Annotated in this window: 49 protein-coding genes and 1 pseudogene (1 of these 50 running past the window's edge); 25 read left to right on the top strand and 25 right to left on the bottom strand. The window is 73.0% G+C overall.

What is annotated here, in order from left to right; genetic code table 11:
- Positions 1-98: 98 nt before the first annotated feature.
- On the top strand, positions 99-881 hold the full coding sequence (locus tag ACFXDE_RS09975) for a VOC family protein (RefSeq protein WP_380449225.1): 783 nt from the start codon (positions 99-101) through the stop codon (positions 879-881).
- Positions 882-974: 93 nt separating this feature from the next.
- Here ACFXDE_RS09975 and ACFXDE_RS09970 read toward each other — a convergent pair whose 3' ends face one another.
- Positions 975-1,973 carry a MerR family transcriptional regulator gene (locus tag ACFXDE_RS09970; RefSeq protein WP_380492676.1) on the bottom strand — a complete coding sequence of 333 codons (999 nt, stop codon included), beginning with the start codon at positions 1,971-1,973 and terminating at the stop codon, positions 975-977.
- A 154-nt stretch (positions 1,974-2,127) separates the two neighbouring features.
- Between ACFXDE_RS09970 and ACFXDE_RS09965 the strand changes: the two genes are divergently transcribed.
- The 4 genes from ACFXDE_RS09965 (at position 2,128) to ACFXDE_RS09950 (ending at position 5,033) form a co-directional block, all read left to right on the top strand.
- Entirely contained in the window at positions 2,128-2,667 is a 540-nt protein-coding gene (locus ACFXDE_RS09965) for a carboxymuconolactone decarboxylase family protein (RefSeq protein ID WP_380492674.1), read from the top strand.
- 33 nt (positions 2,668-2,700) lie between these two features.
- Positions 2,701-3,684, top strand: a complete 984-nt coding sequence (locus ACFXDE_RS09960; protein ID WP_380492672.1) for a hypothetical protein — start codon at positions 2,701-2,703, stop codon at positions 3,682-3,684.
- 119 nt (positions 3,685-3,803) lie between these two features.
- Entirely contained in the window at positions 3,804-4,184 is a 381-nt protein-coding gene (locus tag ACFXDE_RS09955) for a MerR family transcriptional regulator (RefSeq protein WP_380492670.1), read from the top strand.
- 45 nt (positions 4,185-4,229) lie between these two features.
- Positions 4,230-5,033 (top strand): alpha/beta fold hydrolase, encoded by an 804-nt coding sequence (locus ACFXDE_RS09950; RefSeq protein ID WP_380492668.1) that lies wholly within the window; start codon positions 4,230-4,232, stop codon positions 5,031-5,033.
- A gap of 45 nt (positions 5,034-5,078) precedes the next feature.
- Here ACFXDE_RS09950 and ACFXDE_RS09945 read toward each other — a convergent pair whose 3' ends face one another.
- The 4 genes from ACFXDE_RS09945 to ACFXDE_RS09930 form a co-directional block, all read right to left on the bottom strand.
- Positions 5,079-5,651 (bottom strand): DinB family protein, encoded by a 573-nt coding sequence (locus tag ACFXDE_RS09945; protein WP_380492666.1) that lies wholly within the window; start codon positions 5,649-5,651, stop codon positions 5,079-5,081.
- Positions 5,652-5,730: 79 nt separating this feature from the next.
- A complete protein-coding gene (locus tag ACFXDE_RS09940; RefSeq protein ID WP_380492664.1) occupies positions 5,731-6,525 on the bottom strand; it encodes a TetR family transcriptional regulator in 795 nt (264 codons plus the stop codon).
- 85 nt (positions 6,526-6,610) lie between these two features.
- On the bottom strand, positions 6,611-7,477 hold the full coding sequence (locus ACFXDE_RS09935) for a BTAD domain-containing putative transcriptional regulator (protein WP_380492662.1): 867 nt from the start codon (positions 7,475-7,477) through the stop codon (positions 6,611-6,613).
- A 394-nt stretch (positions 7,478-7,871) separates the two neighbouring features.
- Complete coding sequence (locus ACFXDE_RS09930; RefSeq protein WP_380492660.1) at positions 7,872-8,621, bottom strand: ScbR family autoregulator-binding transcription factor; 750 nt, start codon at positions 8,619-8,621, stop codon at positions 7,872-7,874.
- Between the two features lie 363 nt (positions 8,622-8,984).
- Between ACFXDE_RS09930 and ACFXDE_RS09925 the strand changes: the two genes are divergently transcribed.
- Positions 8,985-9,440: an ArsR/SmtB family transcription factor gene (locus ACFXDE_RS09925; RefSeq protein WP_380492658.1), complete on the top strand. Its 456-nt coding sequence runs from the start codon at positions 8,985-8,987 to the stop codon at positions 9,438-9,440.
- The gene (locus tag ACFXDE_RS09920) at positions 9,437-9,925 is read left to right on the top strand and encodes an SRPBCC family protein (protein WP_380448456.1); all 489 of its coding nucleotides are present in this window, start codon (positions 9,437-9,439) and stop codon (positions 9,923-9,925) included. Before ACFXDE_RS09925 ends, ACFXDE_RS09920 begins: the two co-directional genes overlap by 4 nt.
- Positions 9,926-9,994: 69 nt before the next feature.
- Here ACFXDE_RS09920 and ACFXDE_RS09915 read toward each other — a convergent pair whose 3' ends face one another.
- Positions 9,995-10,468, bottom strand: a complete 474-nt coding sequence (locus tag ACFXDE_RS09915; protein ID WP_380492656.1) for a MarR family winged helix-turn-helix transcriptional regulator — start codon at positions 10,466-10,468, stop codon at positions 9,995-9,997.
- Positions 10,469-10,691: 223 nt separating this feature from the next.
- Between ACFXDE_RS09915 and ACFXDE_RS09910 the strand changes: the two are divergent.
- The 3 genes and pseudogenes from ACFXDE_RS09910 (at position 10,692) to ACFXDE_RS09900 (ending at position 12,838) form a co-directional block, all read left to right on the top strand.
- Positions 10,692-11,897 (top strand): annotated as a pseudogene (locus ACFXDE_RS09910) (MFS transporter).
- A 26-nt stretch (positions 11,898-11,923) separates the two neighbouring features.
- The gene (locus ACFXDE_RS09905) at positions 11,924-12,346 is read left to right on the top strand and encodes a heme-binding protein (RefSeq protein WP_380448810.1); all 423 of its coding nucleotides are present in this window, start codon (positions 11,924-11,926) and stop codon (positions 12,344-12,346) included.
- 138 nt (positions 12,347-12,484) lie between these two features.
- Positions 12,485-12,838 carry a VOC family protein gene (locus ACFXDE_RS09900; protein ID WP_380492653.1) on the top strand — a complete coding sequence of 118 codons (354 nt, stop codon included), beginning with the start codon at positions 12,485-12,487 and terminating at the stop codon, positions 12,836-12,838.
- 45 nt (positions 12,839-12,883) lie between these two features.
- Here the strand turns inward: ACFXDE_RS09900 and ACFXDE_RS09895 are convergent, their stop codons facing one another.
- Positions 12,884-14,032 carry a serine hydrolase domain-containing protein gene (locus ACFXDE_RS09895; protein WP_380492651.1) on the bottom strand — a complete coding sequence of 383 codons (1,149 nt, stop codon included), beginning with the start codon at positions 14,030-14,032 and terminating at the stop codon, positions 12,884-12,886.
- Between the two features lie 153 nt (positions 14,033-14,185).
- Here ACFXDE_RS09895 and ACFXDE_RS09890 point away from each other — a divergent pair, with 153 nt between their 5' ends.
- The gene (locus tag ACFXDE_RS09890) at positions 14,186-14,422 is read left to right on the top strand and encodes a hypothetical protein (RefSeq protein WP_380492649.1); all 237 of its coding nucleotides are present in this window, start codon (positions 14,186-14,188) and stop codon (positions 14,420-14,422) included.
- Between the two features lie 88 nt (positions 14,423-14,510).
- Here ACFXDE_RS09890 and ACFXDE_RS09885 read toward each other — a convergent pair whose 3' ends face one another.
- Complete coding sequence (locus tag ACFXDE_RS09885) at positions 14,511-15,407, bottom strand: LysR family transcriptional regulator (protein ID WP_380492647.1); 897 nt, start codon at positions 15,405-15,407, stop codon at positions 14,511-14,513.
- Positions 15,408-15,544: 137 nt separating this feature from the next.
- Here ACFXDE_RS09885 and ACFXDE_RS09880 point away from each other — a divergent pair, with 137 nt between their 5' ends.
- Positions 15,545-16,051, top strand: a complete 507-nt coding sequence (locus tag ACFXDE_RS09880; RefSeq protein WP_380492645.1) for a nuclear transport factor 2 family protein — start codon at positions 15,545-15,547, stop codon at positions 16,049-16,051.
- Between the two features lie 22 nt (positions 16,052-16,073).
- Here ACFXDE_RS09880 and ACFXDE_RS09875 read toward each other — a convergent pair whose 3' ends face one another.
- Positions 16,074-16,517, bottom strand: coding sequence for a RidA family protein (locus ACFXDE_RS09875; RefSeq protein WP_380448825.1), 444 nt, complete (start codon positions 16,515-16,517; stop codon positions 16,074-16,076).
- Between the two features lie 172 nt (positions 16,518-16,689).
- Between ACFXDE_RS09875 and ACFXDE_RS09870 the strand changes: the two genes are divergently transcribed.
- Positions 16,690-17,322, top strand: coding sequence for a C40 family peptidase (locus tag ACFXDE_RS09870; RefSeq protein ID WP_380492643.1), 633 nt, complete (start codon positions 16,690-16,692; stop codon positions 17,320-17,322).
- Positions 17,323-17,359: 37 nt separating this feature from the next.
- Here ACFXDE_RS09870 and ACFXDE_RS09865 read toward each other — a convergent pair whose 3' ends face one another.
- The 5 genes from ACFXDE_RS09865 to ACFXDE_RS09845 form a co-directional block, all read right to left on the bottom strand.
- Positions 17,360-18,199 carry a hypothetical protein gene (locus tag ACFXDE_RS09865; protein ID WP_380492641.1) on the bottom strand — a complete coding sequence of 280 codons (840 nt, stop codon included), beginning with the start codon at positions 18,197-18,199 and terminating at the stop codon, positions 17,360-17,362.
- 25 nt (positions 18,200-18,224) lie between these two features.
- Positions 18,225-20,345: a PQQ-binding-like beta-propeller repeat protein gene (locus tag ACFXDE_RS09860; RefSeq protein ID WP_380492639.1), complete on the bottom strand. Its 2,121-nt coding sequence runs from the start codon at positions 20,343-20,345 to the stop codon at positions 18,225-18,227.
- Entirely contained in the window at positions 20,342-22,543 is a 2,202-nt protein-coding gene (locus tag ACFXDE_RS09855; RefSeq protein ID WP_380492637.1) for a protein kinase, read from the bottom strand. Before ACFXDE_RS09855 ends, ACFXDE_RS09860 begins: the two co-directional genes overlap by 4 nt.
- Before the next feature lie 158 nt (positions 22,544-22,701).
- Positions 22,702-23,568, bottom strand: a complete 867-nt coding sequence (locus ACFXDE_RS09850; RefSeq protein ID WP_380492635.1) for a GNAT family N-acetyltransferase — start codon at positions 23,566-23,568, stop codon at positions 22,702-22,704.
- Between the two features lie 69 nt (positions 23,569-23,637).
- On the bottom strand, positions 23,638-24,126 hold the full coding sequence (locus ACFXDE_RS09845) for a MarR family winged helix-turn-helix transcriptional regulator (RefSeq protein WP_380492633.1): 489 nt from the start codon (positions 24,124-24,126) through the stop codon (positions 23,638-23,640).
- A 75-nt stretch (positions 24,127-24,201) separates the two neighbouring features.
- On the opposite strand from ACFXDE_RS09845, the gene ACFXDE_RS09840 reads away from it, so the two are divergent.
- Entirely contained in the window at positions 24,202-24,606 is a 405-nt protein-coding gene (locus ACFXDE_RS09840; RefSeq protein WP_380492631.1) for a VOC family protein, read from the top strand.
- Between the two features lie 49 nt (positions 24,607-24,655).
- On the opposite strand, the gene ACFXDE_RS09835 is transcribed toward ACFXDE_RS09840, so the two are convergent.
- From ACFXDE_RS09835 to ACFXDE_RS09820, 4 genes are all read right to left on the bottom strand, one after another.
- Entirely contained in the window at positions 24,656-25,207 is a 552-nt protein-coding gene (locus ACFXDE_RS09835; protein WP_380492629.1) for a hypothetical protein, read from the bottom strand.
- A gap of 126 nt (positions 25,208-25,333) precedes the next feature.
- The gene (gene thrS / locus ACFXDE_RS09830) at positions 25,334-26,647 is read right to left on the bottom strand and encodes a threonine--tRNA ligase (RefSeq protein ID WP_380492627.1); all 1,314 of its coding nucleotides are present in this window, start codon (positions 26,645-26,647) and stop codon (positions 25,334-25,336) included.
- A gap of 214 nt (positions 26,648-26,861) precedes the next feature.
- A complete protein-coding gene (locus ACFXDE_RS09825) occupies positions 26,862-26,990 on the bottom strand; it encodes a hypothetical protein (RefSeq protein WP_380492625.1) in 129 nt (42 codons plus the stop codon).
- Positions 26,987-27,145, bottom strand: a complete 159-nt coding sequence (locus tag ACFXDE_RS09820; RefSeq protein ID WP_380492623.1) for a hypothetical protein — start codon at positions 27,143-27,145, stop codon at positions 26,987-26,989. Before ACFXDE_RS09820 ends, ACFXDE_RS09825 begins: the two co-directional genes overlap by 4 nt.
- On the opposite strand from ACFXDE_RS09820, the gene ACFXDE_RS09815 reads away from it, so the two are divergent.
- The 3 genes from ACFXDE_RS09815 to ACFXDE_RS09805 are packed head-to-tail and all read left to right on the top strand — an operon-like array spanning position 27,095 to position 28,771.
- Positions 27,095-27,808, top strand: coding sequence for an oxidoreductase (locus ACFXDE_RS09815; RefSeq protein WP_380492683.1), 714 nt, complete (start codon positions 27,095-27,097; stop codon positions 27,806-27,808). The two genes, ACFXDE_RS09820 and ACFXDE_RS09815, sit on opposite strands and share 51 nt — an antisense overlap.
- Positions 27,801-28,202, top strand: coding sequence for a hypothetical protein (locus ACFXDE_RS09810; protein ID WP_380492621.1), 402 nt, complete (start codon positions 27,801-27,803; stop codon positions 28,200-28,202). The genes ACFXDE_RS09815 and ACFXDE_RS09810 overlap by 8 nt, the downstream gene beginning before the upstream one ends.
- Positions 28,199-28,771, top strand: a complete 573-nt coding sequence (locus ACFXDE_RS09805) for a GNAT family N-acetyltransferase (protein ID WP_380492619.1) — start codon at positions 28,199-28,201, stop codon at positions 28,769-28,771. Before ACFXDE_RS09810 ends, ACFXDE_RS09805 begins: the two co-directional genes overlap by 4 nt.
- Before the next feature lie 5 nt (positions 28,772-28,776).
- Here ACFXDE_RS09805 and ACFXDE_RS09800 read toward each other — a convergent pair whose 3' ends face one another.
- The gene (locus tag ACFXDE_RS09800) at positions 28,777-29,679 is read right to left on the bottom strand and encodes a LysR family transcriptional regulator (protein WP_380492617.1); all 903 of its coding nucleotides are present in this window, start codon (positions 29,677-29,679) and stop codon (positions 28,777-28,779) included.
- A gap of 204 nt (positions 29,680-29,883) precedes the next feature.
- On the opposite strand from ACFXDE_RS09800, the gene ACFXDE_RS09795 reads away from it, so the two are divergent.
- Together ACFXDE_RS09795 and ACFXDE_RS09790 are read left to right on the top strand one after the other, a co-directional pair.
- The gene (locus ACFXDE_RS09795; RefSeq protein WP_380447551.1) at positions 29,884-30,270 is read left to right on the top strand and encodes a VOC family protein; all 387 of its coding nucleotides are present in this window, start codon (positions 29,884-29,886) and stop codon (positions 30,268-30,270) included.
- Between the two features lie 91 nt (positions 30,271-30,361).
- The gene (locus ACFXDE_RS09790; protein WP_380492615.1) at positions 30,362-30,727 is read left to right on the top strand and encodes a hypothetical protein; all 366 of its coding nucleotides are present in this window, start codon (positions 30,362-30,364) and stop codon (positions 30,725-30,727) included.
- Between the two features lie 36 nt (positions 30,728-30,763).
- Here the strand turns inward: ACFXDE_RS09790 and ACFXDE_RS09785 are convergent, their stop codons facing one another.
- The 3 genes from ACFXDE_RS09785 to ACFXDE_RS09775 are packed head-to-tail and all read right to left on the bottom strand — an operon-like array spanning position 30,764 to position 32,935.
- Entirely contained in the window at positions 30,764-31,480 is a 717-nt protein-coding gene (locus ACFXDE_RS09785; protein ID WP_380492613.1) for a leucine-rich repeat domain-containing protein, read from the bottom strand.
- Positions 31,477-32,385, bottom strand: coding sequence for an RNA polymerase sigma-70 factor (locus tag ACFXDE_RS09780; protein ID WP_380492611.1), 909 nt, complete (start codon positions 32,383-32,385; stop codon positions 31,477-31,479). The genes ACFXDE_RS09785 and ACFXDE_RS09780 overlap by 4 nt, the downstream gene beginning before the upstream one ends.
- 52 nt (positions 32,386-32,437) lie before the next feature.
- Positions 32,438-32,935: a universal stress protein gene (locus ACFXDE_RS09775; RefSeq protein WP_380492609.1), complete on the bottom strand. Its 498-nt coding sequence runs from the start codon at positions 32,933-32,935 to the stop codon at positions 32,438-32,440.
- Between the two features lie 145 nt (positions 32,936-33,080).
- On the opposite strand from ACFXDE_RS09775, the gene ACFXDE_RS09770 reads away from it, so the two are divergent.
- Positions 33,081-33,653 carry an exonuclease domain-containing protein gene (locus ACFXDE_RS09770; protein WP_380492607.1) on the top strand — a complete coding sequence of 191 codons (573 nt, stop codon included), beginning with the start codon at positions 33,081-33,083 and terminating at the stop codon, positions 33,651-33,653.
- Between the two features lie 54 nt (positions 33,654-33,707).
- Here the strand turns inward: ACFXDE_RS09770 and ACFXDE_RS09765 are convergent, their stop codons facing one another.
- The 3 genes from ACFXDE_RS09765 to ACFXDE_RS09755 all read right to left on the bottom strand — a co-directional run bounded on the left by ACFXDE_RS09765 (position 33,708) and on the right by ACFXDE_RS09755 (position 37,564).
- Positions 33,708-34,910, bottom strand: a complete 1,203-nt coding sequence (locus ACFXDE_RS09765; protein WP_380492605.1) for an acyl-CoA dehydrogenase family protein — start codon at positions 34,908-34,910, stop codon at positions 33,708-33,710.
- An 18-nt stretch (positions 34,911-34,928) separates the two neighbouring features.
- Positions 34,929-36,158, bottom strand: coding sequence for a cytochrome P450 (locus ACFXDE_RS09760; protein ID WP_380492603.1), 1,230 nt, complete (start codon positions 36,156-36,158; stop codon positions 34,929-34,931).
- A gap of 77 nt (positions 36,159-36,235) precedes the next feature.
- The gene (locus ACFXDE_RS09755) at positions 36,236-37,564 is read right to left on the bottom strand and encodes an FAD-dependent oxidoreductase (protein WP_380492601.1); all 1,329 of its coding nucleotides are present in this window, start codon (positions 37,562-37,564) and stop codon (positions 36,236-36,238) included.
- Positions 37,565-37,863: 299 nt separating this feature from the next.
- Here ACFXDE_RS09755 and ACFXDE_RS09750 point away from each other — a divergent pair, with 299 nt between their 5' ends.
- The 5 genes from ACFXDE_RS09750 to ACFXDE_RS09730 all read left to right on the top strand — a co-directional run.
- Positions 37,864-39,057, top strand: a complete 1,194-nt coding sequence (locus ACFXDE_RS09750) for an epoxide hydrolase family protein (protein ID WP_380492599.1) — start codon at positions 37,864-37,866, stop codon at positions 39,055-39,057.
- An 88-nt stretch (positions 39,058-39,145) separates the two neighbouring features.
- Positions 39,146-40,531 carry a condensation domain-containing protein gene (locus tag ACFXDE_RS09745; RefSeq protein WP_380492597.1) on the top strand — a complete coding sequence of 462 codons (1,386 nt, stop codon included), beginning with the start codon at positions 39,146-39,148 and terminating at the stop codon, positions 40,529-40,531.
- A 44-nt stretch (positions 40,532-40,575) separates the two neighbouring features.
- Entirely contained in the window at positions 40,576-41,424 is an 849-nt protein-coding gene (locus ACFXDE_RS09740; RefSeq protein WP_380492595.1) for a TauD/TfdA dioxygenase family protein, read from the top strand.
- A 154-nt stretch (positions 41,425-41,578) separates the two neighbouring features.
- A complete protein-coding gene (locus tag ACFXDE_RS09735; RefSeq protein WP_380492594.1) occupies positions 41,579-42,592 on the top strand; it encodes an iron-containing redox enzyme family protein in 1,014 nt (337 codons plus the stop codon).
- A 10-nt stretch (positions 42,593-42,602) separates the two neighbouring features.
- A protein-coding gene (locus ACFXDE_RS09730; protein WP_380492592.1) for a pyridoxamine 5'-phosphate oxidase family protein crosses the window boundary here: on the top strand, positions 42,603-43,078 show its 5' portion. The gene runs 151 nt beyond the window's last position; only the first 476 of its 627 coding nucleotides appear in the window; its start codon is at positions 42,603-42,605; its stop codon lies beyond the right edge, outside the window.

Raw genomic sequence — 43,078 nt, 5'->3', positions numbered from 1 at the left:
TCCCCCCGCCCCCCCCCGGGACGCGCGCTGCGATCACGTCTCGCGGGCTGCGTCTTTAGTTTCGCAGCCCGGCCGACCCCCAGGGAGAAAGGGCGATCATGCCTGAAGTCACCACCCCGTACGCGACCGGCACCCCCTGCTGGGTCGACCTCATGGCGAAGGACCAGCAGGCCGCGCTCGACTTCTACCGCGACGTCCTCGGCTGGCAGGGGCAGCCCGGCCCGGCCGAGTTCGGCGGGTACGCGGTCTGCGAGCTCAACGGGAAGGCCGCGGCCGGGATCGGCCCGGCGATGGCCCCGGAGGGCATGCCGGAGCCGCCGACCGTGTGGACCAGCTACCTGGCCTCCACGGACGCCCAGGCCACCCAGGACGCGATCGTCGCGGCCGGCGGCACGCTGATGGTCCCGGTGATGGACGTCGGCAACCTCGGGCGGATGCTCATCGCCGCCGACCCCCAGGGCTCGGTGTTCGGCGTCTGGCAGCCGGGCGAGTTCTTCGGCGCGCAGGTCGTCAACGAGGCCGGCGCGCTCACCTGGAACGAGCTGCACACCAGCGACATCCAGGCCGCGACCGCCTTCTACGGCGAGGCGTTCGGCATCGAGATCGAGCCGCTCGACGGCGCGGACTCCTACTGGGAGGTACGGGTGGGCGGCCGGGCGGTCGGCGGGGCCACGCTGCTCGCCAACGACCCGCCCGGCACGCCCGCGCACTGGCTGACGTACTTCGCCGTGGACGACACGGACTCGACGGTCGACGCCCTGGTCAAGCGGGGCGGCACCGTCCTGGTCCCGCCCTTCGACATGATGGCCGGCCGGATGACGGTGGTCGCCGACCCGCAGGGCGCCCCGTTCGCGATGATCACGCCGACCCCGATGCAGTAGGGACGCGTGCCGTAGGACCGCGTGCCGTAGGGACGCACCTGCCCGAGTCCTCCGCCCGCCCGGGCCTTCCCGGGCGGGCGGACGCACGCCGGACTACGCGCCGTCCTGGTGCCGCAGGGCCCGGGCGAGCCAGGAGTACACCGGGGTCAGACCGGGCACCACCTGCCAGCCGTTGACGATCCAGACCAGACGCCAGTACCGGTCCACCCTCGGATCGTGCGCTTCCTCGAAGCGCTGGGCCAGCCAGTCCCGGAACTCCGCGTCCGGGGTGCGCGCGAATGCGTCGGCGTAGCGCCGCACGAGCTCGTCGATGACGGGTGCGGCACCGTCGCCGTGCGGGTCGACGCCCGCCTCCGTGGCCTCGGCCACCTTCTGACGGGTGAACGCCGTCAGCTCCTCGCCCGCCTCGCGCTCGATGTCGGGCGTGCGCCCGCCGGCCTGGTGCGGGAGCGTCCGGCGCATCCGGGCCCGGAAGTCCTCGTCGCCGACCAGTTCGGCGAGCTCCACCCACGAGGCGACCTGTTCGGTGGTCGGTTCCTCGGGGAGGTCGGGGGTCGCGGCCCGGACCATGGCGGCCGCGGCCGGGGCGGCTTCGGCCGGGGCGCCGCCCGCAGGGACGCCGTCCGCCGGGGCGTCGCCCGCCGGGGAGTCGCCCGCCGGGCCAAAGGTGCCGGCGATGAAGTCGTCGATCAGCCGCCGCCGTTCGTCGGCGGACAACTGCGTGAGCTTGTGCACGAGTCTGGTCTCCTCGGGGTCGGAACCGCGCCCGGCCACGACGCGCAGTACGCTCCGGCGCAGCTGCAGCTCCCGGATCTGCACGTCGATGGCGTCGGCGTGCGCGGCGGCGACCTCGGCCATCGGGAGCTCGCGGTCCGCGATCCGCCGGATCGCGGGCAGGTCGATGCCCAACTCGCGCAGCGTGCGGACGAGTTCCAGGCGGAGCAGGGCGTCGAGGTCGTAGCGCCGGTAGCCGGCGGGACTTCGGGTGGTCGGCGCCACGATCCCCGAGTCGGAGTAGAACCGGATCGTCCGCACGGACAGGCCGGTGCACCGGGAGAGCTCCCCGATCGAGTAGAGGGTCGTCGCGTCCATGGCCCTCACTCTGCTGTCTCCAGTCACTGGAGACTCAAGGCCAACCGTCCGCCCGCCTCGTTTCAGGGCCAGGGCAATCTCGGAGTTGGCGGACGGGCGCGACGCTCAAGACGATGGAGCGCCGTCCGTCCTTCCCGACCGAGGGAGTACACCCGTGCCGCACATCGCCATCGACAACGGACTGCCGGGGATCAGCGGCCTGCTGGCGCTGCGCCCGGACACCGCCGCCCCGCTGGGGCTGCTCGCCGACGCGCTGCTGCGCGCGCCGGCCCCGATGAGCCGGGGCGAGCGCGAGCTCGTCGCCGCCTACGTCTCGCACCTCAACGGCACCCGCTTCTGCACCGGGGCCCACGGTGCCTTCGCCGCCGCGCAGTTGGAGGAGGGCGATGACGTGGTGAAGGCGGTCCTGGCCGATCCCGCCACCGCGCCGCTCACCGACCGCATGCGGGCCCTGCTGCGGATCGCGGCCGAGGTACAGGGCCGGGTCGGGCCGGTCTCGCACGAGGCGGTGGCGGCCGCCCGCGCAGCCGGCGCCGGGGACACCGAGATCCACGACACCGTGCTGATCGCCGCCGCGTTCTGCATGTACAACCGGTACGTCGACGGCCTGGCCACCGACCTCCCCGAGGACCCGGGCTACTACGCCGAGGGCGCGAAGCGGATCGTCGGCTCCGGCTACGGCCGGGGGAACTGAGCACCCGGCACCGGCCGACGAGGAGACGCCGCCATGAGCACGTACGCATCGGGCCAGCCGGACACCACGGCCGGCCACGCCCCACGTCCACTCCCCACCCGTACCTCCCTGTTCGTCACCGGCGACTTCCCCCGGCGCCGCTGGCCGACCGTGCTGCTCGGCACGCTCGGCGGGCTCCTGCTGGCGTACGCCTGGAACGCGAACCTGGTCGACGACCAGATCGGCTTCGGCACCGCCGACGCCCTGCTCGGCCACGACGCCCACGGCACGCCGATCACCGGGGTGGTCTCCGGCGTCCTGTTCGCCTTCGTCTCCGGGCTGGCCGGCTCCTTCACCGCGTGCAACATCGCGGCCTTCGGCGCCGTCGGCCCGCTGGTCGGGCAGTCACCGTCGCTGCGCCACCGGCTCCTGCACGTCGCCAAGCCGCTGGGCTGGGTCTTCGCGGGCATGGCGCCGGTCTCGGCCGCCTACGGCGCGCTGGTCGGCCTCGTCGGCACGCACATGCCGCAGTTCTCGACGGCCGCGGGCAAGGGCCTGACACCCCGGGCGCTGCAGTCGATGACGGCCTTCGGCCTGATCGGGCTGGTGATGATCGTGCTCGGCCTGGCCGCCGTCGGCCTGGTCCGCGACCCGCTGGCCGGGCTGTCCCGGCGCTTCCCGAACGCACCGCTGGTTCTCGTCGGCGCGATGATCGGCGGCTTCCTGGTGGGCCGCCCGTACCCGCTCTTCCGCGACCTGTTCCGGCACGCCGCCACCACACACAACCCGGTCTACGGCGCGGGAGCGTTCCTCCTGCAGTCGATCGGCAACATCGCCGTCATGGCGGTGCTGTTCGTGGCGCTCGCCTACGGAACGGGCGGCCGACTGCAACGGGTGCTGGCGTCCAGGCCCGCCCGGATCAGCGTGGTGACCGCAGCGGCCTTCCTCGTCGCCGGGGTCTTCACCGTCGTCTACTGGGACGTACGGATGCTGGCCAGGCTCGGCTACCTCTGGTTCCCGCCCTCCCCCTGGGGCTGAGCCTTCGACCGGCGTCCGGCCGAGGCCTTGCCGGGCATACGGTCTGACGACGCATGCGGATATCCTCAAACCCTCACATCGATGTCATTGTCAAGGCCGGACGGCACGAGGGGCGACGCATGCGTATCGGTGAACTGTCCGACCGGACCGGGACTCCCCCGCGGCTCCTGCGTTACTACGAGCAGCAGGGGCTCATCACGCCGGAACGTGCGGCGAACGGCTACCGCGACTACGACGAGCACCTCGTCGACCGCGTCGTCCAGATCCGCGGGCTGCTGGACGCCGGGCTGCCGACGCGCATCATCAAGCAGATCCTGCCGTGCCTCGACAAGCCGCGCGTCATCCACTTCCCGGACGCGACACCGGACCTGATCGCGACGCTGGAGAAGGAGCGGGACCGCATGAGCGACCGGATCCGGTGCCTCACCCGCAACCGGGACGCGATCGCGGAGTACCTGGAGGCGGTCCGCGCCACCGCCCTGGATCCCGTGTCGGCCTGAGCCGCTTGACCTTGACACTTATGTGAAGGTTGCACACTGACTTTCATGACTGACGCCCGCATCTGGCACGCCGAGTTCGGCCACGGCACCCCGATCGTGCTGATCCACGGCTACACGATCGACCACCGGCTCCTCCTGCCCCTCGACCCCGCGTTCGCCGACCGGCCCGGGTGGCGGCGGATCTACCTCGACCTCCCCGGGCACGGCAACAGCCCGCGGCTGCCGGGGAGGACCTCCGCGACGGCGGTGGCCGACGCCGTCGTCGAGCGGATCCGCGAACTCGTCGGGCAGGAGCGGTTCGCCGTCGTCGGGCAGTCGTTCGGCGGGCAGCTGGCGCGGGCCGTGACGGCGGCGTTCGGCGAGCAGGTGCTCGGCTCGGCCCTGATCGTCCCGGTCGTCCGCTGGGGCACGGACCGGACGCTGCCCGAGGAGACGGTGGCCGAGCGCGACGAGGAGTTCCTCGCCGGCCTCTCGACCTCGGAGCAGCAGGTGTTCGGCGCCGTCATGGCCCGTCACACCAAGACCGGTTGGGGCCTGTACCGACGGCACGTCGCGCCCGGCTGGGACGCCCACGACCGTACGGCGGCGGCCGAGCTGGAGGCCGACTTCCTGCTCCCGGAATGGCCGGAGCACGGTGTGCCCGCTCACGGCGGACGGCACCTGCTGGTCACCGCGCGCCAGGACGCGCTCGTCGGCTGGCGCGACCAGCTCGCGCTGCTCGACCACTATCCGCGGATGACGGCGGCGGTGCTGGACGGCACCGGGCACAACCCGCAGGTCGAGAGCGCGGACGCCGTCCGCGAGCTGGTCGGGCGGTGGCTGGACGAGCTCGCGCCGCCGCGGGGTTGAACCGTCTCGCCGGCGGACTACGGGACGGCGAGGGGGACGGCGTCGCTACTGGCCGACGCGTCCGTCGACGCACTCGCGCAGGAGGTCGGCGTGCCCGCAGTGGCGGGCGTACTCCTCGATCCGGTGCACCATCAGTTCGCGGATCGAGACCCGGTCCTTGCCCACGCGTGCGCCGAGGTCCGGGTGTTCGGCGAGGGCGGCGTCGGTCTCGGCCTGTTCGCGCTCCAGGTCGCGGAACGCGGCGTCCACGACGGCCTGGTCGGCGACCGCCCCGTCGAAGTCCGCGTCGCGCCCGCCGTACAGCCTGGGCAGCGGCTGGGACGGCGACTCGTCCTCGGTGAGCCAGTTGCGCCAGTCCCGTTCGACCTCGGCGAGGTGGCGGACCAGGCCGAGCAGTGACATCGTCGACGGCGGGACGGACCGGCGGGCGAGCTGCTCGGCGTCCAGGCCCTCGCACTTGAGCCGCAAGGTCAGCCGGTAGTTCACCACGTAGTCCAGCAGCGTGCCCAGTTCGCCGTCCGGGCTGGGGCCTTCGAGGGTCCGCGGGTCGTCGGCCGGATCGGCCCACATGTCCGGGTAGAGGGTCGCCCGGGTCCAGCGCGCTGGTTCGTCGGTCATGCGTCGCATCCTCGTCCGTCTCCGCACGAACCGCCACCGAATTACCTCGCACGCGCTGCTGCCCGGCCGGCCCGACGGCTTAGGCCGGCACGCCCGTCAGCGGCCTCGTGCGGTAGAGGGCCGCGGCGCCCGGCGGGACGAGGCAGGGCAGCAGCCACTCCCACAGCGCGGCGACCCGGCGGGCGCGCTCCTCCGGCGAGCAGTCCTCGCCGAACGTGACCTCCAGGCCGCACGCGGCCGTCACCACGAGCGTCTCCGGGCCGGTGCAGCCCGGGCGGTCGCGCAGTTCGCCCGCGCGGCGCGCGCCGGACAGCAACTCCCGGACCACGCCCGCCCATACGCCGTGGAAGCCCTGCGTCCCGGCCACGCACCCGCCTGCCGCCGCCGGGCCGGCCTGTGTCGGGCCTGACTGCGCTGGACCGCGCTGCGTGGGGCCGGGCTGCGTGGGGCCGGGCTGCGTGGGGCCGGGCTGCGTGGGGCCGGGCTGCGTCGGGACTTCCGCCGCCGGGCCCTGGGCCGCCGCCTCCCCCAGCCACGCGCCGCCCTCCCGGCCGAGCCGGAACGCGGCGCGGATCACCGCGTCCGAGCCGAGGGCGTCGACCAGCCAGTACCCCGAGTCGATCAGGGCCTGGAGCGGCGACGAGGCCGTGCGCAGCGTCGCGCACGCGCCGCGCAGCGAGCCCTCGGCCTGGTCCAGCACCGCCCGCGCCAGGTCCTCCTTCGACGCGAAGTGGAAGTACAGCGCCCCTTTCGTCACCCCGGCCGTGCCGGCGATCTCGCCGAGCGTGGCCCCCGCGTACCCGCTGCGGTCGAACAGCACCGCCCCCGCCTCCACCAGCCGCCCGCGCGTCCGCTCCGACCTCTCCTGCGCCACGTTCCCTCAACCCCTTACTGCTGCAAGCCAGTTCCGTTTACGCGCACCGCACCGAACAGTCCCGCCCGGGCCGCCCCCGTGGCCTTCAGCCCACCCGGGAGAACCGGGCCGCGGCGCCCTGCCGTTCGGCCGGGCGGACCACGGCGGCCGGTTCGCCACCGGTCTCGGCCCGTTCGGGGGCGGAGACCAGGATCGAGCGCTGCAGCCGCCGCAGCGCCGCTGACGGTTCCATGCCCAATTCCCGTACCAGAGTTGCACGGAGCCGTTGGTACACCTCCAGCGCCTCCCCCCTCCGGCCGGAGCGGTGCAGCGCGAGCATGTACTGGCCGTGCAGGCTCTCGTGGGTGCGGTAGCGGTCGACCAGGACGGTCAGTTCGGCGAGCAGGACGCGGTGGCGGCCGAGCCGCAGGTCGGCGTCGATGCGCTGGTCCAGGGCGCAGAGCCGGGTCTCCTCCAGGCGCTTGGCCTCGACGGCGAGCTGGCCGCCGGCCGGGACGTCCGAGAAGGCCGGGCCGCGCCAGAGGCGCAGCGCCTCGTCGAGCATCCTCGCGGCGAGCTTGTGGTCGTCGCCGTCCATCGCGCGGTAGCCCAGGCCGGCCAGGCGGTCGAACTCGCGGGCGTCGGTGAGGCCGCCGCCGCTGTTGAGCATGTAGCCGCCGGGGGAGGTCACGAGGACGTCCTTCGCGCAGGCGAACCCGGCGGTGGCCGCGCCGGTCGTGGCGATCGCGCGGTCGATGAGCTCGCGCAGCTGCAGGACGTACGTCTGCACGGTGGTGCGGGCGCTGCGCGGCGGGCGGCCGGACCATAGCTCGTCGGCCAGCGTGCCGGCCGGGACGACCTGGTCGGCCCTCAGCGCCAGTAACCCGAGCACCTGCCGCGGCTTCGGCGCGGACGGCACCACCGACACTCCGCACATCCGGACGTCCAACGCCCCCAGCACGCGGATCTCCATGACGACCACCCCAATCCACGGAACGCCCCCGGCGGATCCGCCGCGGCCGGCACCCGACTCCCCCTGGGTCGACACCCCGGGGCCACGATGACCAGTCAAAAACAGGACAGGCGGTTTGTCAATACAAAACCGAACGAGCTGTTTGTTTATGCGAATCGGGGTACGCCTGCTCGAATCTGGGGCGCGAACGGACCAGCCGTGCGCCGGTGCGCGGACGCGAGCGCACGCCTGGGCCCACGGGCGAACCAGGCGGACCAAGCGGCCGGGGCAGAGCGCGCAGACCAGGCGGATCGGACAGGCCGGGCACCCGGGCACAGGCGGACGGCGGCGCCGGGCCTCAACAGGCCCCGCACCGCCGTCGATCCGCCCGTTCCTGCGCGAGCGGTGCGCCGCCTCAGGACACCGCGACCGCGCCGCCGACCGCGTGCGCCTCGACCTCGGCGCCATTGCCGCCACTTCCGCCACTTCCGTCGGCGTCGCCTTCCGACGCCGCGCGGGCCGCCGCCGCCACCTCGGCGACCACCCGGGCGCCACGGTCCGGCCCCATCTGCAGCGCCCCGAGCACGCCCGGCACCGCGATGCTCGGCATCACGTGCTGGAACAGCCCGGCCACCCGGCGCTCCAGGTCCGCCCGGCCACTCAGCTTCTGGGACTGGATCTGAACCCCCGTCCACGCCGCCGTCAGCAGCCATGCCGCGTCCGCCGGGGTGACGTGCGGCAGCAGTTCGCCGCGCTCGCCGGCCGCGACCAGGAGCACCTCGAAGCGGGAGATCCACCCGAGGATCGCGCCGCCGCCGAACTCGTCGAACACGTCCTGGCCGAGGGAGAGCCGGGCACCGGCGCTCAGCAGCGGGTCGCGCGGCAGCAGATGGGCGACCACCATCCCGGTGTCCACGAACTCCTGGAGTTTGCAAGCGCGTTCGGGAACCTCGTCCTGGGCGAACTGCTCCTCCACCACGCCCTGCGCGAGATCGCGCTTGGACGCGAAATGGAAATAGACCGCGCCGCGCGTCACGCCGGCCCGGGAGACCACCTCGCCGATGGTCGCTCCCTCGTAGCCGAACTCGTCGAAGACAGAAGCCGCGGCCTCCAGGATCAGCCGACGCGTCCGAAGCGCGCGCTCCTGCCGTACCACCGGAACCACCCCGTCCTGACATTCTCGCGAAAAACAAAACCAAACACGCCGTATCTTAGCGACGGGCAGCCCGAAGGCGACAGGACAGCATCCGGGAATCGCCCCAGGTACTCCTCCTCCCCCACCCACCCGCGCTCGTCGGCGAATTCGGGATGCCCGGCCGCCCACCGACACCGCAAGGCCACTCCCCACGCGCAGTCGCACACAAAACCGAACGATCGGTATCTGTAGCGGCATGCCAGGCTCCGGAAAACCCGATCAAGCCCTCCGGCGACGCCCTCGGCATCTTTCTCAACCGATCGGTTGAAGAAGGCGGCGGACCGGCGTAGCGTTGTCCTCAACCAATCGGTTGAGAAGGAGCAGGGGTATCCGGTGGCCGTCGACCAGTTGTCCCGGGCGTTCGTCGCCCTGGCCGATCCGACCCGGCGCGACATCGTCGCCCGCCTCTCGGTCCGCGATGCGACCGTCGGCGAGCTGGCGGAGTCGTACGCGATGTCGATGCAGGCCGTCTCCAAGCACCTCAAGGTGCTGGAGGAGGCCGGGCTCGTCAGCCGCAGCCGGGACGCGCAGCGGCGGCCGTGCCACCTCGAACCGCAGGTGTTCGACTTGATGACGAGCTGGATCGAGCGCTACCGCCGCCAGGCGGAGGAGCGGTTCCGCCGCCTGGACGCCGTCCTCGCGGCCATGGCCGACGAGGCCGCCGACGACGGGTCCGCCGACGACGACCCGACAGGCGACGACCCGACAGGCGACGAGCCGGCCGGCGGAGGCCCCGCGCACAGCACAAAGACCGAAGCAGGCCCAGGACACGAAGGAGAGAAGCCATGACCTCCACCACCGGCCGCGAGACCCGGGTCGAGGCGGACCCGGCACTGCCCACCATCCGGATCGTCCGCGAGTTCGACGCCCCGCCGGCGCGGGTCTTCCGGGCCTGGATCGAGCCCGAGCTGGTCGCCCGGTGGCTCGGCCCGGACAACCACGAGACGAAGATCGACTTCTGGGACGGCCGCACCGGCGGGAGCTACCGCTACTCCATGCACCAGGACGGCCGGGAGATCGCCGCCTTCTACGGCTCGTTCCACGAGGTCCGGCCGGAGACCCGGCTCGTCCAGACGTTCACGTACACGGGCGTGCCGGACGGCGTCTCGCTGGACACCGCCGTGTTCGAGCCGGCCGGCGAGGGCCGCACCCGCGTCACGATCCTGTCCGTGGTCGACAGCTTCGCCGCCCGCGACGCGATCCTCGCGAGCGGCATGGAGAAGGGCGTCACCGAGGGCTACGCGAAGCTGGACGCCCTGCTCGCCTCGGAGTGACCGCCCGCGCCCGATATGAGGAAGCGCCCACCGCCTGCATGGCGGTGGGCGCTTCGTCGTACCGGGCGTTCAGCGCCGCCCGAGCGCCGACAGCGGGTTGACGCCCTCCACGGCCTTGACGAGGGGGGCGAGATCGGGGTTCTTCGCAGCCTCGTCGAGGGCCTCGCGGAGCGCGGCGTCGTTCGTGGGACGGGCCGCCTCCAGCAGCTTCAGGCCGTCCTCGGTCACGTTCGTGTAGATGCCGCGACGGTCGGTCGGGCACAGGTAGCGCGAGAGCAGGCCGCGGTCCTCCAGGCGGGTGACCAGGCGGGTCGTCGCGCTCTGACTGAGGACGACCGCGTCGGCGACCTGCTTCATCTGCAGGTGGCCGCCCTCGTCGTCGTGCTGGCGGCTGAGCACGTCGAGCAGCGAGTACTCGCGCACGCTCAGGTCGTGCCCGGCCTGCAGGCTGCGCTCGATGTGCGCCTCGATCCGGCCGGCCAGGAGGTACAGGGCGGCCCAGCCGTTGGCGAGGGCGGTCAGCGCGGGATCCGTGGCGGTCATGAGCGCGGGTCTCCTTCCGGGTTCGACGGTGTCAAGGATAAGCCCTCGGCAAAAATTTCGGCCTGGGCATGTATCCCGCTTATACAAGCATCCGGCCGGCGGGGCGGAGGGGCGGACGAGCAGAGTCACCACGAGCAAAAGCCCGCAGTTGCACCTATGCCGCGCCTGCAACTATTGTCGAGGCTCGTAAGGCGCTGTAGCAATCTCGTCTGGAGGACGCGCCATGCCTCTCGCACTCCTCGCCCTGGCCATCGGGGCCTTCGGGATCGGGACCACCGAGTTCGTCATCATGGGCCTGCTGCCCGAGATCGCCGGCGACTACGGTGCGTCCATCCCCACCGCCGGGCTCCTGGTCACCGGGTACGCGATCGGCGTCGTCATCGGCGCGCCGCTGATGACGGTGCTCGGCACCCGGATCGGCCGCAAGACGATGCTGATGCTCCTCATGGGCCTCTTCGTCGCCGGCAACCTGCTGTCCGCCGCCGCCCCGAGCATGGGCGTCATGCTCGCAGGCCGCCTCGTGGCCTCGCTCGCCCACGGCGCGTTCTTCGGGATCGGCTCCTTGGTCTCCGCCGACCTCGTCGCGCCGGACTAGAAGGCCGGCGACATCGCCACCTTGTTCACCGGGCTCACCGTCGCCAACATCGTCGGCGTCCCGCTGGGCACCTTCGTCGGCCAGGCCGTCGGCTGGCGCGCCACCTTCGTCGGCGTCGCCGCGCTCGGCGTGGTCGGCCTGCTCGGCATCGTCAAGCTCGTCCCCGCCCTGCCCCGCCCCGAGGGCGCCCACCTGCGCGGCGAGCTGACCGCGTTCCGCAACCCGCAGGTGCTGCTCGCGATGGCGATGACCGTGCTCGGCTTCGGCGGAGTCTTCGCCGCGATCACCTACATCGCCCCGATGATGACCCGCGTCGCCGGCTACTCCGACGGCGCCGTCACCTGGCTGCTGGTGCTGTTCGGCATCGGGATGTTCCTCGGCAACCTCCTCGGCGGCAGGTACGCCGACCGCAGGCTGATGCCGATGCTGTACGCCTCGCTCGGCGGACTCGCCGTCGTGCTCGGCCTGTTCACCCTCACCGCGCACGACAAGGTCCTCGCCGCGGTCACGATCCTGCTGATAGGAGCGCTCGGCTTCGCCACCGTCCCGCCGCTGCAGAAGCGCGTCCTCGACCAGGCGCACGGCGCGCCCACCCTGGCCTCCGCCGTCAACATCGGGGCGTTCAACCTCGGCAACGCCCTCTCCGCCTGGCTCGGCGGCCTGGTGATCTCGGCCGGTCTCGGATACACGGCCCCGAACTGGGTCGGCGCGCTGCTCGCCGCCTCGGCACTCGTCCTCGCCGTCTGGTCCGCCGCCCTGGAGCGCCGCGCCCCGGGCCGTACGTCCGCCGTTCCGACCGCTGTTCCGACCGTCTCGATCCCCGTCCACCACTGAACCGTTCCTTCAGGAGAAGCGCCACCATGAGCACCACCACCGTCACCCCGCTCACCACCGCCGACGCCGAGACGCTCGTCGCCGCCGCCCGCACCGCCGCCGAGGCGGCCGGGGTCGCCGTCAGCATCACCGTCCTGGACGCGGGCGGGCACCCGCTCGCCTTCCGCCGCGACGACCGCGCCGTGCTGATCTCCGGCGAGACCAGCACCCGCAAGGCCTACACCGCCCTCCAGCTCGACGCCCCGACCGCCGACCTGGTCGACCTCGTCAAGCCCGACGGGCCGTTCCACTCCCTGCCCACCGCACTGGACCGTCCACTGCTCTTCATCGCAGGCGGCGTCCCGGTCCACCGCGACGGCCGCCTCGTCGGTGCCCTCGGCATCGGCGGCGGCGCCCCCGAGCAGGACCACTCCTTCGCCACCGCCGCGCTGGCGGCACTCGCGCGCTGACCCGCGCTCAACGGCGGTCGTACGAGATACCCGGCACCGCACCAACGCCCGTGCCTCCCAACGGTCCTGATCGTCGGGAGGCACGGGCGTTGGCGTGGTGCCGACTCGCTTCGGTCGCCGTCCTGGCAGGATGGCGCCATGGAACGTGTGCTTGGAATCGGCGGGTACTTCCTGCGGGCCGCCGACCCTGCTGCCCTCAATGCGTGGTACCGCGACTGCCTCGGCCTGGCCGCCGACGAGCACGGCCTCTGGCAGCAGGAGACCGGCCCGACGGTGTTCGCGACCTTCGAGTCCGGAACCGACTACTTCGGATCGAACGCCCAGCGGACCATGCTCAACTTCCGGGTCCGCGACCTGGACGCCATGCTCGCGCAGCTACGCGCCAAGGGAGCGGACGTCGCCGGGGAGACCCAGGACATGGCGGGCGTCGGACGGTTCGGCTGGGTCACGGACCCCGAGGGCAATCGCATCGAACTGTGGCAGCCCGCCTGACCCTGCCCCCGACGGCCGCCCGGCGCCGCTGCCCGCGCCTCGACGTCAGCGGCAGAGGGCCGTTTCGACGAGGCTCTCGACGTGCTTCATCGTGTTCGGGTCGGAGGGCTGGGTCGTCACCGCGATGTCCGCGGCGGCGCTGCCGTCGTCGGTGACGCCGCCTCGCGTCTCGTAGCCCGGGAAGCTGCCGCCGTGGCCCCAGTAGAGGCCACCGCCGCACGGCAGCGGCTTGCTCACCAGGCCGAGCCCGTAGCCGGCGCCGGGACCCATCTTCTCGGCAGGGACGGTCTTCTTCATCTCGGCGAGCTGGGCCGGCTTGAGGAGGTCGCCGTGGAGCAGCTCGGAGAAGAACCGGTTGAGGTCGGAGTTGGTGGAGATCATCTGCCCGGCCGCCCAGCCCCAGGACGGGTCGATCTCCGTGACGTCGCGCAGCGGCGCTCCCGGCGCTTCCCGGTAGTAGCCCTTGGGGTGCGGCTCGCGGATGGACTCGTCGCCGGGGGCGGGGAAGTACGTGTGATGCAGGCCTGCGGGCTCGATGACGCGCCGTTCGATCTCCGCCGCGAGGGGCCTGCCGGAGACCCGTTGGGCGATCAGGCCGGCCAGGACGTAGTTCGTGTTGCTGTACCCGAACCTCTCCCCCGGCGCGAATTCGGCCTTGAACTGAAGGGCCGTGTCGAGGAGTTCGCGCGGCTCGTAGTAGCGGGGCCGGAGGTCGGCCTTGAGGTAGTTCGGGATGCCGCTGGTGTGCTGGAGGAGCTGGCGGACCGTGATCCTGCGGCCGTCGATGCCGTCCCCGCGGACCAGGCCCGGCAGGTAGGTCTCGATCGGCTCGTCGAGCGCGATCTTCCCCTCGCCGACCAGCTGCAGCACGACCACCGCCGTGAACACCTTGGTGTTGCTGCCGATCCGCACCTGGCCGTCGACCGGCACCTTGGCGCCGGTGGTCAGGTCGGCGACCCCGGCGGTGTAGTTGCGGGCCCGGCCGTCGCCCTTCCTGACGCTCGCCAGCGCACCGGGCACGCCCTCGTCCCGCGCCAGCGCGTCGAGGCCCTGCTGGACGGTGTCCGGTCGGGGTGCCGCGAACGCCGCGGCCGGAGCCAGTGCACCCACCGTCAGGGCGCCGACGGCCACCGCGGCTGCGAGGGCCTTCCAGCGCCGGGACGGACGGGCCTTGTGCTGCGCCTGCTCAAGCACGTGCCAACTCCAGGGTCTTGTCGGGAAAAGCAGCGGTGTTTCGCTGCTCCCACCTTCCCCGGAGTCGCCCGGCTGCGACGATGCTGCTACCCGCCCGGTTGGGGGTGGGGTTAGCCCCCGGTGCGTGCACGATTCGACGGCGGGGCCTCGATCATGACGGCAAGGCCGTCCAACACCTTCGTCACCCTGGCGAGCGCGACGCCCCACTCGCGGGCTCGCCGCCCCGCGGCATCTCCCACGTCCGCGACGCGGCCGAAGGTTCGCCGATCCGCGCTGCACTTCACGGACCGGCGCGCGGTCTTCCGCAAGGCCTTCGACCGCCTCCAGCCGTCCGCCGTCTACGGCGCGGCCGCGCGCGACCTCATCGAGACCGCGCACAGCGGAACCTGACCCCGCAGCTCGTCGGAAGGAACGGAGCCCCCCCGACTTCCTCCAAGAACGGCGAGAGCGCCTACGGCACTACCTATACAAAGCACTACTAGCCATCGACCCCCAGCAGGCCCTGGGCCGCGCGGTTGAACGCCTCGGTGGCGGGGGTCGGGCGGTCGCGGTGGTGGAGCAGGCCCCACTGCACCGGGGGCGCGTCGGCGAGCGGGCGGTAGGCGACGTCGGGGCGGGGGTGGTAGCGGCGGGCCTGGGCGCCGAGCGGGAAGACGCCCCGGCCGGCGCCGACCAGGGTCAGGATCTCGTTCAGCGTGCCGCCCTCCGGGCCGGGTGGGATCGGCCGCCCGTTCGGCGTCCGTGCCGGGGTGCGGTCGGCGCGGAAGGACTCCGGGACGGCGGAGGGCAGTTGGACGAGCGGGAGGTCGGCCAGCTGCTCCGGCGCGACGGCGTCCTGCTGCGCGAGCGGATGGCCGGTGGGCAGGGCGAGCATCCGGGGCTCGCTCACCAGGACCGGGCCCGGCACCAGGTCCGGCTCGCGCAGCGGGTACTCCGCGAACACCAGGTCCACCTCGCCCGCCCGCAGGAGGGTTATGCGGTCGACGAGTTCGGCCTCCCGGAGCGCTGCCTCCCAGCCGGGCAGCCGCTCCCTGAAGCGCTCCGCGACGCCGACGAGCAGCTGCCCCGCCGCCGGGCCCGCGAACGCGACCCGCAGCGTTCCGGTGCAGCCGTGCCCGGCGTCGACGACCCGCCGGACGGCGGCGCCCACCGCCTCCCACGCGGGCCGCAGCTCCTCCGCCAGCTGCGCCCCGAGCGCCGTCGGCTCCACCCGGCGGCTCGTCCGGACGAACAGCGGTGCGCCGACCCGGCGTTCCAGCTTCCGCACGGTCTGGCTGATCCGCGCGGTGGAGACGTGCAGCCGCTCGGCCGTCCGCCCGAAGTGCAGTTCCTCGGCGAGCACCAGGAACGCCTCGATCTCGTGCCGCTCCAGCACTCCGTACCGTCTCTCCCCCGCTACACCATTAACCCTCGCTTCACGATCGTTGCACAGCCTCTCATTGATCGTCCGACCGCTCCCGCGGGAGGGTGGAGCCATCGCCGAAGATCCCCCACCTCCCAGGGAGTTGCACCATGTACGTCACCACCGACCGCGCCCTCACCGCACCCGCCGCCGACCCGGCCGCCGTCGCCGCCGAACTGCGCGACCGGGCCGAGATCCTGGACGCCCTCCTCCGCTTCGGCCTCGGCCAGGACCTCCACGACCGCGAGCTGTTCGCCTCCTCCTTCACCCCGAACGCCGAACTGGACTTCCGCCCGGCGGCCGCCGCGTGGGACGCCGAACCGCCCGTGATGGCCGGCCGGGACCACATCGTGACGACGATCCTCGGCATGTTCGCCGGGCGGGTGACCACCACCCACCAGGTCACCAACTCCCGCATCACCGTGGACGGCGACCGGGCCCGGCTCACCTCCCTCGTCGAGGCGCAGCACGTGCTGACGGCCGCCCCCGCCACCCACGCCCTGCTGAAGAACCGCTACGACGTCAAACTGCGCCGCGACGGCGACCGCTGGCTGATGCACCGGGTGCGGATCGACAACGTGTGGCTCACCGGCGAGCCGCGCGCCATCTTCGGCTGAGCACCCGAGGAGAGTTACGGCTTCAGGGCAGCACGGCCACCGCCTCCACTTCCACCAACTGGTCCGCGTAGCCCAGCACGGCGACGCCGAGCAGCGTGCTGGGGGCGTCGTGCTCCGCCAGGTACGAGCGGTACACGTTCCACACCTTCACGAGGTCGGCCTGGCGGGAGGACGCGACGTAGACCGTCGTCCGGGCGATGTCGGTCCGTGCGGCGCCCGCGTCCTCCAGGGCGGTTATGAGGTTCCGCATGACCTGGTGCGCCTGGCCCTCGTAGTCGCCGACGGCGACCGTCCGGCCCTTCTCGTCGAGCGGACAGGCGCCGGCGAGCCAGAGCGTGCGGACGGGAGCGTCTACGGCCGCCGCGTAGGCGTAGTCGACGGCCGGGGTCAGGCGAGTGCTGCGGATGAGCTTGACGGCGCTGGTCACGGTGGCCTCCGGGGGTCGCGGTCGAACCTTTGCGCCCATCGTTGGCCGCACCTGAGGGAGGGTCAAACGATTTGTGGGCGAATTTCCCACCGTTCCAAGGTCGATGCGGTTCGCGATTCACCGTTCCGGGTGATAGCGGCCCAATGCTTACGGCCGGGATCCTGGTTCCCTGAGATCTGACGAGACGCCGACAATGCCGGGAGAGTGAGCGATGGAGTCCCAACTGCCGCACCACGAGGACGGTTCGGGCGTAGGCCGGCGCCGGATGCTGGGGATCGCGCTCGGGGCCGGGCTCGTTCCCGCACTGGGGGCGTCGGCCGCCGCGAGCGCCGGACCCGCGCCGAGCAGCCCCGCCGCAACCGAGCCCATGGCTGCCGCCGCACTCGGGCGGCGCGTCGCCGAGGTGGCCGCCGCGCAGATCGGCGTGCCGTACGCGTGGGGCGGCGGCGACCGCCTCGGGGCGAGCTACGGCTTCTGCGACGGCGAGAACGGTTACCTCGACGGGGTCTGCCTCGGCGAGAACACCGTCGGCTACGACTGCAGCGGCCTGTCCCTGTACTGCTGGTACCTCGCGAGCCACGGGACGATCGAGCTCGCCCATTACACCGTCGCGCAGTTCAACCGCAGCGCCGAAGTGCCGCGCGACGCCATGCTCCCCGGCGACCTGATCTTCTTCTCCCGCCCGGACGCGATCCTCCACCACGTCGGGATCTACGCGGGCGACGGCGCGATGATCCACGCCGAGCGGACGGGCACGCTCGTCGCCCGCGTCGACAACGTCCTCGACATCCCGCGCTGGGCCAACGAGTTCGCGGGCGCCCGCCGCCCGCACCCCGCGGGCTAGGGTCTACGCACGGCCGGGGTCGGTGGCGTCGCGGGTTTCACGAGGCGGCGAGCGTGGCCACGACGTCCTGGCCGCAGGCGGTGGCGGCGGCTTCGGCGTCGGCGGGCGGGATGTCCTTCAGGGTGACCCCGGAAAAGGTGCCCTTCTCATAGCTGATGGTGATGAGCGCGTTGCGCTGGAGCACCACGAGGTCGGCGTGGTTGTACCCCTTCATGGTGGTGTAGAACAGGGTCGCCTTCTCCCCTATGCCGGGAACGGTCCGGTCGTCAGTGACCTTCATTCCGTTGGTGGCCCCTCCGTTCCGGTGCCCGGCCACGGTGATCTCGTAGACACTCTCGGCGACCGGGGACAGCTGGACCATGACCTGCATCATGGTCCAGCCTCCGTCATTGCTGTGCCAGCCCGCGCTCGCATTGGTCATGCCCCCGACGTCCTTTTGCTCGCTGCACGAGGTTCCCTTCGCATAGCGGTCGACCGTCTCGGGGCGAACCAGGGCGCAGCCCGCGGCCAAGGTGGTGTAGGGCGCCGTCGTAGGGCTCGCCGGTCCGGAGGTGACCGAGAGGGTCGGTGCGGGCGAGACCGAGAGCGTCGGCGCGGGCGAGACGGTCGTCGCGGCCGAGACCGTCGTCGCGGCCGTCGTCCCCGCAGTCGCCGCCGGGGTGACGAGGTTGGCCACCAGGCCCAGGACGAGCGCTGCGGTGCCCGCCCCGGCCGCGACGCCTCCGAGCAGCCAGGTCCACCGCCGGGAGGGTCCGGCCGGGCGCAGGTCCGCCGGGTCGGGGAGGGTGGCGGGAGTGGGCTGTGGCGGCAGGGGGCGGGTGCCCGGGAGGGTCGGCAGCGGTTCGGTGGCGGTCGGGGTGTCCTCGATCTCGGCCATCTCGTGATCAACCCTTCGGAGGCTGTCAGCCGACTGACAGCTGATAGGCGGTCAGGGTGGTCCCGTAGCCGACCAGCAGGGCCGAGTCCTGGGCGAGGACTTGCGGGGCCCCTGGCTGCCGGGCGAACGTCTGGTGCCATTGCGGTTTGCCGGCGGCGCTGGTGAGCGACTGCACGGTGATCCCGTCGGCGGCGGTGGGCGCAGTGATCAGGAACGACCCTCCGGCGGCGCCCCACACGGTGGCGGCGCCGTGTGGCGACGGCCAGGTCCACGCGGTGCGCCCGGTGCGCAGGTCGAGGGCGGACGCGTCCTGCGGGCCGCCGGTCACGACGACGGTTCCGGCGTCCGCGCACCCGGTGAGGACGCCGGTGCGCGAGCCGGTCCAGAGCCGGGCGCCCTCGGTGTCGAAGGCCGCCGTCACGACCTTCGCGCCCGTGGCCGTCGCCGCGGTGAGGGGCAGGCAGGTGACCACCCCTTGGCGGAGCGAGAGCGAACCCTGGTAGGAAGCGTTGTACATGATCCCGGACGGAAGACCGGTGGGCCGACTCCAGAGGACGGTCGCGTTCTGGCCGTCCACGGCGGTGAGGGCGAGATCCGCGCCCAGGGCGTACAGCCGGCTCCCGTCCGGCGGCGCGTACAGGTCCTGGGCGTCGAGCGACCAGCGTTGGCGTCCGGTCGCGCTGTCGAGTGCCACGAACCGGAAGGCGCCCTTGGCGAGCCGGGCCGGGTCCCCGAGGAGCGTGACGATCAGCAACCCCTCCGACGGCATGCCCTGGATGCGGAACGAAGTGCCCAGCGCCGTACTGCTCCACAGTCGGCGCCCTCCGGCCGCGTCGTAGCCGTGCAGCGTTCCGTCGGCTCCGGTGACCAGCAGCAGGCCCGGCAGCGGCAGGGCGACGGACTGCGCACCGGGAACCGGGTCGGACGAACGCCAGACCGTGTCGCCGCTGCGCGCGTCGCGTGCCCGCACCGAGCCGTCGGAGTCCACGGACCAGAGCCGCCCGCCGTCGCCGACCGGGAGCATCCCCGCCTCCGCGGTGCTGCTCCACAGCACCCGCCCGTCGGAACGGTCGTAGCCGACGGCACCCGTGCGGTCCGCGCACACCACCGCCGCCGGTCCGCAGCCGACCGGTGTCATGCCGGCCCGTGGAAGGGTCACCGACCAGGCCGTCGGGGGCTCCCCCGAGGTGCCCGGCCACAGGGCCCGGGTGACACCGCCCGCGGCGGCCGTGGCGAGCAGTGCTCCGCCGAGGACGAGCAGTCGGCGCCGGGTGCCGTTCGGATCGCTCAGCACCCGGGCCAGTTCGCGCTCACGCCGGCGTACGGTCCGCTCCACCCCTCCCAGCCAGTCGGTGCCGACCGCCGGGCCGTACCGGAAGGCCTCGGCGAGCTCGGTGGGCGTGGGCCGCCGGGCCGGATCCCGGTCCAGACAGCGCACCAGCAGTCCCACCAGCTCCGGTGGCACTCCGTCGAGGTCCGGAGGCTCCTCGGAGGCCCGGTAGATCAGCACCGCCGGCGGCCCTTCGCCGAAGGGCGTGCGGCCGGTCCCGGCGAAGGCCAGTACGGCGCCGAGGGAGAACAGGTCGCTGGCGGGGGTGAGGTTCAGCCCTGCCGCGTGTTCGGGGGACATGAACCCGGGGGTGCCGATGATCTGGCCGCTCGCGGTGGGCAGCGCGTCGGCCGTCGGCTTGCTGATCCCGAAGTCGATGACCCTCGGGCCGTCCCGGGCGACCAGGATGTTCGAGGGCTTCAAGTCCCGGTGGATGATCCGGGCGCGATGGATCGCGGCGAGCGCCTCCACCAGGCCCGCTCCCAGAACCTGCAGCGCGGGCCCGGCGAGCGCGCCGTGGCGTACCACGGCCTCGTACAGCGACGGTCCGGCGACGAACTCGGTGGCCAGCCACGGAACTTCCGCCTCGGTGTCGGCGTCCACCACCGCCACGGTGTAGGCCCCGTTGACCGACCTGGCCGCCGCCACCTCCTGGGTGAACCTGCGCCGGAACTCGGCGTCGGCCGCGTACTCCTGCTGCACGGTCTTCACCGCGACGGGGCGCCCGCTGCCGGTGGCGGCCAGGTAGACGGCGCCCATGCCCCCCGCGCCGAGCTTGCGCAGGATGCGGTAGGGACCGATGCTCTGCGCGCTCATGCGGCACCGGCCCGGAAGGCGCGCAGCGTGGTGGAGGAGGCGCAGTAGAGCGTTCCGCCGACGGCCGCGGTGGTCCACTGGCCCTCGTCGGAGGCCAGGCGTGACACCCAGCGGACCGCGCCTGCGGTGGCGTCCAGGACGGCGGCCCCGGACGGCCCGCCCAGCAGGGGGACGGCGAAGAAGCCGTCGCCTGCCGACGGCACCCGGAAGTCCCTCCCCGTGCCCAGCGACGTCGCCGTCGCCACCGTGGAGTGCCACAGCCCTTTGCCGGTCGTGACGTCCAGGCAGTAGGCGGTGCCCAGGCCCCCGGACAGCAGCAGCCTGCCGCTGCCGAGTGCACAGCCGAAGACCGCCTGCGGGACGGGGGGAGCCAGCCAGCGCTGCCGTCCGGTGGCCGGTTCCAGGGCCACCACCGTCTGGCCATTGACGAGCAGCAGCAGTTCGCCGGTGCGGATCAGCCGTGAGGGCAGCCCGGCGGCGCCGCCCGCGAGGCCGGCGGCCTGCCACTGGGACGTTCCGGTCCGCAGGTCCACCGCGTGCAGGACGTCACCGTCCCGGTAGTAGCACCTGCCGTCGGCGACCAGGCCCATCGAGCTGCCGGAACCGCTGTACAAGTAGTCGTCGTCGCGGGCCATGGACACCGCCAGGTTCTGGGCGACGTCGTGCTGCCACAGCACCTCCCCGGTGCCCAGATCGGCCCCGACGACGACTCCGCCGCCGGCGAAGGCCGTCGCCCGGGCCATCACCACGGTCCGGTCGTCCGCGCCGAAGACCCCGATGCTCATCTCGGCGTCCATCTTCTGCTCGGCGGGCACGGTGAGCGGGATCCGGTGGTCCTCGGCCGTGGCGTTCAGCCACACCAGGCTCTTGAAGTCCATGGACGTCCCGTAGAGCAGCCCGTTCTGCGCCTGGAAGAACTGGACGTCCTCCCGGGCCCACGCCTGACGCCCCGTCGAGCCGTCGAGGCCGGTCGCGCCCAGCCCCGCGTTCCACCACACCGGCGTCGAGCCGATGAGGGAGAGCTGGTGGCCGATCGCCACACCGCTGAACGGCCAGCTCCACAGCGGGGCCGGGGCTTCGGGCGAGGGGCTCGCGCCTCCCGTGTCGGCTCCCCACGCGTCCACCGGATTGCCGACCGTCGCCGTCCCGGCCGCCGCCCGTGCCCGACGCGTGAGCAGCAGCGGCACGCCGACGGCCGCAGCCACACCCGCGCCGAGCCCGGCACCGAGGCCGAACAGGCCGCGGCGGCTGAGCGACTGCCACGTCCGCACCGGCAGCGCGGGCGGATCGGCGGGCGGCGCGGCCAGGTCGGTCGCGGCCTGCCGCTCCCGGGCGTCGAGGTCGGCCAGCAGGCCCGGACTCAGCAGTGCCGCCGGATCCACCGGAGCCAGTGCGGCCAGCACGGCCGCCGCCGCGGGCCGCCGGGCAGGCTCCTTGTCCAGGCACGCGGCCACCAGCGGGCGCAACACGGCCGGCACACCGGCGAGTTCGGGCTCCTCGTAGACCGCCCGCCGGTTGATCTGCGCGGGCTCACCGGTGCCGAACGGGGTGCGGCCGGCGAGCGCGTACACCAGCAGGCAGCCGAGCGAGAACACGTCCGACGAGGCGAAGGTGACGGATGCGGAGACGATGCGCTCGGGAGCGATGTATCCGGGCGTGCCGCACACCATGCCGGTCCGGGTCAGGTGAACGGCGTCGAAGGCACGGCTGATCCCGAAGTCGATGACACGCGGACCGTCCCGCGCGATGAGCACATTGCCCGGCTTGAGGTCACGGTGCACCACGCCCACGGCGTGGATCGCGGCCAGCGCCTCCGCGAGGGCGGCACCCAAGGCCCGCGCACCCGCCTCGCCGAGCGGGCCGAACCGCCTGACCACCTCGCCGAGCGACGGCGCCGGGAGGTACGCCGTGGCCATCCACGGCCGGGAACCGCGCGGCTGCGCGTCCACCACGGGCGGCGTGTGGAACCCCGTCACCCGCCGGGCGGCCTCCACCTCCTGCTGGAACCGGCGTTGGAACCGCGGGTCCTCCGCGTACTCGGGCCGGATGACCTTCACCGCGAGCAGCCTCAGTCCGGGTGAGCGGGCCAGGTACACCACCCCCATCCCGCCCTCGCCCAACGGCCGCAGCAACTGATGGGGGCCCACGAACACGGCCGGCTGTTCCGCTGTTCCTTCGGTGTCACCATTGGCAGCCACCAAGCCTCCCCCGGTATGTCGCCGCCGTCACGGACAGGGTGACACGTACAACTCATCCAGCGGTTCCCTTCCCCGCATTGGGGGATCCCATCTGCCGGCCGGGCAGGCTGGAGGCGTCCGACGCGTTGCTCGACAGGCCGGAGACGAAGGAGAGGCATTCAAGCCTTTCGGCGCAGATCCCGGAGCTCCGGCAGTCGCCGGAGTCCGGCCGATCGGTAGGTGGCGATGGCGGCGGCGTTGGAACTCGGCGTACACACGACGACGCCGGAGGAGCCCAGCTCCTGGAGTGCCCTCGCCGCCGCGAGCACGATCGCGCGGCCGTAGCCGAGGCCGCGGTGGTCCGCGTGGACGCCCATCGGCTCGATCAGGCCTGGTCTGCCTTCTCCCGTGGACCACACCGTCGCGGCGGCCACCGGTTCGCCCCGGTCGTCGCGGGCGAGCAGGCAGCGCGCGGCGGCGTACGGGGCGGCTGCCGCCATCGTGTGCCAGCGTTCGTCGGTGAAGGTGGAATTGGCGAACGCCGAGCGCTGGACGGCCGTCCGCTCGGGTGCCTGCTCGGGCCCCACCACCTCGACGTGCACGCCTGGCTCCGGTACGGGCTCGCCGAGTTCGCGGCGCAGCGACGTCCAGGCGTCACCGTCCTCCCAGCCGTGCCGCACCATCAGGTCGCGGACGAGCGCGCCCGGCGGGGTGGCCACGTACGCCTCGCCCTCCGGGAGCACGCCGCGCCGGGGGGACGCTGCGTCCTCGGCCACCTGCCGTGCCAGTTCCTCGTCGTGGAGTGCCTTCGGCGCGATCTGCAGCCGCAGCACGTCCGGTCCGTCCAGCAGGCCGACGGCCAGTAGCTCCCCCGCCCGGCTCCACATCCGGACGGCTGCGGCCGTTCGCTCCGCACCGAACCGCCTGAACCAGCCGATGTCTCCCGGGTGCAGCTGCGCGGGTCGGTCGTCGTGTTGCCAGTCGGTCAACACGCCGACAGCGGAATGGAGTTCTTCGACCGTCGGCGTGCTCATCGTGATCGCCATCCCTCGATTGCACACCAGCCCGCCGACGCTCCGCACCCGATTTCCCGCGGGCTCAGGCCTCCTGGCGACTCACAGGCCCAACCGCCCCGTCGTCAGCCCGGCGTGGACGCGCAGCAGCAGCCCCTGGAGCACCTCCCGTTCCTGTGCGTCCAGCGGTGCGAGCACCTCGTCCTGCACCGACCGCGCCTCGGCGTCGAGTTCGGCGAGCAGCGCCCGTCCCGCGTCCGTCACGGACACCGACACGCGCCGCCGGTCGGCGCTGTCGCGGGCCCGCTCGACGTAGCCGCCGGCGGCGAGTTGGTCGGCGATCTTGGCGAGGTCGCTCGGGTCCAGGGCGAGCCGCTCGCAAAGTTCGCGCTGGGCGTGCGGCCCGAAGTCGGCGAGGGCCGCCAGCACGGCCATGTCCCACAGCCGCAGCCCGCGCCCGGCCAGCCGCTCGCCGAGGCGGGCCCGCGCGGTGCGGCCGATCCGGGAGAGGAGGTAGGTGCCGAGGTCGAGCAGGGTCGGCGGCATATCGCCCGAGGGCGGGGACGGGGACGGGGCGGCGGGAGAGCTCATGGTTGGATTCTAGGGTTTCTTCCTATAGTGGGTCGACACCTACTAATATTCGAATCACGCCCAGGAGCTCTGGTCATGGACGCCCTGTACCCCCGCCTGCTCGTCACGCACTTCGCCGAGTGCTTCGGCTTCTACCGCGCGGTCCTCCCGCCCCTCACCGGCGCCACGCTGATCAAGGGCGCCCCCGAGGGCCCGTACGCCAACTGGGACGTCGACGGCCAGGCCGTCCTCGTGCTCTACGACCGCGCCGCGATGGCCGCCACCCTCGGCACCACGGACCTGCCCGTCCGGGCCGCCGCTCAGGACTCCGCGATGCTCGCCTTCCGCGTCGACGACGTCGACGCGGCGCTCGCCCTCTGCCTCGCCCACGGCGGCACCCTCGCCATGCCCGCCACCGACCGTCCGGAGTGGGGTCCGAACCTGCGCAGCGCCCACCTGCGGGACCCGGACGGGCACCTGGTCGAGCTCCAGTCCTACTGACCCGCGCCGGCGGCCCCGCCCGGGCGGGCAGGGCCGCCGGGACGGGCACTCAGCGGTGGAAGACCTGGAGTTCGCGGACGGCGTCGTTGAAGTTGCCGCCCAGGGCGGGGGCCGGCAGGTCCATCGTCTTCTCCACGTCGAGGGTGGACCACAGGTGGACGGCGTTGCAGTTGTTGTAGCCCTTCATCGACGAGACGTTGAGCGCCACGTCGAAGTAGTTCACGAGGTGGTAGCCGGTGGCGTCGCAACCGCCCGCATCGCCGTAGAAGGCGTAGAGGACGCCACCCCGGTACTCGACGTCCTTGAACTCCTCCAGCAGCAGCGTGCGGTCCATCGGCCGCTCGGCGGAGCGGTCCACGCCGTCGGCCTTGGCGAGGGCGTCCTCGCGGGAGTCCGTCGAACAGGCCCGCCCGAGCATCGGCGACCGGCCGTCCGCGCCGGGCACGTGGCCGAGGACGGCGGCGCAGTACTGGACCGCCGGGATCGGCAGCGGCCGGGACGGGAGCGGCGAGGCCGGGGCGGCGGGTGCGACGGCGGCAGAGCCGGCGAGGGCCAGGCACGCCGCGAGAGCGGGTCCGACGATCCTGCGCGGGATACGCATGGGTACCTCCGGAACGAGGGGGACGGCGGCCGGGGACTCGGCCGCCGCGCCCATTCGACGGGCGGCCGAGCCATCTTGACGATCCGACACACCGCTTGCCGCACTAGTCGTACGTATGCCCCCGGATCAGCGGGCCGGCCCGTCCTCCCACAACTCGCCGCTGTACGCCGCCACCAGCGCGCCGATCCGCGCCAGCGCCTCCTCGGCCGGCATCGGGTCGAGCCGGCGCCCGTCCCGCAGGCGCAGCGCGACGCGCCCGTCCGCCGCCTCCCGCGCGCCGATCACCGCCTGGTACGGCACCAGGCGCGCCTCCCGGATCCGCGCCCCGAGGCTCCCGTGCTCGGGACCGGCGATCTCGACGCGCAGCCCGAGGTCCAGGCAGCGCGCACGCAGCCGTTCGGCCTGCGGGACCTCGGCCTCCGAGATCGGCACCAGCACGATCTGGGCCGGCGCGAGCCATGCGGGGAACGCTCCGCCGTAGAGCTCGATCAGGTGGGCGACCACCCGCTCGACGCTGCCGATCACGCTGCGGTGGACCATCACCGGGCGGTGCTTGGCGCCGTCCGGCCCGATGTAGTGCAGGTCGAACCGCTCGGGCTGGTGGAAGTCGATCTGGACGGTGGAGAGGGTGAACTCGCGCCCGGCGCCGTCGGCGATCTGGACGTCGATCTTGGGCCCGTAGAACGCGGCCTCGCCCTCCGCCGCCTCGAACGGCACGCCGGAGCGCTCCAGCACCTCGGTGAGCAGCGCGACTGCCCGCTCCCAAAGGGCCGGATCGGCCACGTACTTGCCGCCCGCGCCGGGCAGCGAGAGGCGGTAGCGGGCGGGCACGATGCCGAGCGCGCGGTGCGCCTCGCGGATCAGCTCCAGCGCGGCGACGGCCTCGTCGGCGGCCTGCTCGGGGGTGCAGAAGACGTGGGCGTCGTTCAGCTGGATCGCCCGGACGCGGGTGAGGCCGCCCAGCACGCCGGACAGCTCGGAGCGGTACATGCCGCCCAACTCCGCCATGCGCAGCGGCAGTTCGCGGTAGCTGTGCGGGCGGGAGCGGTACATCAGCGCGTGGTGGGGACAGAGGCTGGGGCGCAGCACCATCTCCTCCGAGCCGACCTGCATGGGCGGGTACATGTCGTCGCGGTAGTGCGCCCAGTGGCCGGAGATCTCGTACAGCTCGCGCTTGCCGAGGACGGGCGAGTAGACGTGGCGGTAGCCGGCGCGGCGCTCGCGGCCGCGGATGTACTCCTCCAGGGCGTGGCGGACGGCGGCGCCGTCGGGCAGCCAGTAGGGCAGGCCGGAGCCCATCAGGGGGTCGGTGTCGAAGAGGTCCAGCTCGCGGCCGAGCTTGCGGTGGTCGTGCGCGGCGGGCACGTGCTCGTGGGCGGCGGCGTGCTCGTGGGCGGCGGCGCAGTCGGCGTAGACGTCGGCGGGGGCGTGAACGTTCATGGGGTGGTCTCCACTCGGAGGGCGGGACGAGTGGATCCGGAAACGGCGAAGCCCCGGGGCACTCGCCCCGGGGCTTCGGACTAGGTCAGCAGTCAGCGCACCGGGACTCTCTCCGGCGTCGTCGTGGCGAGTGCAGCGCGCTTCATGTGATCCACCGTAGCAGGTGGATGAAGCCGGTGGTGATCTTTTCTCGGACCCGCCGCTCGACCCGCGGTCAGTCGGCCTCCGGCCGCAACCCCCTGCGCACGACGTCCAGCAGGCGCTCGCGGGAGCCCTCCTCGGGCTGCGTGAATTCCCGCGTGAGGCAGGCCAGCATGAGCGCCTTGACGTCCGCCACGGTCACGTCCGCCCGCACCACGCCCGCCCGCCCGCCCGCTGCGCACTGACGAGCAGGTCACGCAGGGCCGCACCCACGTCGTAGCCGGCCTCGATCGCGGCGCCCTCCATCTGGACCTGGCCGCACTGTCGTCCGTTCGGGCCGCGGCCGACCGACTCCACACGATGTGCACCGGGTTGGACCTCCTGATCAACAACGCGGGCGTCATGTGGGCCCCGCCCGGCCGCACCCGGGACGGCTTCGAGACGCACCTCGGGACCAACCACCTCGGCCACTTCGCGTTCACCGGACTCGTGCTCGACCTGCTCCGCGACACCCCGGGCGCCCGGATCGTGACGGTCACCAGCCCCGCCCACCGGTCGGCACGATTCGACTTCGACGACCTCCGGTTCACGCGCGGGTACCGCCCGGCCGCCGCCTACGCCCGGTCCAAGCTGGCCAACCTGCTCCACGCCCACGAGTTGCAGCGCCGCCTCGTCGCCTCGGGCTCCGCCCTGCTCTCGGTGGCCGCTCACCCCGGCGCGGCCCGCACCGAGCTGAACCGTTCGATGCCCGCCCTCTTCCGGGGACCGTCCTGGGGACTGTGGCGCCCGTTCACCCACACCGCCCAGCACGGCGCACTGCCGATCCTGCGCGCCGCCACCGACCCGGAGGCCGGGGGAGGCGAGTACTACGCCCCCAGTGGCCCGGGCGAGTTCAGCGGCCACCCGGTCGTGAGGAGTTCGAGTGCCGGCTCGCACGACACCGGCGCGCAGCGGACGTTGTGGGAGGCCTCGGAGCAACTCACCGACGTGCGCCACGACTTCGGCCCGTCCGATGAGTGAGAAGGGGCGGGCGACATGGCTGGGGCTCGCGGCCGGCGGCGTGCATTCGCTCGACTTCCTCCGTGAACGGACGGGAGCGTTCGATGCCGTTCCCGGCTCCGTTGCGGCGCCGGTCGTCATCACGGCCACCCTGTCGTTGTGGACGCTCGCGGGCCTCCGCGCCGCGGACCCGAGGTCCGGCGCCCGTGCCGGACTGCTCAGTGCTGCGGTGACGACGCTGGCGCTCTGGAGCACCATGCTGCTGAGCGGCAACGTCCTTATCGGGTATGCCTGTTGGCACGCGGCCGCCTTCCTTCCCTTCGGCGCCCTCTGCGCCGCCCTCCCGGCCCGGTGCCGGAAGGGCTGCAGGCCGACGAACGCCCGGCCGCCGGGGCCGGATAGGTTGTCGGCATGACCTTGTCGACACGTACAGCAGTCGCCGCCGACCGCGCCAGAGTGCTCGCCCTGATCGACGGCGCCCGGGGCGACGGACTGTCCCCGGAGGAGCGCGCGGAGCGGGGTTTCGTGCAGGGCCGCTTCGACGAGGACAAGCTCGCCGGCATGGAGGCCACCACTGGCATCTACATCGTCGAGGAGGACGGGCGGATCGCGGGCGCCGCCCTCACCGCTCCCGCCTCCCCGGCCCTCGACGAAGGGCCGCCTCGCCGGACCTGCGAGGCCGCCGTGCGCGCCGGGCTCGCGCCGGACCGCTTCTACCTGTACGGGCCGGTGGTCGTGGATCCGGAGTTCCGCGGGCGCGGGGTCGTGCGGCGCCTGTTGCGGGCCGTCGACGCGAACCTGCGCGATCGCTTCGACCACGGCGTCCTGTTCGTCGAGCAGTCCAACCACAAGTCGCTCGCGGTCCACCGGCACCTGGGCATGCGCGAGGCGGCGGAGTTCACCGTGGCGGACCGCGCGTACACCGTGTTCAGCTTCGCGTCCGGCACCTTCTGCGACCAGCCGGCCACGACCCCGGCGGGCTGAGCGCGCTACCGCACCACGGCCGCACCGGCGGCGGCCACGTCGGCCGCCGCCCGGACGAACTCGCGGACCCGCTCCGTCGTGTTGCCCGGCAGCCAGACCGGGCCGCGCTCGATCGGCGTGGCGTCGTGGATCGGGACGTAGGCCAGGTCGGGGCGCGGGTAGTACTGGCGGCAGTGCTCGCCGACCGGCAGGACGCCCCGGCCCAGCGCGACCAGGCTGAGCATCTCGGAGAACGTCCCGCCGGACGGCCCCTTGGGCACCGGTCGGCCGGACGGGGTGCGGTCGGGGGTGCGGTCGCGCTTGAACCCGACCGACGTCACCGCCGGGTACTGCACCACCGGGTGGTCCGCGAGCACGTCGAGCGACACCGACTCCTCCGCCGCCAGCGGGTGCCCGGCCGGCACCGCCAGGACCCGGCGCTCGGTCAGCAGGACCGGCCCGGTGGCCATGCCGTCGAAGGGGAAGGAGGCGACCAGGACGTCGACCGAACCGTCCGCCAGGCCGGACCGCGAATTCGAGAGCTGCGCCTCCCGGACGTCCACCCGGCAGTCGGGGTGCCGCTCGCCGAACAGCGCGACCGCCCGGAGCAGCACCGGCGCCGTCCACTCCCCCATGAACGCGACCCGCAGCTCGCCCGTCACTCCCCGGCCGGCGTCCACCGCGCGGCGCAGCGCCTCCTCCATCGCGGCCACCACCGGGACGAGGTCATCGGCCAGCTGCCGCCCGACCGGGGTGAGCCGGACGGACCGGCTGGTGCGCTCGAACAGCGGCGCGCCGATCCGGCGCTCCAGCTTCCTGACCACCTGGCTGACCCGCCCGGTGGTGAGGTTCAGCAGCTCGGCGGTCCGGCCGAAGTGCAGTTCCCCGGCGAGCGCGAGGAAGACCTCGGTCTCCAGCCGCTCCAGCATGGTGCCCCCTCGTCCGCCGCTCCCGGCATCGTTCGATCCGGCCTCGCCTACTCCGGCACCGCTCGCTCCGGCATCGTTCGACACCGCTCGGCATCGTTTAATTCAGCTCAACGATCATACGACGATCCGGCATTGATGATCACTTCCGGGCGGAGGATCGTGGAACCCGTCACCAGCGGAAACCACACCCCCGGAGCCGCCACCATGCGCGTCATCGCCTTCGACCACCTCGTCCTCAACGTCGCCGACATCGAGCGGTCCCTCGCCTTCTACTCCGGCCTCCTCGGCCTGGAGCCCGTCCGGGTCGACGAGTGGCGGGCCGGCAAGGTGTCCTTCCCGTCCGTCCGGGTCACCGCCGAGACCATCATCGACCTGGTGCACCGCCCCCGGCACGAGTCCAACGTCGACCACATCTGCCTCACCGTCGAGCCCCTCGACTGGCAGGAGGTCATCGACTCGGGCGTCTTCACCGTCCTGGAGGGCCCCGTCCCCCGCTACGGCGCCCGCGGCACCGCCACTTCCGTCTACGTCCAGGACCCGGACGGCAACACCGTCGAACTCCGGTGGTACCCGCAGGACACCGCCGCCTGAAGCAGAGGGGGCCGTCCCGGACCCACGGGGGTGGACCGGGACGGCCTCCTCGGAACGCCGGAAGGACAGCAGCCGGTGCGAGGATGTCGGCATGTACTGGTACCTGGCCGTACGGCCGAACCGCCGCTACGACGGGAGCGTGGCGGCGGGAGTGCTGCTGGCGCACCTGGACGCGGTGCCCGGCCTCCGGAGGACCGACCTGGCTTCCTACCAGGCCGAGGACGGCCGCGAGTGGCTCGATGTGAGCATCGCCGCGTGCGGCGAGACCGGCGGCTACGCCGTCCACGAAGGCCGGGTGCCGGCGCGGGTCGACGTGGTGGAGCTGATCTGCTCCACGCCCGACGGCTACACCGCCGCACTGGGACTGGCCACCGGGATCGCCGACCTGCTCGGCTGGGAGGTCGTCGACTCCGAGAGCGACGAAGTCCTGCACACCGGGGCGGCGCCGTCCACGTGAGGACCGAGGCTCCCGGTTACGCAGGCCTTCCCGAACTCAATAGAGGACTTCGCAGCCCCTGGACGTGAGCGCTTCGAGCAGGGCGGGGGCGGGGGTCACCGGGTTCCAGCGGAGGTCGAGCTTTTCCAGGGCCGGGAGTTCGGTGAGCCACGGCGGGAGGATGGCGATCCGGTTGCTCCGCACGTCGAGGCGGCGCAGCAGGGGCAGGCCGGCGAGGGGTGGCGGGAGCTCCGTGAGGTGGTTCTCGCGCAGGTCGAGCTCGCGCAGGTTGGCCAGGTCGCCGATCGACGCGGGCAGGGTGCTCAACCGGTTCTCGCGCAGCCAGAGTTCGCGCAGGGCGCCGAGGCGGCCGATCGAGTCGGGGAGCGCGGCGAGCCGGTTGTACTGGGCGCGGAGCTCCACCAGCGATGCCATGTCGCCGATCGTGGACGGGAGTTCGCGGAGCCGGTTCTCGCCGACGTTGAGGTAGCGCAGCGCGGTGAGACGGCCGAGGGTGTCGGGCAGGGTGAACAGCCCGTTGTCGTGCAGGTAGAGGAAGTCGCGCAGGCCCGTGAGATCGCCCAGTTCGGCGGGGAGGGACGCGAGTTTGTTGTGGCCGAGGTCGAGGGTGCGCAGGCGCTGCAACGCGCCCACGGCGGGCGGGACTTCGGTGAGGCCGGTCTCGGCGAGGATCAGGACGGTCACGTCGGTGCGGTCCCACACGTCGGCCGGCAGCTCGGCGAGGGGCCGGCGCCAGAGGTTCAGGGTCGTCACGCCGTCTCCTCGGACAGACCGGACAGACCGGCCAGGCCGGTCAGCTTGTCGGGATTGACCTGGAAGCGCAGGTTCTGGAGGCGGCCGTCGGCGATGTCGTAGGTGAGCGCGCCGACCGGCTGGCCGTCCATGGTGAACAGGACGCTCTGCTCGCCGTTGATGACGGCCGACCGCCAGGCCATGCCCTGGAGTTCGGGCTTGGCGAGGACGCCGAGGATCCAGCGGGCGACGCCGTCGGTGCCGTGCAGCGGGCGGCGGGCCGCGGTGACCTTGCCGCCGCCGTCGGACCACGCGGTCACGTCCGGGGCGAGGAGCTCCATGACCGCGTTCAGGTCGCCGCCGGTGCAGGCCGCGAGGAAGCGGTCGGTGATCTCGCGGCGCTGTTGCGGGTCGCTGTCGAAGCGCCGGCGGTGGGCGCGGACGTGTTCGCGGGCGCGGTGGGCGGTCTGGCGGACCGTCGCCTCGCTCCGGTCGAGGAACCCGGCGATCTCCGCGTGCGAGAACCCGAAGGCCTCGCGCAGCACGAACACCGCCCGCTCGACCGGGCCGAGGCTCTCCAGGACCACGAGCATCGCGGTGGAGACGGAGTCCGCGAGCTCGGCGCCGTCCGCGATGTCCGGGGCGGTGAGCAGGGGTTCGGGCAGCCAGGGGCCGACGTACGCCTCGCGCTTGGCCCGGGCCGAGGTGAGCCGGGTGAGCGAGAGGTTGGTGACCGTGCGCACCAGGTAGGCCCGCGGGTTGGCGACCGTCTCCCGGTCGACGCGGGACCACGCGAGCCAGGCGTCCTGCAGCACGTCCTCGGTGTCGGCGACGCTGCCGAGCAGGCGGTAGGCGGTGCCGAAGAGGAGTCGGCGGTGCTCGGTGAAGTCGTCCAGCGCGTCCGGCGCCGCAGGCGTGTTGATCACGCCGTCAGGCTGCCAGCGGTCGACCCGCCGCCGCAAGTGCCCAGCGGCCGCGTCACAGCCTCACGGCCGGGGTGGCTTCGCTGCGCTCTGCCGTCGGCGGCACGGTGAGCACCGGACAGCGCGCGTGCTTGCGGCAGTGGGCGGCGACTCGGCCACGGCCGCGGGCGGCGCGGAAGCGGCCGGTGCGGGTGCCCGTGCCCAGGACCAGCAGGCCGCCCTCGCGGTCCGCGATCCGGACCAGGGCGGCGGCCGCCGCGCCGCGCACCAGTTCGCCGTCGGCGACGACCCCGGCCGCGAAGGCCAGTTCCATCGCCGCGGCCAGCACGTCGGCGGCGGCCTCCCGGGCCTCGACCACCGGGGGCCAGTCCGGGTACCGCAGGGCGCGCCGCTCGCCGACCGGCGACTGCCAGGCGTGCACGGCGAGCAGGCCTGCCCCGGTGCGCCGCGCCTCGGCGATCGCCCACCGCAGGGCCGCGCGGCTCCCCGGTGATCCGTTCACGCCGACCACGATCCGCCGTCTCGGCCCCTCGTCCCAGCCGTTCCCTGCCATTCCTGCCCTTCGACGGTGCCCTGCCGGGTCGCGGATCGAGACTGCCGAGCCCGCCTCGAACCCCCGGCCTTGACACCCACCATGCCCACCGGGTGCGGCCGATAACCGATTGACCGCACCGGCGGCCGCCGCCCATGATCCCCGCATGGACGCACGATTGCTCAACGTGGTGGACGTCGAGGCCACCTGCTGGGACGGCCGGGTGCCGCCCGGGGAGGTCAACGAGATCATCGAGATCGGGCTGACCGTCGTCGACCTCGAAGCCCTCGAACGCGTCGGGCGGCACCGGATCCTGGTACGGCCGGGGCGCTCGACCGTCAGCGCGTTCTGCACCGAGCTGACCGGGCTGACGCAGTGGGAGGTCGACACCGGCCTGCCGTTCGCCGACGCCTGCGCGCTGCTGGCCGACGAGCACGGCGCGGGCGAGCGGGCCTGGGCCAGCTGGGGCGACTACGACCGCAAGCAGTTCACCCGCCAGTGCCGCGACAACGGGGTGACGTACCCCTTCGGCTTCGGCGAGCGGCACACCAATGCCAAGGCGGTCTTCGCCGACGCGTTCGGGCTGCGCAAGCGCCCCGGCATGGCGAAGGCCCTGGAGCTGGCCGGGCTGCCCCTTGAGGGGCGTCACCACCGGGGCGAGGACGACGCGTGGAACATCGCGGCCCTGGTCCTCGGCCTGGTCCGGGCGGACGTGTGGCCGCAGGACGCCGCGGCCTGAGGTCCGAGGAGATCCGCCGCCCCCGGACGGACTCCCGGGGGCGGCGGAACGCGGCTACAGGTACATCGTGTTGGGCGCCAGCCCGCACAGCACGCGGCCGTAGAGCTCGGTGTTGGTCGACGAGTGCATCAGGGCGTGCAGGCTCAGCGCGTGGAGGTCCCGCACGGTGCGCTGGAGCGCGCCGGTGAGGTAGAGGGAGCCGCCGCCGCTCGCGTCGCCGAGGGTGCGGGCGGTGCGGGTGGCACGGTCGAAGACGCGGCCGAGGTAGGCGCGGGCGTGCACCCGCTCCTCGACCGTCCACGGCTCGCCGGCCGCGCCCTTGGCGTCGACCAGGGCCGCCAGCCGCGCGGCGTGGCCCTCGGCCTCCTCGATCTGCAGCGCCGCCTCCGCCACCTGGAGGTGGGTGACGGCGGCCTCGCGCCGGGACCCGTACTCGGTGTAGGTGATCTTCTTGTCGAGCTGCTCCAGGTACGTCGCGAGCGCCGACTTGGCGAGGCCGATCGCGGTGCCGGTGAAGGTCGTGCAGCCGGTGGCGATGAGCGGGGCGCGGTAGAGCGCCGACTCCGGGTTGAGCTTGGAGGCGGACTGCTCCTGGAGCACGAGGGCGAGCGGCAGCAGGCGGTCCTGCGGCACGAACACGTCCTCGGCGACGGTGGTGACGCTGCCGGTGCCGCGCAGGCCGGTGGTGTCCCAGTCGTCGACGATCGTCAGGTCGGAGAGCGGGATCAGCGCCATCAGCGGCCACTGCGACTGCCCGTCCGGCGTCGGTCCCATCGCGAGGGCGACCTGCCACCCGCTGTGGTGCGCGCCGCTGATGAACTGCCAGGCGCCGTTCACCACGGCGCCGTCGGCGGCCGGGACGGCGGAGGCGCTCGGGCTGAGCACGCCGCACACCCGGACGTCCCCGGCGGACGCGCCGAACACCTCGTCCTGGACGTGGTCGGGGAACTGGCAGGCCATCCAGGCCGAGATCGACCACGCGGAGACGTTCCACGCCGCCGAGCCGTCGCCCTTGGCGAGTTCGGTCATCACCTCGACGAAGGTCGCGGCGTCGGTCTCGTAGCCGCCGTAGCGGGCCGGCACCCGCATCCTGAACAGGCCGGCGTCCGTGAGCGCCGCCAGGGACTCCTCGTGCAGCCGCCGGTGCTCGTCCCCCCAGGGGGCGTTGGCGCGCAGGACGGGGGCGACTTCGGCCGCGCGGCGGACCAGCTCCGCGCGGGCCGGTGCGTTCGCGTTCACCGGTGCGTTCGCGTTCATGGGGCTCCTTCGAGGTGGTCAGGAAGCGGGCGTCAGGCGGATGGGCAGCGTGGCGGTGCCGTTGAGCAGGAAGGTGCCCTGCGGCTGGACCTCCTCGGCCGGAACGGCGAGGGCCAGGTCGGGGAAGCGCTCGAACAGCGCCGGCAGCCCGATCGCGGCCTCCATGCGGGCCAGCGGCGCGCCGAGGCAGTGGTGGACGCCGTAGCCGAAGGACAGGTGCTCCTTGTCGGGGCGGGTGATGTCGAAGCGGTCGGCGTCCTCGCCGTGCCGGCCGCGGTCGCGCCCGGAGGCGGCGAAGCCGATCAGCACCGGGTCGCCCTTGGGGATCCGCACGCCCGCGAGCTCCACCTCCTCGGTGGTGAAGCGGAACGGCAGCTGGGCGATCGGGGACTCGACCCGCAGGGTCTCCTCGATGACGTCCCGCCACGGCACCTTCCCGTCGCGGACCAGCGCGAACTGCTCGGGGTGGGTGAGCAGCGCGACGACGGCCTTGCTGAGCAGGTTGGTGGTCGTCTCGGAGCCGGCGCCGAGCATCAGGTGCAGGGTGCCGGCGAGTTCGGACTGGTTGAGCCGGGAGCCGTTGTCCCGGGCCTCGATGAGCATGCTCAGGAGGTCGTCGTCCGGCTCCTTGCGCTTCATCTCGATGAGCTCGTACATCGCGTTGTGCCAGGACTCGACGTTGGCGACGGCTTCCTCGTGGTTGATCGTCGTCTCGGTGTTGACCTCGCCGCCGCGCATCACGTCGCGGCGCATGTGCTCGGGGACGCCGAAGAGTTCGCAGATCACCTTGGTGGGCAGCGGGTAGGCGTAGCGGTCCTTGAGGTCGACGACCTCGCCGGGCGCGGCGGTGGCGAGGTCGTCGAGGAGCTCGCGGACGATGCGCTCGACGCGCGGGCGCATGGCCTCGGTGCGGCGCATGGTGAAGGCCTTGGCGGTGAGGTTGCGCAGCCGGGCGTGGGCGGCGCCGTCGCTGGTGGTCATGTTGTCCATGAGCACCCAGCCGATGAGCGGGAAGTCGTCGCTGATCTCGCCGTTGACGAAGGCGGGCCAGTGCTCGTGGGCGTTCTTGGCGAAGCGTTCGTCGTTGAGCACCTGGCGGACGGTGTCGTAGCCGACGACCGACCAGGCGCGGACGTCGCCGGGCAGGGTCACCTGCGCCACCGGGCCCTGCGCGCGCAGGCGTTCGGCCTCGGCGTGGACGTCCCGGCCGGTGGGGTCGAGCACGATGGGCTCGGGGTGGGCTGTCACGGGGAACCTCCGGTAGTTCCGTGTGCGGGTTGGTCGGGCGGGACACACCTGGCAGGACGCACCTGGCAGGACACGCGTCAGGACTTGGGACGCGGCCGGAACACCCGGGTGACCACCGAGGGCCGCATGAGCGCCTGGGGCGGGTCGACCAGGCCGGCCGCGCGCAGGAACGCGGTGGAGAGGGTGGCGTCGTGGGCGGCGGCGGCCTGCAGGCGCGGCATGTAGAGGTTGGCCATCCGCACGGCGAGCGTGCGCCGGCCCCGGACCTCGGGGAAGCCGAGGTCGCCGCCGACGGCCATGTCCCAGGGCGCGTCGATGACGGCCGCGAGGTCGCGGAAGTAGTCGCGCGGGCGGGGCGGGACGCCGCGCTCCAGGTGGCCGCGGAGCACGGTGGCGCCGATCGCGGCGACGGTCATGCCCTGGGCGTAGATGGGGTTGAACACGCAGGCGGCGTCGCCGATCGCGAGCAGGCCGTCGGGCAGGTGCTCGACGCGCTCGTAGCGGTGGCGCACGTTCGCGGGGAAGTGCATGGAGACCGGCTCGGTGATCATCCGGGCGTGTTCGACGGCCGCGTGGATCTCGGGGACGGGCATCGTCTTCGCGAAGGCGAGGAAGCCCTCGGGGTCGGTGGGCGGGCGCTCGCCGAGCAGGCCGTAGAGGGCGAGGGCGTAGCGGTCGTGCAGGCGCACCAGCGTGGCGCCGCGCGGCCGGCCGGGGCCGGCGACGCAGACCAGGCCGGCACCGTCGCCGATCGGGTCGACGGGCAGCGGGGCGGCGAACTCGGCGGTGGTGTAGGTGAGGTCGATCTTGACGCGCTCCTGCGGCACCTGCGGGTAGCCGAGTTCGCGGAGCCAGAGCGGGGTGCGCGAGCCGCGGCCGGTGGCGTCGACGACGAGGTCGGCGGCGAGGACCTCCTCGGCGCCGCCGAGGGGCTGGACGCGAACGCCGGTGACACGGGCGCGGTCCGGCGAGGAGTCGAGGCCGTTGATGTCGCAGCGGTCGAGGAGGCGGACGTTGGAGAGGGCGAGGACGCGCTCGCGCACCCGGGCCTCCAGCAGCGGGCGCTCGGCGGAGACGCAGATCAGCCCGGTCTCGGCCTTGCGGATCGGGCGGCCGGCGAAGTACCAGGTGAGTCCGGTGCCGAAGTCGCAGACGGGGACGCCGAGTTCGGCGAGTTCCTTGGTGAGGCCGGGGAACAGTTCCTCCAGCACCTGCTGGCCGCGGGCGAGCAGGCCGTGGACGTGCCGGCCCTGCGGCGCGCTACGGCGCGGAGCGGCGGAGGACGTGAGCGCGTCCCGGTCCACCACCGTGACGCTGCGGTAGGCGTCGGCCAGCAGGCGGGCGGCGAGCAGCCCGGCCACGCTGGCGCCCAGCACCACGGCCCGGTCGCCGATTCGAGTAGCCACCGTGCTCCCCTCTTTGGAACGTCCGACGGCGGAAGGAACGGAAGAAGCGGAAGGAGCGGAAGAAAGCGAACGAGAGCGCACATCCGGAGAAACGGGAATGGGCGGCGCGCGCCGAAGCAGCGTGCCCGGCCGACGGCACCATCATTGACGGCCCGCGAATGCGCCTCTACTTCCAGATTGCTCTGTCGCCCGGCGGTGCCCCGGTGATCCCTGTTTAGCGCCGGAGCGCGCTGGTAGCGTCCCCGGGCGGCAGGGACGAAGGGGCGGCGTGCCGCCCGCCGAATTGAGGAGGCCCGGAAATGCAGCCGTTCCGAATCGCCGTTCCGCAGGAGGACCTGGACGACCTCCACCGCCGCCTGGCCGCGGTGCGCTGGCCGGCCGAGGTGCCCGGGGCGGGCTGGGCCCGCGGGGTGCCGCTGGAGTACCTGAAGGAGCTCACCGAGTACTGGCGCACGGAGTTCGACTGGCGGGCCGCGGAGGAGCGGCTGAACCGCTTCCCGCAGTTCCGCACCGAGATCGACGGCGCCACCGTGCACTTCCTGCACGTGCGCTCCCCCGAGCCGGACGCCACGCCGCTGATCCTCACCCACGGCTGGCCCGGGTCGGTCGCCGAGTACCTGGACGTCATCGAGCTGCTGACGGACCCTCGCAGCCACGGCGGCGACCCGGCGGACGCGTTCCACGTCGTCATACCGGCCCCGCCCGGCTTCGGCTTCTCCGGCCCCGCGCCCGAGGCCGGCTGGGACGTGCCGCGGATCGCGCGGGCCTGGACGGAGCTGATGCGCCGGCTCGGCTACGGCCGCTACCTCGCCCACGGCGGCGACCTCGGCGTGTGGATCTCGCTGACCGCCGCCGCGCTCGACCCCGAGCACCTCGCCGGCGCGCACGTGACGTTCCTGCTGACCCCGCCCACCGGCCCGGAGGACCTGGAGGGCCTCGACGAGGCGGACCAGGAGCGGCTCGCCTACCTGGCCGCCTTCGAGACCACCGGCCGGGCCGGCTACATGAAGATCCAGAGCACCCGCCCGCAGACCCTCGCCTACGGCCTCACCGACTCCCCGGTCGGCCAACTGGCCTGGATCGCCGAGAAGTTCCGGGACTGGACGAGCGGCGACTCGATCAGCCGGGACCAGCTCCTGACCACCGTCTCGCTCTACTGGCTGACGGCGACGGCCGGTTCGTCCGCGCAGCTGTACTACGAGATGGCCGACATGCTCCCCGATGCCGCGCGCCAGCCCGTCGCCGGGCCGCCGCAGCCGGTACCACTCGCCGTCGCCGCCTTCGCCCACGACGGGAGCCTGCCGGTGCGGCGGATCGCCGAGCGGCGCTTCCCGAACATCGTCCAGTGGAGCGAGTTCGCCGAGGGCGGGCACTTCCCCGCCCTGGAGGTGCCCGAGCTCCTCGCGGGCGACCTGCGCTCCTTCGCCCGCGCCGTCCGGGCCCACGAGGCCGCCGCCGAGCAGCCGAAGCAGGAGCCCGCAGAAATCGACTGAAGATTTTTCGCCGCCGTCGTCCAAACCGCGGTCCTCCCGTTCGTCGAGGTGTCGAACCGCACTCCGACAGCCGAGCCGAGGAGACGACGTGCCGCACACCGAGGACGCAGCGCCGGTCCCGCCCGCCGGGTACTCCGGGGACGGGACCGGCCGCCACCCCCTCTCCAGCCAGCAGGAGCACTGGTGCGCCAACGCGGGCTCCGGCTCGTTCGGGCCCCGGTTCACGGTGTCCAAGGCGCTGCGCATCACCGGGCCCGTCGACGTGGCCGCGCTCCAGGGCGCGCTGGACGACGTGGTGGCGCGGCACGAGGTGCTGCGCACGGTGATCGTGCGCGACGCCGAGCCGCCGTACCAGCAGGTGCGCCCGGCCACCCGGGTGCCGCTGCACGTGCGGGACCTGCCGGTGGCCTGGGCGCGGCGCGACGCGGCGGCGCAGCAGCTGCTCGCCGAGGCGGAGTCGACGGCGCTGCCCGTCGAACGGCTGCCGCTGCTGCGGGCGTTCCTCACCCGCTTCGACGAGCGGGACGCGGTGCTCGGCCTGGTCAGCCACCACACGGCGTGCGACGGCTGGGCGCTCCAGCTGATCCACCGCGACCTCGCCGCGTGCTACGCCGCCCGGACGGCGGGCCGCGAGCCGGGCCTGCCGGCGCTGCGCCAGTACGGCGAGTACACGCGGTGGCAGGCGGAGAACCAGTCCGGCGACGCGGCGGCCGAGAACCTCGCGTACTGGCGCAAGCGGCTGGACGGCGCGCCGTTCTTCACCCTGCCGACCGACCGCCCGATCCCGCCCGAGCACACCGAGCTGTACGTCGCGCACCCCTTCCGCTTCGACGCGGCGACGACGGACGCGGTGGCGGCGCTCGCCAAGGCCGCCCGCTGCTCGCGCTTCATGGTGATGCTGGGGGCGTTCGCCGTGCTGGCGAGCCGGATCTCCGGGGCGGACGACCCGGTCGTCAACACGATCGTGCACGGGCGGGGCCGGCCCGAGTACCAGGACACCGTGGGCCCGTTCCTCAACTTCCTGGCGCTGCGCACCGACCTCGCGGACGCGGGCACGATCCGCGAGCTCCTCCTGACCGTGCGCACCACCTGCCTGGAGGCGTACCGGCACGAGGTGCCGATCCACTGGGTCGAGCAGGCCGTGCCGTCGCTGATGGCGCCGATGGCCGACCCGCGCAACTGCGACTTCATCTTCGGCTTCTCCGAGACGCTGACCGCCCCGGCCGGGGGCACGGACCCGTTCCTGTTCTCCGAGGGGACCGTGCCGGTCGCCAAGGGCGAGAGCGCGAGCGAGCAGATCCCGGGCGGCGCCGCCTGGAACATGGGCGTCGCGCCGTCGGGGGAGATCAGCGGGATGGTCCAGTACAACCCCGAGGAGTTCGACGAGGAGACGGTGGCGGGCTGGGTGGCCGCGTACCGGCGGATCGTGCTCGCCGTCCTCGCCGATCCGGAGCGCGACTGGCGCACCCTCTGACCGACGGCCGCAGACCGAGGTACCTCACACGAGAGGTGTTTCCCATGACGTCCTACACGCTCGAACCGCTGGGCCCCGTCTTCGGCGCCCGCATCACCGGCATCGACCTGCGCGAGGAGGTCGGCCGGGAGACCGCCGACCGGATCCTCGACGACCTCGTCCGCCACCGCGTCCTCGTCCTGCCGGACCAGGACCTGAGCCACGCCGACCACGTCCGCTTCAGCCGGCTGTTCGGCCCGCTGGACGTCTACCCCGTCGCCCGGTACGTCGTGCCGGACCACCCCGAGGTGCTGAAGATCAGCAACATCTTCGAGGACGGCGAGCCGATCGGCCTCTACGACGGGGACGACCAGGAGGAGTGGCACACCGACTACTCCTGGCGCGAGGTCATGAGCCGTGCCTCGCTGCTGTACTCGGCGATCGCCCCGGAGGAGGGCGGCGACACGATCTTCGCGGACAGCACGACGGCCTACGACGAGCTGCCCGCGGAGGTCCGGGAGCGGATCGGCGGTCTGCAGGCCGTCCACTCCATGGCGCACCTCGTCGACCAGGAGCTCCTCACCAACCCGCACAAGAAGCCGCTCTCCGCCGAGGAGCGCGAGCGCACCCCGGACGTGGCGCAGCCGATCGTGCGCCGCCACCCGGTGACCGGCCGCAGCTCGCTCCTGCTCGGGAGCATGATCATCAGCGGCGTCGTGGGGCTCGGCGAGAAGGAGGGCGCCGAGCTGCTGGACGACCTGCACGCGCACGCCACCAAGGACCGCTACCTGTACCGCCACCGCTGGAACGTCGGCGACCTGGTCATCTGGGACAACGACGCGACCATGCACACCCGCACCCCGTGCGACAGCCGCTACCACCACCGGCTGCTCTACCGCACCACCGTGATGTGACGGCCCGTCCGCCGTCGAAAAGCCGCACGCCCGTTCCGCCCGATCCGTGCGGACACAACCATGCGTGAACGAACCGCAACCGCATTCTGGAAGATGCGGTCAGGCCGACCTGCCCCGGGATAATTCCCGGGGAGGGAAAACCCAGGAGGAATGCATGTCCGGGGCCATTTCTGAGAGCATCGCGCCGCCGCGCACCGGGACCGGCACGAAAGGCCGGTCCGGTGCGGAAAGCCAGTCCGGCGCGGAGGAGCACGCCGGCGCGGAAATCGCCGCCGCTTTTCCGGCGGCCGGCACCGAGCCGGACACCGCCGTCCGCCTCGCCCTGATGGAGCGGCTGCACCGTCACTACACCGGCTACCTCGGCGGCGCCGAAACGTTCCTGTCGGTGCCGCGCCTCAACGCCGACCCCGTCATCGCCGCCACCGAGGACGCCTGGCTGCGCTGGGAGGACGGGCGGGTGGACGAGGCGCTGCTGCCGCGCACCGCCGAGGGCCTCGCCGACTGGTTCGCCGACCTGCGCTCGCGGCACGTCCAGCCCGCCTTCTGCCGCTACCTCGCCGACGAGGCCACGATCGAGGAGATCGCGCTGTTCTTCCTCGCCGAGGAGCTGGTCGACAGCCGCTTCGACGACCTCGTCGCCCTCGCCCAGCTCGGCGCGACCGGCACCAGCAAGCTCACCATGGCCGAGAACTACTGGGACGAGATGGGCGAGGGCAAGCTGGAGCAGATGCACACCCGGCTGTTCGAGCACTCGGCCACGTACATGCGCGCCCGGCTCGAACTCGGCGGCGTCGACGTCTCCGGCCTCGGCGGCATGGAGGTGTTCGAGAACGCCAACCTGGTGCTCATGTACGGCGTCCACCGGCACCTGACGCCCCGCCTGCTGGCCGCGATGGGGCTCATGGAGTACACCGCGCCGGTGCGCTTCCAGGCGATGGTCGACGGCTGCGCGCGCCTCGGCGTGCCGGACGACGTCATCCTCTACCAGCGCATCCACGTCCACGTGGACGCCGACCACGGCGCCGAGTGGCTGGAGAACGTGCTCGCCCCGCTGGCCCACCACTCCCCCGAGGTGCTGCGCGAGATCGGCATGGGCGCGCTCACCCGCGAGCGCGTGGCCAACGCGTACTACACCCGGGTCTGGCAGCAGATGCGGGCGCTGCGGTGAGGGTCACCCCGTGAAACCCGAGGAGTTCTACCACGACGGCAGCCGCGACCTCCAACGCCGCTTCGGGAGCGAGCAGTTGGCCGACCACCTGGCACACAGGTACGTGCTGGACGAACTGGAGGAGGGGCACGCCGAGTGGATCCGCGGGGCCGACGCCGTGTACGTCGCGACGATCGACCCCGACGGCTTCCCCGAGTGCTCCTACAAGGGCGGCCTGCCGGGCTTCGTCCGCGTGCCGGACCTGCGGACGCTGGAGATCCCCAGCTACGACGGCAACGGCATGTACCGCACGCTCGGCAACGCCGCCGCCGTGCGGCGCGTGGGCCTGCTCTTCCTCTTCCCGGCCCTGCGCGCCAAGCTGCGGGTCAACGGCACCTGCGAGGTGCTGACCGACCGTGACGCGCTGCACCCGCACCACGGCGCCGAGGCCGTGCTGCGGGTCGGCGTGACCGCGGTGTTCGAGAACTGCCCGCGCTACCTGCACGA

The sequence above is a fragment of the Kitasatospora sp. NPDC059408 genome (assembly GCF_042751525.1).
Classification (GTDB): domain Bacteria; phylum Actinomycetota; class Actinomycetes; order Streptomycetales; family Streptomycetaceae; genus Kitasatospora.
The sequence above is the reverse complement of the archived record's forward strand: the minus strand, read 5'-3'. Positions and strand labels throughout refer to the sequence as shown.

What these genes read in the sequence shown, in the direction of transcription:
- thrS (WP_380492627.1), bottom strand. Translation starts at nt 26,647, where the DNA reads ATGAACGTTCACGCCCCCGCCGACGTCTACGCCGACTGCGCCGCCGCC.
- ACFXDE_RS09955 (WP_380492670.1), top strand. Translation starts at nt 3,804, where the DNA reads ATGCGTATCGGTGAACTGTCCGACCGGACCGGGACTCCCCCGCGGCTC.
- ACFXDE_RS09890 (WP_380492649.1), top strand. Translation starts at nt 14,186, where the DNA reads ATGACGGCAAGGCCGTCCAACACCTTCGTCACCCTGGCGAGCGCGACG.
- ACFXDE_RS09740 (WP_380492595.1), top strand. Translation starts at nt 40,576, where the DNA reads ATGACGTCCTACACGCTCGAACCGCTGGGCCCCGTCTTCGGCGCCCGC.
- ACFXDE_RS09835 (WP_380492629.1), bottom strand. Translation starts at nt 25,207, where the DNA reads ATGCGTATCCCGCGCAGGATCGTCGGACCCGCTCTCGCGGCGTGCCTG.
- ACFXDE_RS09840 (WP_380492631.1), top strand. Translation starts at nt 24,202, where the DNA reads ATGGACGCCCTGTACCCCCGCCTGCTCGTCACGCACTTCGCCGAGTGC.
- ACFXDE_RS09945 (WP_380492666.1), bottom strand. Translation starts at nt 5,651, where the DNA reads ATGACCGACGAACCAGCGCGCTGGACCCGGGCGACCCTCTACCCGGAC.
- ACFXDE_RS09920 (WP_380448456.1), top strand. Translation starts at nt 9,437, where the DNA reads ATGACCTCCACCACCGGCCGCGAGACCCGGGTCGAGGCGGACCCGGCA.
- ACFXDE_RS09775 (WP_380492609.1), bottom strand. Translation starts at nt 32,935, where the DNA reads ATGGCAGGGAACGGCTGGGACGAGGGGCCGAGACGGCGGATCGTGGTC.
- ACFXDE_RS09865 (WP_380492641.1), bottom strand. Translation starts at nt 18,199, where the DNA reads ATGGCCGAGATCGAGGACACCCCGACCGCCACCGAACCGCTGCCGACC.
- ACFXDE_RS09960 (WP_380492672.1), top strand. Translation starts at nt 2,701, where the DNA reads ATGAGCACGTACGCATCGGGCCAGCCGGACACCACGGCCGGCCACGCC.
- ACFXDE_RS09735 (WP_380492594.1), top strand. Translation starts at nt 41,579, where the DNA reads ATGTCCGGGGCCATTTCTGAGAGCATCGCGCCGCCGCGCACCGGGACC.
- ACFXDE_RS09845 (WP_380492633.1), bottom strand. Translation starts at nt 24,126, where the DNA reads ATGAGCTCTCCCGCCGCCCCGTCCCCGTCCCCGCCCTCGGGCGATATG.
- ACFXDE_RS09950 (WP_380492668.1), top strand. Translation starts at nt 4,230, where the DNA reads ATGACTGACGCCCGCATCTGGCACGCCGAGTTCGGCCACGGCACCCCG.
- ACFXDE_RS09875 (WP_380448825.1), bottom strand. Translation starts at nt 16,517, where the DNA reads ATGGGCGCAAAGGTTCGACCGCGACCCCCGGAGGCCACCGTGACCAGC.
- ACFXDE_RS09770 (WP_380492607.1), top strand. Translation starts at nt 33,081, where the DNA reads ATGGACGCACGATTGCTCAACGTGGTGGACGTCGAGGCCACCTGCTGG.
- ACFXDE_RS09870 (WP_380492643.1), top strand. Translation starts at nt 16,690, where the DNA reads ATGGAGTCCCAACTGCCGCACCACGAGGACGGTTCGGGCGTAGGCCGG.
- ACFXDE_RS09790 (WP_380492615.1), top strand. Translation starts at nt 30,362, where the DNA reads ATGTACTGGTACCTGGCCGTACGGCCGAACCGCCGCTACGACGGGAGC.
- ACFXDE_RS09750 (WP_380492599.1), top strand. Translation starts at nt 37,864, where the DNA reads ATGCAGCCGTTCCGAATCGCCGTTCCGCAGGAGGACCTGGACGACCTC.
- ACFXDE_RS09900 (WP_380492653.1), top strand. Translation starts at nt 12,485, where the DNA reads ATGGAACGTGTGCTTGGAATCGGCGGGTACTTCCTGCGGGCCGCCGAC.
- ACFXDE_RS09970 (WP_380492676.1), bottom strand. Translation starts at nt 1,973, where the DNA reads ATGGACGCGACGACCCTCTACTCGATCGGGGAGCTCTCCCGGTGCACC.
- ACFXDE_RS09905 (WP_380448810.1), top strand. Translation starts at nt 11,924, where the DNA reads ATGAGCACCACCACCGTCACCCCGCTCACCACCGCCGACGCCGAGACG.
- ACFXDE_RS09765 (WP_380492605.1), bottom strand. Translation starts at nt 34,910, where the DNA reads ATGAACGCGAACGCACCGGTGAACGCGAACGCACCGGCCCGCGCGGAG.
- ACFXDE_RS09795 (WP_380447551.1), top strand. Translation starts at nt 29,884, where the DNA reads ATGCGCGTCATCGCCTTCGACCACCTCGTCCTCAACGTCGCCGACATC.
- ACFXDE_RS09935 (WP_380492662.1), bottom strand. Translation starts at nt 7,477, where the DNA reads ATGGAGATCCGCGTGCTGGGGGCGTTGGACGTCCGGATGTGCGGAGTG.
- ACFXDE_RS09850 (WP_380492635.1), bottom strand. Translation starts at nt 23,568, where the DNA reads ATGGCGATCACGATGAGCACGCCGACGGTCGAAGAACTCCATTCCGCT.
- ACFXDE_RS09860 (WP_380492639.1), bottom strand. Translation starts at nt 20,345, where the DNA reads ATGAGCGCGCAGAGCATCGGTCCCTACCGCATCCTGCGCAAGCTCGGC.
- ACFXDE_RS09880 (WP_380492645.1), top strand. Translation starts at nt 15,545, where the DNA reads ATGTACGTCACCACCGACCGCGCCCTCACCGCACCCGCCGCCGACCCG.
- ACFXDE_RS09915 (WP_380492656.1), bottom strand. Translation starts at nt 10,468, where the DNA reads ATGACCGCCACGGATCCCGCGCTGACCGCCCTCGCCAACGGCTGGGCC.
- ACFXDE_RS09800 (WP_380492617.1), bottom strand. Translation starts at nt 29,679, where the DNA reads ATGCTGGAGCGGCTGGAGACCGAGGTCTTCCTCGCGCTCGCCGGGGAA.
- ACFXDE_RS09975 (WP_380449225.1), top strand. Translation starts at nt 99, where the DNA reads ATGCCTGAAGTCACCACCCCGTACGCGACCGGCACCCCCTGCTGGGTC.
- ACFXDE_RS09805 (WP_380492619.1), top strand. Translation starts at nt 28,199, where the DNA reads ATGACCTTGTCGACACGTACAGCAGTCGCCGCCGACCGCGCCAGAGTG.
- ACFXDE_RS09810 (WP_380492621.1), top strand. Translation starts at nt 27,801, where the DNA reads ATGAGTGAGAAGGGGCGGGCGACATGGCTGGGGCTCGCGGCCGGCGGC.